Origin of the sequence: Nonomuraea sp. SYSU D8015 (genome assembly GCF_008065375.1) — a bacterium.
Lineage (GTDB): Bacteria > Actinomycetota > Actinomycetes > Streptosporangiales > Streptosporangiaceae > Nonomuraea.
The window spans coordinates 1-57,671 of record NZ_VJYI01000026.1 but is presented as its reverse complement, the minus strand read 5'-3'; the positions used below and the strand labels follow the sequence as shown (position 1 = coordinate 57,671).

Here is a 57,671-nt window from a genome sequence, read left to right as displayed (position 1 = left end):
AATCTCCACGCCAGACAGCGGGGTGTGCTGGCGATTCTCCTCGCGGAGGTCGGTCGGAGAGTGACGGTCGACGATCTGGTCGATCGGCTTTGGGACGGCGCGCCGCCACGGGCTTCCCGGGAGACCATCTACACCTATCTCTCCCGGCTGCGCCAGTTGCTGGGCGCCGTCCCCATCGTCCGCACAGGCGGGGGGTATGTGCTCGACGTCGAGCCAACAGCGGTGGACATGCACAGGTTTCAGCAGCTGGTGTCCAGGGCCAGAGCAGCGGACGACGTGGAGGCGTCCATCGCGCAGTGGAACGAGGCGTTGGCGCTGTGGCGTGGCGAGCCTTTCCAGGACCTGGATCTGGCCTGGCTCAACGGGGTCAGGGACACGCTCGTCAATCAGCACTTGTCCGCGTTCCTCGATCGCAATGACCTGTGGCTGCGCCACGACGGCCATGATCAGCTCCTGCCCGAGCTGGCGGCAGCGGCAGCGGCTCACCCGTTGGACGAGCGTCTGGCCGGGCAGTTGATGCTCGCCCTGTACCGGTCCGGTCGGCAGGCTGACGCATTGGTGCACTACACCCACGTGCGGCAACGGCTGGTCGAGCAGCTCGGGTGTGATCCCGGTCCTGCTCTGCAGCGGCTGCATGGCCAGCTGCTCGGTGATGACAGTAGCGTCACACCCCTTGTGGGAGCGCTCCCACCCGAGGTTCCGGCAAACCTGCCCCTTGACCCGGCCGGATTTGTGGGGCGTCGCGATGAAATGAACACGCTGGACCGGCTGCTCGCCGTACGAGCTCCTGTGGTGGCTGTGTCAGGTTCCGGTGGGGTGGGAAAGACGACGCTGGCCGTCCGCTGGGCGCATCAGAATCGTGACGCGTTTCCCGATGGGCAGCTCTACCTGGACCTGCGTGGCTTCGATCCGGCGAGTCCTGTGCTCGGCCCGTCGGAAGCCCTCCAAGCCCTGCTGGAGTTGCTGGGTGTTCCCACTGAGCAGATCCCGGAGAGTGTTGAAGCCCGGATGGGTCGCTACCGCAGCAAGCTGGCCGGCAGGCGAGTGCTTGTGCTGCTGGACAATGCCCGCGACGCTGCTCAGGTGCGGCCGTTGCTGCCGAGTCGGCCAGGCAGCATGGCAGTGGTGACCAGCCGCAGCACCCTGACCGGATTGATCGTCACCGAAGGCGCCCGGCCGGTGCCGCTGGATGTGCTCGACGAGGATGAGGCGCGGCAACTGCTGGCCGCTCGGCTCGGTGCGGGACGACTGTCCAACGAGCCGAGAGCCGTTTCGGAGATCCTGGCCGCCTGCGCTGGGTTGCCATTGGCGTTGGCCATCGCGGCCGCCCGAGCCACCACAACTCCGAAGTTCCCTCTGCTCGCGATCGCCCGCGACCTCACCGACGCCCCGCGTCAGCTCGACACGCTGGCGACCCAGGACCTCACGACGGACATCCGCGCGGTCTTCTCCGCGTCCTACCAGGCGTTGCGCCCGCAGACGGCGCGCCTGTTCCGGATCCTCGGCCAGCATCCAGGACCGGATATCGGGCTGGATGCCGCGGCCCACCTGGCAGACATGCCCAAGGAGCGGGTCGCCCGGCTGTGCGCCGAACTGGCCGACGCGCAACTGCTCGCCGAGTCCGTGCCCGGGCGGTACGTCTTGCATGACCTTGTCCGCTCCTATGCCGGTGAGCTGGCGCGGAACCTCGACTCGGCGAGAACGGTCACCTGCACCGGATCAGCAGTGCGCCCGACTCGCTGCGATCAGTGATGATGGAGACGTGTGACCCCAGCGCACGCAGGAAATACTCCAGGTCCCGATCGTCTGAGACCGGGTCGCCGTCGATCTCGATCCGCTGGGCCGTGCGGATGAGCAACAGTTCGTCGGCGATACGCAATGCCTCGTTCACATGGGTGCAGAGGTCCTGCCAGTGCAGCAGCCGCCAAAGATCCACGTTGATGACGACATCGAAGGCCCCTTCTGGGTAGCCCGTGAACAGACCAAGCAGATGCTCATTCGACTGTGATGGCGGTGCGCCGTGGTCCATTGTGATCGTCCCTGGGGGCAACGGAAGGTCGGCGGTCCCGAGACCCGCGTACAGGACATTCGGCCACGTGGACAGCAATTTTTCCACGCGACGCCACGTGGACTCGTCGGTGCGACCAGCCTCGGAAGCGGTGAACTGAGCCACTCGCTGCCGATAGAGCCGGATCTGGTAGGCGGATAGATCGGGCAGATCGACGCTCGGTTCGACCTCGAAGTGCGCATGCTTCCGCCGGAAGTATGGCTCATTCCCCCGGAACTGGCCGAGTTCGGATCCCCGGTTGCGGTAGTGCGGCAGATGGTACGAAATCATCGACTCGTCGTAGACGAACGCGTCCGGCAGCCGACCCATCTGGACGTAGATGCGGTAGAACAGGTCGATGTCCTCCAGACCCCATTGGAGGCCGAACTGTTCGTCGAAACATCCCACCGCGGTCACGAGCGCCCGCGGCACGGAGACGTTTGTGTAGGCATACAGCCAGGGGGTCTCCATGGCCAACCGTGCAGCCTCATCCGGCACCCCGGCAGGAAACCTTATATCATAGCACTCTCGGTCGCGCTCTTCCTTCGAGATCGCCTCGCCACGCACCAGCCGTCCAGCGAACCCCAGCGAGGTGATCTCGAGCCGAGTGCCCGCCGCCGCCCGTGGACCGGGCGCGTCCCTGTGGAAGCGCCAATGCTTTTCCAGCAGGTCAGGCGCCGCATAGCAGTCACCATCGAGGAAGAGTAGCACGTCGCCGCGAGCCAGGTTCACCGCATGGTTCCTGGTCGCGCTCCGGCCCGCGCGACCGGGAAGTGCCTCGAAGCGGAACCCAAGCTCCAACGCCCGCTTGGCGGACGCCTCGTAGGACACCTCGCTGGGATCCTCCACGACCACGACCTCGAACGCTTCCCTGGGCAAGCTCTGCCGAGCGAGCGACTCCAGGACCGGCTCCAGGCAATGGGCCTGACGGTGCGTGGGGATAACAACGCTCAGATCGTGTTTCCCGGTCCGTGTCATCGCATACCGCCTCCTCGCGCCCTTGGGATGCGAGATTGGCCAGCGCGGCTTGTAGAAGCCTTGGGCAAACCTAAATGCCCAGGTCAGAGAGGGGTGGCAGGCATGGCTCGGGGAGAGCGCCGCCACTATCCTCGGGCTGCATGTTCTCCATCCACCGCCACCACAGACTCGTGGAACACCTCACGCGATCGCACGAGCCCGTAGCCCAAGCGGGACCTTTCGCACTTCACTGGCTGAACCCGCCAGAGGGTGAAAACGAGGCCGAGTTGATGATGGTCCACGATCTTCGCCTGTCGGAGATCGACAACAATGTCGGCAAACACATCCGCCACTCGCTGATCCCGATGCTGGCGAGCACGCGACAGGCGTTAGGAAAAGACCTGCCTGTGTGGGGTGTCTGGGACCAGGAACCTCACGCACTCTTCAACCAGCTCATGGCGACCACGCTCTACTCCGTGCATGCCGACCCGTCCACCTGCTCGCGATGGTTCTACCGCAACACCCTGAAAGGCCTGCGCGAGTCGCCCAGCGAAATCGATCCCACGGACTTCATCCAACCGTTCAGCGAGATCTATCGACGCGTGCGCGAACTGCGACTTGGAAAGTCACTTCTGGATGCCGGGACGTGCCACGGATTCATGCCGCTGCTGCTCAGCACGGATGATCCGGACTCCCGGATCGTCGGCCTGGACATCGACGACTTCCTCATCCAGGCGGCGAGGCATTACGCCGAGGGCGAGGGTATTTCCGGAGTGGAGTTCCTGACGGCCGACCTGTTCGACCCGCGTACCGAATTCTTGCCTCGCTTCGACACCGTCACCGCCATTCACCTGCTTGAACACCTCGACCGCGACACGGCCGCACGCGCCGCCGAGGTGCTGTGGCAACGCACGGCCCAACGACTGATCATCAACGTCCCCATCGAGGAGACCCCTGACCCCTACTTCGGCCATCGCCACTGCCTCGATGTGGGCCAACTGACTGACCTGGGAGAACGACTTGGAGGCCACAGCACCACCTTCGAGGACCACGGCGCTTGGCTGGTCGTGGACCGGTGATGATGGGAAATCACTGCCGGTTCTGCAATCAGGTCACGACGGACATCTCGGCCGGGGTGTACGAGATCGTCGTGAAGATAACGGGGATCTCCACCGCGCACGCGGCCTTGATCAGGGAGCCGGTGGCTTCTACCGCCTCCGAGAGATCAGCGCCCGACGGGTAAGAAGGGTCGGTGAATTCGTAGGTGAGGTCCGCGACGACGATCGCGGGTCTGCGGCCTCGACGGACGCCCACGCCGAAACCAGCGTGGGCGTAGAGGGCGTCGATTCCGTCAGCCACGGCCCAGCTCCTTGATCAGCTTGCCTGGGTACGTACCTTGCCGAGCAACTATCCCTGGAAGAGCCCGACCGCGAACGCGGCGGCGATCGGCACGTATTTGCTCACGTTCGGCGGCAGAAGGGCGGCGGGCTCCACGGAACCACCAGTCGCAGCCTCTCCACGTGTGCCCGCGGAGGCAGGAGCCACCCCAGCGAGCACCGCGGGGCCGACAAACGCCCCGCTCCCGAACTGGGCGATCTTCCCCGGGATCAGAACGTCGGTCTTGAGCCGCAGGACCGCGTTCTCCCCCGCTTCCCCACCGGGATGACGACCTCCGCCTCGGTGTCCCCACTGCCGTGCGTGTCGGCGCCGCGCCCCTGAAGCCGCAGGCGCCTACGCTCTGTGAGACAGAATGAGGAGTGCTGTTCGCAAGCCCGGAGGCCAAGCAGGTCGGCCTCCGGGCTGTCGGCGTTGGAACATCTGGTTCCTCCGAGGGCGACAGGCGCGGCTCGAACTCACCTATCAGCGGCCAGCACAGGACCCGGGTTCGTCTGCGCGGTGGTTCGGGCACCACCTGCCCGAGCAACACGAGTGGTACCAGTAGCTCTGTGATTGTCAGCTGTCAGGGCTGGTGAATTCGCCGACCCAGCTTTCTGTAGTGGCCGAGCAGTCTCGCGGTTTCCGCAGCCGAGTGCCACTGGCGAGCTCCCAGTCGAGGTGGGGGTGTGGTGTGCCCCGGGTTGAGTGGAGGCGGATTTCTGGATTCTTGTGCCACTTGATGAGAGGAAAGTGGCATGGGACGACGGGGCTACCCGCCGGAGTTCCGGCGCAAGGTGCTGGACCTGCTCGAAGCAGGTCGCACGGCCACCGAGCTGGCCCGTGATCTGGACATCAGCACCCAGACGATCTACACCTGGCGGCGGCAAGACCGCATTGACCGCGGGCTGGAGCCGGGCCTGACCAGCGGTGAGAAGGCCGAGTTGGCGGCCGCTAAACGGCGCATCGCCGAGTTGGAGACCGAGCTGCAGGCCACTCGCCGGGCGATCGAACTCATCCGCGAGGCGGCACCCCCAAAAGACGGTTCGAAGCCATCGCCGTGATGGCCGGCGAAGGCATCCCGGTCGAGGTCGCCTGCCGGGTCTTGGCCGTGTCGGTGTCCGGCTACTACGCCTGGCGGGACCGGCCGCCCTCGCCGCGGAGCATCCGACACGCCTGGCTGACCGACCTGATCCGGCAGATCCATCAGCACTCCCGCGGCACCTACGGAGCCCGGCGGGTGCACGCTGAACTGCTCCTGGGCCACCAGGTGCCGGTCAGCCACGGCGCGGTGGAGCTGCTCATGCGCCGGGCCGGGCTGGAAGGACTCAGCGGCCGGCCCAAGTGGCGGCGCACCAAGCCGGACCAGATTGCCACCGACCTGGTCGAGCGGGCCTTCACCCGGACCGGGCCCGACCAGCTGTGGATCACCGACATCACCGAGCACCCGACGCGCGAGGGCAAGGTGTACTGCTGCGTGGTGCTGGACGCCTACTCCCGCCGGGTGGTCGGCTGGTCGATCGACTCGACCCAGACCGCCACCCTGGTGACCAGCGCCTTAGGGATGGCCATCGACAGCCGCACGCCGCCGGCCGGAACGATCATCCACTCCGACCCGGGGTCCAGTTCGGATCCTGGGTCTTCACCCAGCGGGCTAAGGATTCCGGCCTGCTGCCGTCGATGGGTAGCGTCGGGGACTGCTTCGATAACGCCATGATGGAGTCGTTCTGGTCCCGGATGCAGGTCGAACTCCTGGACCGCCAGCGCTGGAACACCCGCATCGAGCTGGCCAACGCGATCTTCGAGTACCTGGAGATCTGGCACAATCGGCAACGACGGCACAGCAGCCTGGGCATGCTCACCCCGATACAGTTCGAGAACGCACCCACCGTGGCATGACAATCCAGGAACGCGACTCCATCAAACCCGGGACACTCCTGTGCTTACGTTGAACCCGGGACAGTTTCTCCCCATAGTGTCCTCGTACCAGGGAGATCCGGTAGATGAGTTCAGGGTTCTCGCATCCCCATCGAGTGCCGCACGCCTCGTCGAATCTCCCGACCGCGTGTCCCCATATCTCGGGGGACCGAAAGTTGGCCGCCCAGGCGATTATCCATGGTATTTGGAGCGCCAGGGGAATCTGGTGATCTCCTCCGGAAGGCGTACGTCGCCGCAGAGGGCCTGGTCGGGGGACTCGCCGTGGATGATGCTGTCCAATTGAGGAGGGCCCATCTCCAGCCGTTGGCCGACCACGATCCTGGGCCGCCCTTCATAGTGGTGGCTGAGATGCTGCTCGAGCAGGCCCGGTGAAGCGTGAGAGTCAGCGTCCAGGAAGAGGATCATGGCTGCCGGGCGGCGTCCAAGAATGACCCGCCGCCCGGCAGTCGTTGCGCTCAACGTCACGAGTGATACCGGCAGATGCAACCGGGGCCCATGTAGTCGCCGCCACAGCCGCTTCGGCGGGCATCGGCATCTCAATGACCTCCAGCACGGTTGGCGCCTCGATCACCTGGATTTCGTCCAGATTGCGGTCCGACACGTCGACCACGGTGGTTGCCATGGTCATGTCCTGTCCTCCGCTCGTGGCGCGTCCGTGGCTGACACAGGCACAAATCATGTCATGACGGTGCGAAGGTCCACCCGCGTTGATCCACTGCGGTTATCGTCCGCTTGACCCTCGGCAGCGCGTGGCGCTCTGCCTCACGCACGGCACCGGGGAGGGCCGGAGTTGCCGCTGGTGCAACCACAGCCACCTCTTCCTGCAGTGACGATCTGCATGGCCTCCAGCACGGTTGGCGCCTCGATCACCTGGATCTCGTCCAGGTCAAGGTCCGACACGTCGAACACGATGGTTGCCATTGTCCTGTCCTCCTTTCGTGGCGTGTCCGTGGCCGAAACAGGCCACGAATCATGTAATGACGGTACAAATATCCGCCCCCGTTGATCCACTGCGGTTATCTTTCGCTTAACACTCAGGGAAACGGTGCGGATAGGGATTGATTTCGGTCTCGGGCGATGGCCGGCTCCGGTATCCGAGCCGTACGGGAGCGGTTCGCAACCGCGGCAGCCCGTGGATACGCCAGTTACAGCGACCGAAGGTCATCGGCAGGTCCCGGGGCAGGGCTCCGGTGAAGCTGGTGACTAGGCTCGTACCGGTGCACGGCTGTGCCGTCTGCGCACCCTCTGCGGGAGAGGAGCTGCGGCTGCGCAGCATCGCCGTCGTGTCGGCGGGCGAGGAGGACGGCGACCTGCTCGAGCGGCTCGATGTGGCCTGCTTCGAGCACGGCGTGAGGTGGACACAGGCCCGGTACGCTGCAGGGATCCTCCGATTGGCCCCCGCTTCGACCAGCATCTCACGGCCTGCCTGACTTGCTCCCGCAGCGTGGAGCGCATCCCGGAGGACGGCCCCGCCCAGGACGGACATGGAAGAGCTGGCCTGGGCGATCGTCGCGGGCGAGATCTTCCATCAGCGGGCCGGGATCGGCACGCCCTTGGAGATGGGTACGATCGTCACTTTTGATCTACGCGCTGGTCATCGCATCAGGAGGTCGTCCGGCGCCGGGCAGGGTGCAAGCGCTGCGGCCACCTGGCGTAGCACTGCCATACCTCAAACATACCGGCTCGTCCTACTTTCGACCTGAATCCGTCCCTCGATGTGGATGCGTTAGGCGAAAGGGCTTCGATGCCGGCCACCGAGATCCTCGACTTCGATGTTCGACCTCACCGTAAGCGGGTGGGAGGTGGAACCCTGACCCTGGACCGCCGCCTGGTCCCGGTCGCCTCCTTGTCCGAGAAGTGTTACCCCTGTTCGGGCACGACCGGTTGCAGCTCGTGCGTTGACACGCCGGGGCCGATCGCTCCCCGCTCGAAGACGAGGACGAAGAGTAGTCGTGGCAGCGGCCGCCGTCGAGAGCGCGGTGGCCCGCGTGCTGCATCCCGGGTGTTTGTCTAGCGAGGTAGAGGTGCACATCCCACCATTGATCCGGCTGGCCGGAATATCGTCGCAGGTCCTCCGCGAGTTGCGCTTCCACGAGGTCGGACAGGCAATGGAGAAACATCTGGAGTTGCGGCGCAGGCTGAAGGCCGAGGGCGAGCAACTAAGCGACGGTCTGTACGAAGTGATCGGTGGCTTGGCCGACGATCCGGCCAAGCCGTTCCTCGTCGGATTGCGTCGAGCCCTCTACCAGGGGCGAACACCCACCGCGCGCGAGTGGAGCCCGAGTACTCGAAAGGCGCTGGGGCTTGAGCTCGCCAACCGAGTGGAGCACTGGCTGGACCTGCACGCGCAGTGGCGCGCGGGTGAGCTCGACCTCGATGAGCTGATCAGATCCGAGACGGGCGCTCGCGCCGCCAGCCTGCGACACATCGCGTCGACGCCCGCTTTCCGGCGCGGCCTTGTGCAGTCCAGTGCCGCGCTGGCGGACGACCTGGATAAATGGCTGGCGGACCCTGACCGCGCCCCCCGGCATCGGCTGGCGGCGGCCTTGGCCAAGTACTTGACCCGCGCCGCCGCCAAGACTAGTCCTTTCAGCACGTTCATGGTGACCGGGCCAAGCACGTGGACCGAGGACGATGTCGCGGTTCGCCAGAGGGCGGATGGACTGCGAGGCGCGCGGGGACTACTTCAGCTCGGCCATGTCACCCGGGCAGACCTGCACGTGGCGCTGGTGACGAGCGAGCGCACCCGGCGCGGCATGATCATACGAGTCAATCCGAGCGTGGTCGTCGTCGGCGATCGGCTCCGCTTTCTCGGCCGTCCTCCCGAGGAACCGATGGTCACCATCGGCAGCACTCCGGCGATCCGTGCCTGCCTGGACCTGCTCAGCGAGGCAGCGGACGTCACCGTCGGCGAGCTCGTTGGGCGCCTGGCGGCCAAGGGAAACTCCGAGCCGTCACAGGTCAACGCCTTTCTCGATCGCCTCGTCGAGGTCGGCTTGCTACAGGTCACGCCGCATCCCGGCGGGCAGGTCACCACGCCGGGAGCGACGGCGCGATGGTTACAGTCGCTCGGCGAGGAGTTCGCCCATGAGGGAGCGCTCGTCCAGACTGTCAGCGATTACCTGAGCGACGATGTGCCGATCGACGACGTAGCCAGGCATCGGAGCCGGCTTAGCGGCGCGAGTCACGCGCTCGCCAGCCTTGCCCGACATCTGGGACAACCGATCGAGTCGAGCGAAAGCCTGGCCACCTTCGACGCCGCCGTGGCCGAGGGGCCGCTGGCCGAGTGCGGGCGAAGCGCCTGGCAGCCGGTCTTGGACGACCTGCAGATCATTCGTCGGTGGCTCGCGTTGTTCAGCTCTGGCCTCGATCTGAAGATCGCCCTGGACACGTGGTGGACTCGAAAGTCGTCCACCGACCATCGGGTCCCCTACCTGGACTTCTACCACGAGCTTATGAAGGAGGTCGCCAGCGGCTCTGCGGCGGGCGAGGTGATCGGCGGCCTGTGGCGTTCGACGGCGAAGTGGCGAGAGAGCGGGTCAGCCCGCGCGGACGAACTTCACGTCCTCCGTGACGACGCCGCCCGAATGCTTTGGGGCGAGCACGATGACGACGGGGTCGTCAGCATCGAGCCCGGGGAACTGGCCGTCGCGGTTGCCCGGTTTCCCCAGTGGGTGGACGAGCTGCACTCGCTGGGGATGTACGGCCAGCCACTGATGGAGACCGCGGGACCGGCGTTTGTGGTCAACAACGTTTTCATCGGATACGGCAAGGGCCACCGCCGGATGGACGGCTTGATGGATCGTCGGGCGGAGCCCTGGGTGATCCCCAACGACTATCCGTTGTTCGCCGGGCTCGGAGGATCCCTCGGAACCTCGTTGAACGTCCGGGAGCCATGCGTGCCATACGAGATCGTCTATCCGTGGCACGGGGACGCGCGTCCCGGAGTCCACGAGCTCAATCTGCGCGATCTGTGGGTAGAGCGCGATCACGCGCGTGGACTCCTGCGCTTGCGGGCGGCGGGCCTCGACCAGGAGATCAAGCCGCTGCATCTCGGCCTGAGCGCACCGTGGACCCTGCCACGTGCCGCCCAGTTGCTCGTGAAGGGATTCGGGGAGGACGCTCCCGTGCCGATCGCTGCCCTCGCGCCGCGCGGGCACTGGTCGGCGCTGCCCCACTCGAGCTTGGTTCCCCGAGCACGAGTGGGGCGCGTGGTGGTGCGCCGCGCGCACCGGAGAGTGGCGCCGCAGGACATCCCTGCGCCGCGGGCCGGGGAACGAGAGGCCGCTTACCTCGTACGGCTGGCCGAATGGCGACACGACTCCGGGATCCCTGAAACCTGTTTCGTGAAGAGCCTCTACAACAGTCGTTCCCCGGCCCGAGTGGGTGAGCACAAGCCGCTATTCATTGACTTCGCCAACCCTTTCCTGCTGCTGGTCTTCACCGACTTTCTGCGGCTCCCCCACGACGCGGTCCTCTTCGAGGAAGCACTGCCGGATCCAATGTTCGCGTCCGAGAACTACGGCGGAGGCCATGTGATGGAGATGCTCATGGACGTCTCGGCATGGGACCGCTGACATGGGAGAGGACCAGTGGGTTAGCGCGCACATCTTCTACCACGGTGATCAGGACCGTCTCATTCTCCGATTGGTTCGGCAGATCGTGGACGACCTGGCTGGTCCCGGCTTCTTTTTTCTCCGCTACTGGGAAGCCGGGCCGCACGTGCGGTTACGTGTGCGGGCCGAGCCACCCGACCACGACCGGGTCCGCCGCTTGATCGAGGAGAGGTGCCGCGACTTCTTTCACTCATGGCCGTCCGCGAATCGCATGAGCCAGGCGGAATACGAGCAGTCAGCCCCTGGGCTGGCCCGCGCGGAGCAGATGATGGAGTTCGCACACACCCTGGCGCCGAACAACTCCATCTCGTTCATCCCGTATCGCAGGGAGTATCGGCGATACGGGCACCCGGCCATGGCAGCGGTGGAGGAACACTTCGTGGACTCCAGCAGGATCGTCCTCGCGATGATCGAGCAGGGGATCACCGACACGCAGCGGGTCACCGTGGGCGTTGCGCTGTACCTCATCGTCGGGCTCCAGCTCCAGGGGCCGGTCGAGGCTCCGCAGGAGTACGCCGAGCACTTCGCGCGGCAGCGCGACATCCTAATCCCGCTGGGTCGGCGCCTGCGCGCGTTGCTAGATCACGCGGATCGGGTGATGCGTGACGACGGCTTGGCTGGCTGGTCACTGACGACAGTGAGGCTGCGCAAGGCGCTGCAAGCGGACCATGGCAGGACAGCCGCGGTGATGACCACGTGCGCGCATCTCGCCGCGAACCGCCTGGGAATCGATCTGCTCACCGAGCGGTACGTGTCCTCCCTGGCGATGTGGACAATCCAGGAACTGCGCGAGGAAGAGCGGTGGGCATGACGTCACCGATCGAGGAAGTGGTCCAACTACGGCCGGAGGTGTGTCCGTGGCCGTGCAAAAGTTTTGCGGCGTCGTCGAGAGCGAGTACCTGGCCGGGACCGAGCCAGTGACGGGTGCGCGGATGCCACCGGCGCAGCGTGGCTGCAGTTCTTCCTGTCCGAGCCGTGCTGGGATCCCGATCGGATCAAAACAGCCGGAGCGTGGGCCTTTCGTGCAGGCGGCAGAAAGGCCCTACGCCGGCTTACCTGCGAGCGTGGATCAGCAGAACTTCGCCTTTCGCACGTCTGACCACAGGTAGGTCTTCGTGTAAAAGTTCTTCATCTTGCCGTGGGCCACGTACTCACACAGTGGGTCCAGGGCGTTGGACACGTCGACCGTGACTTCTCTTCCGTAACTGCAGTTGAGAACCTTTGCCCAGATCAGGCCATAAGGTGTCTCGCCGTGATCGACGATATGAACACCGCTGCTGCCGTAGCACGGGGCGCAACAGGGATCTGCTGACGCCGCCGGCGCGGTGACCGCCGCTCCTCCCAAACGAGAGAGCCTCCCAGTAGTGCACTTGCTGCACGTCTTGCTAATGACATTGAACTCCTTTCGTCTGTACGCAGGTTTTCGTCTCGCGCTGAAATGACGCTGGATCGGCCATGAAACTGCAGGTCACGGAACAACGAAGGCTGTTCTTGTAGAGACCGATGCGCTGGCCGTGGACGCCCTACTGCAAGGCGCGCGTTAACCACCAGATCGTCTCCCACTAGGCGTTTTTGTTGTTTCCGCCAGCCTGCATACTCCCGACCTGCACCGTTACGCCTGATCATGCCCCAGGACCGCGATTGGATGTGAACGCGAGTTGTCGTGCCTACGTTTTCTGTCCGCCAGACAGTGTGCTCGGGAGATCGGCCATAGAGAACGGTTATGACGGCAGGTATTGGACCGCGGCACCGCCTGCGGACGACCATGATGATCGATTCCGACCCACCGAGCGGAGAGACATCATGACCGAACAGCCGCAGCCGTCGAGGCGGGCCATCCTCACGAGCGGCGCCACGGGTGCGGTGGCACTGGCCGCCGGGGCCGTGGCCGCCGCCGCGCCCGCCTCGGCCAACACGCAGAACCCACCCGCCCCTTCCACGGGCAGGGCCGACCGCCGCGGGCGCTTCGCCGGCAAGGTGGTGCTCATCACCGGGGCGACGTCGGGCATCGGGCAGGCCACCGCGTACGAGATGGCAAGGCAGGGCGCGCACGTCTTCTTCTGCGGGCGGCGGGAGGAGTTCGGCCGGCGGCATGAGCGGGAGATCAGGCGGTTCGGCGGGGAGGCCACGTACATGCGGGCCGACGTGTCGGAGGAGGACGACGTGCGGGCGTTCGTGGGCGAGTGCGTACGCCGGTACGGGCGGGTCGACATCGCCTTCAACAACGCCGGCATCGAGAGCCCCAACGCCGCGCCGCTGCACGAGCAGACGCTGAGCGACTTCGAGCAGGTCTGGCGCACGAACGCGGCCGGGGTGTTCCTGGCGATGAAGTACGAGATCCCGCACATGCTCCGGCAGCGGGCCGGGATCATCGTCAACACCGCCTCCATCTCGGCCGAGGTCGGCTTCGCGACGATCTCGCCCTACAACGCGAGCAAGCACGCGGTGGCGTCGCTGACCAAGGTGGCCGCGCTGGAGTACGCGGACAAGAACATCCGGATCAATGCGCTGGCTCCGGGTGCCGTGGACACGCCGATGCTGGAGCGGGCGGCGAAGGCGTTCGGGGTGACGTACGAGCAGATCGCACAGGACTACCCGATCAAGCGCATCGTGCGACCGCAGGAGATGGCCCGGGTGGTGATGTGGCTGGCGTCCGACGACGCGACCGCCGTCCTCGGCACGGACATCGACGCCTCCGGCGGCTACCTCACCGGCTGACACCGGTGACGCGCTGACCGGCGCACCGGTGAAGGTCACGCGCCGGCAGTGACGGCTCAGCCAGTCCAGGGCCGGCATGAACGCCCCATCGGGATGCCGTACGGGCGGGCGTCCAAAACCAGGGGACAACCCTTGTCGACGAGCCGTCGCGAGCAGCCGTCGATCGTGCCGGCCCAGAATCCCACCTGGTCGCAGCGGGCTTGCCCACGAAGGTCAAGCCGACCCGATGATCTTCCGGACTTCTGCGATCATGCGGGCGATCAGGGGGTTGAACGCGTCACGAGGCCAGACGATGGCGAGGTCGAAGGGGGCGGCGTCGGAGACGGGGATCCAGCGGAGGTCGCCGACGGCAGGGAGTGTAGCGCTGAGCGGCTGCGGGGCCAGCCAGATACCCCGGCCGCGGGCCGCCTGCAGCAGGCAGTCCTCGATGCTGTCGACGATCGGGCCCGGTGGTGGCGGGCTGCCGGGGCCCGGGCCGGCGCACCAGTACCGCTCGGCCTCGGCGGAGGTGAGGACCTGGGGACGGATGACCGGTTCGGTGGCCAGATCGGCGAGAGTGACGGCGGAGCGGTGGGCGAGCGGATGGCCGGCGGGCAGGAGGACCACCCGGGGATCGGTGCGGATGACCGCGTGATCCAGTCCTACGTCGCCCACCGGCAACCACATGAAGGCGGCGTGGGCCTGTCCGGCTTGGAGGAGGTCCAGTTCCCGGCGAGGGGTGGGGACGCTGGTGAGCTCGACGCGTAGCCCGGGGGTGGAGGCCTCCAAGGCGTCGGCCACCTCGACCGCGAAGAGGTTGGTGGCGTACGGACAACATGCCAGGCGGATGGTTCCGGCCTCTCGCCTGGCGGTGGCGCGTACACGCTCGGCGAGTCCGGCCACGTCACTGAGCACGTCCTTGCCTCCGGCCGCCAATTCCTGCCCGGCGGGGGTGAGCAGCACACCTCTCGAGGTACGGACCAGGAGCGCCACCCGCAGCGAGCGTTCCAGTTGCTGGATGTGGTTCGACACCGCCTGCTGGGTCAAATGGAGCCTGGCCGCGGCCCGGGTGATGTTGAGCTCCTCCGCCACCGCGAGGAAGGACTTCAGACACCGCAGATCGATCATGTCTCAACGCTAGGCACCACATTTCGCTGGGACTGTCCCAACGACTTGTTGTTTCCCTCACAGCGACCCGGCACAGCACTATCGCATCGGCACGAGCCGCTGACTGACGGAAAGGATGACGAGGAGCGCCATTCCCCGCCGGCGGCTCCTCAGGCTTCAGCCGGCTGCTCCGCGAGTGCGGCGACAGGGTGGCGGCCACCGTCCTGGTACAGGTCGTTGACGGGAGCCGGTTCGAATGCTTGGGGCCTGCCTGACATTTACAGCATCTTTCGGGTGCTCATGCTCTAATCCCGTCTCATGATCAACAGAAGGGACCTCCTGATGACCGATCGTCCTCCCGCACAACACCCCGATTCCCGACGGACGCTGTTCGGCGTCGCCGCCGGCGCTCTTGCGGGCGCGACCGTACTGACCGCTTCGAGGCACGCCTCGGCGGAGGTCTCCGCGGAGGGCGGCGGTGGCGTGCGGCGCGTGGCCGACCGGGCGATGGACCGCTTCGACCACGGCTGGCGCACCGGCGAATGGGACCCGTTCCTGGCCATGCTGACACCGCGCTTCTCCTTCTGGTTCCCCGAAGGCCAGTGGCGAGGGCGCCACGAGGGCGAGGCCGGGCGGCAGGCCATCGCGGCATGGGCCGAGTTCCACGCCGACAACGGCAACAGGGTGCAGGGCCGGCGAAGAAGCGTCACCACCATGGGCGATCGGGTCCTGTACGAGTACGACTCCCGCGGCGCTTCGCCCTCGACGGCCGGTTACCTGAACTGGGAGACGATCATCGTCAAAGTGACAGGCGAGCGTATCAGCGCGTTGCACGAATACTGGGGGAACATTCCGCCGACCGGTGAGTGAGATCCCATGGTCATATCCGGCATCGGGCTGGGGATGGAAGGCATCGACGTCGCCGAGTTCGACCGCAACCCGCACGGCACGGAGTCATGACGGGGTCGGGAAGCAGGCTCTCGGAGGCGCACCATCCGGAAGATGTGGAGTTCCGCCTGCTCGGCCCCGTCGGGATCTGGGCAGGTGACAGGCTCCTCGGCCCTTCCACTGCGCAGCAGCGTTCGGTGCTCGCGATGCTGGTGCTCAATGCGGGCCGGACGGTTCCGGTCGATCGGCTGATGACGGCTGTGTGGGAGCAGGAGCCTCCGGCCTCGGCGCGCAACGCGGTCCAGGGATACGTGTCCAGGCTGCGGCGGGTGCTCGCCCGGACGCCCGACGTCGAGCTGTCCACATCGCCGCCGGGATACCGGCTCGCCCTGGACCCGGAGCGGGTGGACCTGCTGCGCTTTCGCGAGCTCGTCGCGCAGGCGTCCGCGAGCGCTCCCGCCCGGGCGAGCGACCTGTTACGGCAGGCGCTGCGGTTGTGGCACGGGCCGCCGCTCGCGGACGTGGCGGGCGACTGGCTGCCTGACACGTACGGCGTCACGCTGGAGGAAGAGCGGCTGAGCGCCGTCGAGAAGCGCATCGCGATCGACCTACGGCTGGGCCGTCATCGAGAATCGCTCGTCGAACTGCCCCTGCTCATCAGCGAGCATCCGCTGCGGGAGCGGCTGGTCCACTTGCTGATGGTGGCGCTGCATCAGGACGGCAGGCGGGCGGCGGCGCTGGAGGCCTACCGTGACCTGCGGCAGCGACTGGTCGAGGAACTGGGCATCGATCCCGGGATCGAGCTGCAGCAGTTGCATCAACGCATCCTGGAGGAGGACTCTCCGGCCGGAGCGGACGGCGGTGCGGCGCCGGTCGACGGGCTCGTCACTGTTTCCGATCACTACGGAGACCCGCAGGACGAGGCCGAGTACGCGCCGCCGGCACCCGCGGAGTTGCCCGCCCGGGCGACCACGTTCACCGGCCGATCGGATGAGGTGGCCCGCACGTGCGGCGTCTTGCGCGGTGGCGGCTCCGGCGGGGTGCGGATCTGCCAGATCAGCGGGATCGGCGGGGTCGGGAAATCGTCGCTGGCCATCCAGATCGCCCATGCCGTCGCGGGCGACTATCCCGATGGTCAGCTGTACATCAACCTGCACGGTGACACGCCGCACGCCGACCCCGTCGAACCGATGGAGGCCGTGCGCCGGTTGCTTCGCTCCTTCGGCATGGCGGACTCGGCCATACCGCAGGATCTGGAAGAGGCCGCAGGTCGCTTCCGGTCGCTGACCCACGGCAAGCGGGTGCTCATCGTCCTGGACAACGCGCGCGACGCCGCGCAGGTGCGGCCGCTGCTCCCCGGTAGCGCCGGGTGCGCGGTGCTGATCACCAGCCGCCGCAGGCTCACCTCCTTCGAGGGCGCCATACAGATCGCGTTGGACGTGCTGTCGGACGAGGAGTCCCTCGACCTGCTGAGTGCCAAGGTGGGAGACAAGACAATCGCGGCGGAGCCCGATGCGGCGGTCGAGGTTGTACGGCTGTGCGGCGGCTTGCCTCTGGCCTTGTGCCTGGCGGCGGCGCGGTTGGACGGTCGACCGGCCTGGTCGCTCGCGGCACTGGCCAAGCGCCTGGCGAACGGTCGGCGGCTGGACGAACTACGCGCCGACGACCGGACGATCCGCGCGGCCTTCCAGGCCGGCTACCGGCATCTGGGCGCCGACGCACATGGCCGGGCCGCGGCGGGCATGTTCCGGCTGCTGGGCCTGCTCGACGGGCCCGACATCAGCCTTTCTGCCGCCGCCGCGCTGGCCGGCCTCCCCGACGAACAAGCGCAGGACCTGCTCGATCACCTGGTCGACGCCCAACTGGTGGACAACTACGCCCCGGACCGCTACCGGCTCCATGACCTGCTGCGGCTGTTCGCCCGCGAACGTGCTGAGGAAGAGGAGGACGAGCCGGCGCGGCGGCTGGCCGTACAACGGCTTCTGCATCATTACCTGGCCACCGCCCGCACGGTGATCCGGAGGCTCAACGGCAGCGCCGCGTGGCGACTGGAGATCGGGCCGCTCCAGGTGATGTGCCAGGGATCGACATTGGTGACGAAGGACGACCTGCAGACGTGGATCGCCACCGAGGCGGACAACATCCTGGCGGTCGTGGGGCAGACGACGCGCACCCCCGCCGCCGGCCTGGCCGTCGCCCTGGCCGCGAGCTTCTCCGTCTCGCTGCACGAGCGAGGCTTGTGGTCCAAGCAACTCCGCCTCGGCGAACTCGCGTTGTCGGCCGCCGAGCACACGAACGACACGCTGTACCTGGCCGTCGCACACGGCGATCTCGGCTGGGCCCATGTCTACGCGGGGAACCCGGACGACGCCATCCGCCACCTGCATCGCTCCCGGACCGCTTTCGCCCAGGCCGGAAACGCCAGCCGCGAGGCGGCGCTGCTCGATCACATCGGGGTCGCCTACAGAAGCGCGGGCCGCTACGACGAGGCCATCCCCTATCACCTGCGCGGCCTGGCCCGGATCAGCGAGTCGAACGACCGGCTGGCCGAAGGGGCGATGCTCACCCATCTGGGCCTGACCTATCAGCGGGCAGGGCGCTTCGACGATGCCATCGCCGCGCACACCCGCTCGATCGCCGCCTTCAGGGAGGCCGTCGTCCTGGACTATCTGGCCAGCGCCATCGCGTACCTCGGCGAGGCGCATCGGCTGGCGGGAAACCCAGGCCAGGCCGTGGCCTGCTACCAGGAGGCGCTGGACGTCCATCGTAAGGCCGGCTACATCGGTGAGTTCCGGGAGGCCGACATCCTGTGGGGGCTGGGCCGCGCTTTCCAGGACGCCGGCCGGACCACGAATGCGCGCCAGGCCTGGCGACGCTCGACCGCGATCATGCACGGCCTCGGCCTCATCACCGCGGAGGAGAGGCACGCCCTGGAAACCAGCGACGTGCCGGAGACCCCCCATGTGATCGAGCGACACCACTGAGTTTCAACGCCACTTCAGCGCCGTTTCAGCACCGCTTGCGAGCATGTCTCGCGCACAAGGCACCGAAGAAGGAAGAAAGAGCGATGACGAGGAATGTACGAATTCTGGTGGCGGCAGCGGTGACTGCGGGCGCGCTCACGACGCTCCCCGGCGGGACCGCCCAAGCGGTGGTACCCGTCGCGACATCGGCGCAGGTGACGCGGTCGACACAGCAGGCCGGCATCAAGCACAAGGCCAGCATCAAGTGCACAACCCCCAGAGGCGCCAGGACCAACTTCTCCTGGGGCGATGGGATCACGACGGTCACGGTGTACTTCAACAACCATTGCTCCCACCGGGTGTCGGCGAAGCTGCACATCAAGAACTCCGTCGGTGGCAACTACACGGAGTGCATGGTCACCAACGGCGGGACCAAGGGCCGGAAGAAGTTCCACATCGGGGCGGCCGGCACGTTGACCGAGATCACCAAGGGCTGCTGACCGCCGGCTCCGGCAGGCCGCGATGTGCAACGCCGTCAGTCGCCGGTGTAGCGCAGGACGTAGATCCCCTGGTTCTTGTCCGAGATGTAGATGTAGCCGCGCCGGTCCACGACCACGTCCTCCGTCTGAGCCACGAGCCTGCCCTCCGGCATCGGCCCGTATCTGCGAGTGGGGTCGGGCGGCACGAAGTAGCCGACCTCGCGTGGCAACCGGGTGTTGGACACGTCGTAGATGCGCAGCCCGGCGTTGAAGTGGGCGACGTAGAACAGGTTGCCCTGTCGCTGCACGTCGGGGTGGTGCTGATGGTGGTTGATGTTGTGCGGGCCGCTCCATCCGCCCCTGCCGGAGAAGTCCGGATACAGCGCCCCGGGCGGCGGTTCGGGCGTCGGCAGCAGCGACAACAACCACGGATTGGCCGGATCCGAGATGTCCACGATCGAGGCGTGCGGCGCGGCGCCCTTGCCGTAGGACACGTCCTCTGAGTTGGCAAAGGCGATCTTGCGGTCCGGGATCGGCAACACGCCGTGCACCCCGAAGCGGGAGTGGAAGGGCGGGCTGAAGCTCAGCCCGCCGACCGGCTTGGGCGCGCTCACGTCCGAGATGTCCAGCACGACCAGCCCGGCCGCGCCGTAGGGCAGGTAGGCGAGGTCGCCGACGGCATACGGAGGGCCGTGCAGGGACACATCCGCGCCGTTCGCACAGCAGAAGCCGTGCGTGTGCGGCCGCTCCCGCGGAGGCGTGCTCTCCTCGCCGTCGCGTTGGCCGGGCACCCACCAGCGGCCCACCTCCCTGGGCCGGGTGGGATTCTCGATGTCGACGATGGTGTAGATGTTGCCGCGGAAGCCCTTCACGCCCGCCGCCACGTGCACGTAGCGGCCACCCGGGTAGAGGTTGCGGTGGGTGCCGGTCCCGCCGGTCGAGTAGTGGCCGAGCCTGCGCGGGCGCACCGGGTCTTTGATGTCCCAGATGTAGATGCCCTCCTCGAAGGGGGCGTCCGGGTCGCCGCCGAAGTTCGGGAAGATCTGTTCCAGCGCGGTCACCATGATGTCGCCGTGCAGATCGACCTGCAGCGTCCAGGTGTCCTCGGGCCCCGGCACGAACGCCACCACCTCGGGCCGCCGCGGATCGGTGACGTCCACGACGCTCCAGCCGGAGTGCCAGAAGTGGCCGGTGTAGAGGTACCACCTGCCGTTCACCTGGCGGATGGCGAGCTTGAAGGCCGGCCGGTGGTCCATATCGGTGTAGCCGACGACCTCCACGTCGCGGGCGTACTGACCTCTCGGACCGGCGGTCACCGCATCCGCCTGGGCCGGTGTGACGCCTGCCTGGGTCGCCGCCAGGGCGGAGGCCGCCGTGAGCGACGCGCGCAAGGCCTGCCGCCGTGACACCCCGGTCTCTGGTCTCTGGGCTTCCACATCTCTCCTCACGTCAGTGATCAAAAACACGACCAGCCAAGCGGACCATCCGTAAAGACACACGAAAGATCGTCTTTATGCCGGCCGTACACGATCCGCCGACCGCGCGCCCGGCCCGAGCTCGATGAGCAGGTCGAACGCGGTGGGGGAGTCCGGCTACGCCCGGGCCTGTCGCGGCTGACGCGGTGCCGGGAAAAGGGCGCGGAAGTTGTGTACCAGCGGGTTGGGGTCGCCTGTACGCCAGGTCACGTCCAGCGTGACGACCCGGGTCGGCGGTGAAAGCGGGCGGAAGACCACGTCGCCGCGCCGCAGCCGGGCCACCGACTCGGGCACGATGGACACGCCTATCCCCGCCGCCACCAACCCCACGATGGTCTGCATCTGCACCGCCTCCTGCACGATCACCGGCTCGAACCCCGCCGCCAGGGCGACGGAGGTGATCCGGTCGTACAGAGCGGGTCCATACCGCCTCGGGAACATGACGAACGGCTCCCTGGCCAGGGCGGCGGCCGGGAGCGTCCCGCGCGTGGCAAGCGGGTGGTCGGCCGGCAGGGCGGCGAGGAGCAGTTCGCGGGCCACGGTGCGGGTGGTCAGAACCTCGGCGGCGGGACCGGCGAGCGGAGCGTGCAGGAGGCCCACGTCGAGCAGCCCCTGCCGCAGCTCCTCGGCCTGTTGCGCGGTTGGCAGCTCGCGCAGCTCGATCTGGACGCCCGGATAGCGGGCGCGGAAGCGACGCAGCACTCTTGGCAGCGTGATGTTCGTGGCCGACCCGACGAACCCGATCACCAGCCGCCCCGCCTCTCCTCTGCCCGCCCGGCGGGCCGATTCGGCGGCGAGGGCGGCGTGGGCCAGGCTCATGCGGGCCTCGGCCACGAAGGCCTCTCCCGCGGGGGTGAGGCGTACCTGCCTGGTCGTGCGCTCGAACAGGCGCACCCCCAGCTCCTCCTCCAGCTTGCCGATCTGCTGGCTGAACGGCGGCTGCCGCACGCCCTCGCGGAGCGCCGCCCGGCCGAAGTTGAGCTCCTCGGCGAGCGCGACCGCGTAGCGCAGCTGCTGCAGATTCATATGCCTTCGATATTAATGGACCCTCGTATCGCTCTGTATGCCCTGTAATCGGCTCGGGCGGCGAGGGTGGCCTCATGATGAAGTCGATGATTGTCGGGCTTGCTCTCCTAGGTGCGCTTCACCATGGTTGGGAGGACTTCAGGACGGAGCGGCCTCTGTACGTGTCGGGGACGGTGACGGAGGTCCGGTGGGGCAACCCGCACCCGGAGATCCGGCTGCGGGTGACGGCTCCGGTGCGACTGCCGTCCGGGTTGGCCGAACGCTCCATTCCGGCCGAGTTGGAGGAGCTCGGAGGACGGGACGTGCTGCGGCGCACCCAGGCGTACGACGGCCAGGACGACGAGGTGGTACTGATCCTCGCCCCGGTGGAACGGCTGACGGCCTGGGGCATGCCGGACCGGGTGAACCAGGGCGAGCGGCTCGAGGCAGTGGGGTACATCCATCGCGAGCATGCGGAGGAGTTCCGGCCGGAGCTCCTGATCAGGCAGGACGGGCGGGCGATCAGGCAGCGCTCGGTGCCTCTGCCGGAAGGCGCTCTCCCGACTTCTCCCGGCTCCGAGACCGGACCCACGGCCGGCGACCACGGCAGCGGCGCCGTGGCAACCGGCTCGGACATCGGCGGCGGTGCCGGGCCATTGCCCTGGCTCGTCGCGGGTGTCCTCGTGGCCGCCGGTACCGGGGTGGTGGTTGTGGGGATCAGGAGGAAGGGCGGCAACGGCGTATGAGACCGCTCGCCCTCGGCGAGATGGACGTGCTCATGTGGCTGGAGGGAACGTGCGTCGCGGAGTTCGTCCGGGTGACCCCGTGGGTGTACTCCTCCTTGGAGATCGTGCACCTGCTGGGGCTGGCGCTGTTGGTCGGCCCTGCCGCGCTGTTCGACCTGCGGCTGCTCGGCGCGGGACGGGACGCGATCTCGGTGCAGACGGCGGCGCGGTGGCTGCTGCCGGTGGCCCGCGCCGGGTTCGCCGCCGCGGCGGTGTCCGGGACGGCGATGTTCACGTCGGGTGCCAGGGAGATCGCGGACACCGGTGCCGCGCCGGTCAAATTGATCCTGCTCGTGGTGGCCGGGCTGAACGTCGCGGTGTTCCACCTCGGCGTTTATCGCCGCGTGGGCGCGTGGGACGGCCGCCGCCGCGCACCGGCGGCGGCCAGGGCTGCGGGTGCCGTCTCACTCGTCACGTGGGCAGGGGTGGTCGCCTGCGGGCGGCTGATCGCCTACACCTGACCGTCTTTACCGGGACTCCCTCGGCGTCACCGAGATCGGTGCGCCGGCCGGACCGGCGCCGGCGGGCGGTGCGGCCGTCCCGGCGTGACCGGTTCAGCCTGGCACGTTCATACGCTGGATGCCGATCACCGAAATCAGCCGCAGCGCCTCCTCGGCAGGAGAGCCGGGGTCGGCCGTGTAAATCACCACGTGCTGGTCCCGGTCGGAGATGTCCAACACGTTGCAGTTCAGAGTGATCGGGCCTACCAGCCGGTGGTGCAGGGTCTTGCGCAGGCTCGGCCCGGGGGACACGTCGTGGGAGGCCCACAGCCGGCCGAACTCCGCGCTACCGGCCAGGAGTTCGGCCACCAGTTCCTCCACTTCGGAGGCGCCGGGGTAGCGCGCAGCGGCGGCGCGCAGCCGCCGGGCCGCCTCATGGGCGAACACGGCCCGGTCCGCCTCCGCCAGGACGGGCAGCCGGGACCCATCCGGGTGCGGCCCGAGGAAGGCATACCGGATGAGGTTGCGGTCACGCCGGGGGAGCGCGGAGAAGTCCGCCATCAAAGCGGCCGCCAGGTCGTTCCAGGCGATCACCTCGTAGGTGGCGGACAGCACGGTCGCGGCAGCCTGCGGCAGCCGTTCCAGCAGGTCAAGAATGCTGCGGTGCACCTCGCGGCATGGGCCGGGCGGCGAGCTCGGCGGGGCGCCGGCCAAGTGGTGCAGGTGGTCTCGCTCGGCGTCCGACAGGCGCAGCGCCCGGGTCAGCCCGGCCAGCACCTCGCGGGACGGGCGCGGGGCGCGGGCCTGTTCGAGGCGGGTGTAGTACTCGGGCGAGATGTACGCGAGCTGGGCCACCTCCTCGCGGCGCAGCCCGGGAGTGCGGCGCCGCCGCCCGGCCGGGAGGCCCACGTCGGCGGCAGAAATCCGCTCCCGCCTGCTGCGCAGGAAGGCGGCCAGTTCCTGTTTGTCCACGCTTCCACTATGTGTGGTCGACGCCGTGCTCAGCCAGGTACAACCGGTGCCTGGCTGAGCTCCATGCCCGGGACCAGGCTCGATGCCATGACTGATGACACGAACACGGGCCTGCTGGCCGGCAAGGTCGCCTTCATCACCGGAGCCGGGCGCGGCATCGGCGCCGCCGCGGCGCGGCTGTTCGCCCGAGAGGGCGCCACGGTGCTGCTCGCCGCCCGAACCGAGGACCAGCTCAAGGCGGTGACCGAGGAGATCCGCGCGGCGGGCGGCACCGCCGATCACGTCGTGTGCGACCTGGCCGACCCGGGCAGCGTCCGCGCCGCAGTGGACCGGGCCGTAGAGCTGTACGGCAGACTCGACGTCGCCTTCAACAACGGCGCGACGGCGGTGCCGCCGGCACCGATGGACCGGATGCCGGAGGCCGACTTCGACCTGATGTACAGCGTGAACTTCAAGGGACAGTGGGTCGCCATGTCCGCCGAAGTGGCCGCGATCCGGGCCACCGCCGGGACCGGGGCGATCGTCAACACCTCCACCGTCGGCAGTTGGGGGCCGAACCCCTTGCTGCCCGCCTACGGCGCGATGAAGCGGGCGCTCAACAGTCTCACCGAGTCGGCCGCCGCCACCTACGGCCCGGAGGGCATTCGGGTCAACGGGGTCGCCCCCGGTACCACACTGACCGAGATGATCCACGGTTGGGAGGCCGCCTCGCCGGGGATCGTCGAGCAGCTCAACGCGCGGACCTCGCTGCGGCGCGCGGCCGAGCCCGAGGAGGTCGCCGAGGCCGCCGCCTGGCTGCTCAGCGACCGCTCCTCCTACGTGACCGGGGCAGTGCTGCGAGTGGACGGCGGCCTGAATTGAGCTGGAGAAGGGCCAGTGTGAGATCACTCGGAAGGCATCGCATGTTCTCGTGGCTGGGACATTTCACCTATGTGCGCAGGCGCGCGTTGCTGATCGCGGCCAGCCTGTTCGTGCTGCTCGCCGGCCTCTGGGGCAGCGGGGTCTTCGGCGCCTTGGACACCGGTGGGTTGGAGTCTCCCCATGCGGAGTCGTACCGGGCCAATGAGCTCCTGGAGGGCCATTTCGGGCACCGGCCGGCGCAGGCGGACGCGGTGGCGATCTACAGCGACCCCACCGGCAAGCTGTCGGTGGACGACCCGGCCTTCGAGAATGCGGTGACGGCGGCACTCAGCAGCCTGCCGCAGACCGAGGTCGCCTCCTGGACCAGCTACTGGAGCCCCGGGCTCACCGCGGAACAGCGCGCAGGGTACGTCTCGAAGGACGGCCACGCCACGTTGGCGACCATCATTCTGCGCGGCGCGGACAACCAAGAGCGCCTTGAGTCATACGGCGAGATCGAGCAACAGGTACGCGCTCAGGGCCTCGAGACCCACATCGCCGGCGGCTCCACCAGCGTGTTCCACCTCCAGCGGCTCGCCACCGAGAACCTGGCCACCGCCAACATGATCTCGCTGCCGATCCTGCTGATCCTGCTGCTGGTCATCTTCCGGGGCGTGGTGGCCGCCGCCATCCCCCTCGCCCTGGGGATCGTGGCCATCCTCGGCTCACTGGTGATGCTGCGCGCCCTGACCTACGTCACGGACATCTCGATCTTCGCCATGGAGATCTCCACGCTGCTCGGTCTCGGTCTTGCCATCGACTACGGGCTCTTCATGGTCAGCCGGTTCCGCGAGGAACTCGCGCGCAGAGCCGGCGACGTGAGGCAGTCGCTGGTGGCGACGATGAACACGGCCGGGCACACGGTCGCCTTTTCCGGTCTGACCGTCGTGGTCGGACTGTGCGGGCTGCTGTTCTTCCCGCAGCCGATCTCCCAGTCGTTCGGCTTCGGCGGCATCGCGGTCGTCCTCTTCGACCTCGTGGCCGCGCTCGTCGTGCTGCCCGCCGTGCTGGCCGTGCTCGGCCCCCGGATCAACGCGCTGAGACTCCCCTGGCCACGCCGCCGATCCAGGGCCGTCACCCGGGAGGACCGCGCGTGGAAGTGGCTGGCCACGTCCGTCACCCGTCGGCCGCTACCATGGTTGACCGGTGGGCTGCTGGCGCTGCTGGTCGCCGCCGCCCCGCTGCTTTCGCTGCAGCAGGGCATCACCAATCACCGCTACCTGCCGGCCGACAACGAGGGCCAGGTGGTCCCCACGAGGCTGGCGAAGGACTTTCCCAAGGACGGTCCTGCCGGCGCGCGGATGGACATCGCCATCGCCGGCCCCGTGGAGCGGTCCGCCCTCGACGACTACCTGCGGTCCGTTGCGGACCTCGACGGCGCGGGGACGGCCGGCGTCCACCTCGCCGACGCTGAGCTGACCTGGGCGACCGTCACTTTCCAGGGTGAGGCGGACGACTCGCAAAACCTGGAACTGGTGCGGGACATCAGGGCGCTCGAACCCCCGCCCGGCGCCACCGAGATCCTCGTCGGCGGTCCCGGTGGACCGGCGGTCAGCCTCGACAACAGCGACGCGACGACGAGGGCGCTGCCGTGGGCGCTGGCCTTCATCGGCCTGTCGACCCTGGTCCTGCTCTTCCTCGCGTTCCGGTCCGTGCTCGTACCGATCAAGGCCGTCGCCGTCGCTTTTCTCTCGCTGGCGGCCACCTGCGGCATCATCGTCTGGGGATTCCAGGAAGGCGGCCTGGCCGGCCTGATGGACTTCTATGTGGTGGGCACCACCGACGTATGGGCACTGGGGCTCGTCATCACGATCGCCTTCGGCCTGGTGACCGACTACGAGATGTTCCTGGTGAGCCGCGTCCACGAGGAGTACATCGCCACCGGCGACAACCGGCGTGCGATCATCACGGGCCTGCGCAGCACCGGTTCCCTCATCACCAGGGCCGGGCTGCTGATGGTCATCGTCCTCGCCACGATGGGCTTCACCGCGACCTCGCTGTTCCTGATAACCATCGGTGTCGGGCTCACGCTCGCCGTGGTGATCGACGCCACCCTGGTCCGCTCGATCGTCGTGCCCGCCGCGATGCAGTTGCTCGGCGGGGCGAACTGGTGGCCGTCCCGGTCGCGGCCGTCGAGCAACCGCGCGGATGCCTCCGACGAGCCGTGGCCCGTCCCGCGGACCGAGGCCACGAGCGGACCGTTCTGAGTGCGGGCCGTGGCGGCGCGCCACGGCTGCGAACGCACCGAGAAACGGCGGGGCGCGAAACGCCACGGCGGAGCGGCAGGAGCCAACCGTGGCCCAGGCAGAACAGCGGCCAGGCCACTCGTCCCGGAGGCGCGAATCTGGCGGTTGACCAGGCCGGACACGGCTGATCTGACCGAGAGGCGTTTCTCTAGGCGATGGCGTTCGTTGCCCGGGGATGAGGGCATACCGAAGTGCTCAGGGTGCATGGTTCGGCCGACCTCTCCGCCAAATATTGACGTTTTCTTGACGCCATGATCGCGCCAGCGTGGCCGTCGGCGTCACTAGGGTGCACTCGTCTTGATGTTTTCTTGACGGAGGTGCCAAGTGGCCGACGGCCACTCGCGTGCGGCTGCGGCGGGGACGCCCTTGCGACGGTGGCTGTTGAAGGGCTTGCAACGCCCTGAAGGCCTCGTGAGCCAACCCCATCAAGAAGAGACTCCCGGCCATCATCATTCGTGGTGGCAGGTGATGTGCCTGACGGGCGTGGACTACTTCTCCACCCTCGGCTACCAGCCCGGCATCGCCGCCCTGGCGGCCGGCGCGCTCAGCCCTGTGGCCACGCTGCTGCTGGTCGCGCTGACATTGTTCGGTGCGTTACCGACTTACCGGGCAGTGGCCGCGCAGAGCCCGAACGGACTGGGATCGCTGTCGATGCTGGAGCGGTTGTTGCCCGGCTGGCGCGGCAAGCTGCTGGTGCTGTTCCTGCTCGGATTCGTGGCCACCGCCTTCATCGTCACCATCACGCTGTCTGCCGCCGACGCCACCGCGCACATCCTGCACAATCCCTTCGTACCGCACGCGTTGGCGGGCTGGCAGGTGCCGGTCACCCTGGTGCTGATCGCCGCGCTGGGCGGGGTGTTTCTCGTCGGCTTCAGCGAAGCCATCTCCATCGCGGTCGTCCTGGTCGCGATCTACCTCTCGCTCAACGTGGTCGTGGTAGCCACCGCTGTGCACCGTGTGCTGGCCAACCCGGAGCGGGTGGAAGGCTGGCAGAACGCCCTCGCCGTCGACTACTCCAGCCCGATCGCGATGGTGGCCGTCTCCCTGTACGTGATGCCGAAACTGGCCCTGGGCCTGTCCGGCTTCGAAACCGGCGTGGCAGTCATGCCGCTGATCAAGGGACAGCTGACCGAGCGGATCAAAGGCGCGCGCAAGCTGCTGACCACGGCTGCGCTGATCATGAGTATTTTCTTGATCACCTCTAGCTTCGCCACCACCGTGCTCATCCCGCCGGAGGAGTTCGCCGAGGGCGGCTCGGCCAACGGCCGCGCCCTGGCCTACCTCGCCCATCTCTACCTGGGCGATTGGTTCGGCACAGCCTACGACTTGTCCACCATCGCCATCCTGTGGTTCGCCGGCGCCTCCGCCCTGGCCGGACTGCTCAACATCGTGCCGCGCTACCTGCCCCGCTACGGCATGGCCCCGGACTGGACCCGCGCCATCCGTCCCATGGTGCTGGTCTTCACCGGCATCGCCTTTCTCATCACCTTCATCTTCGACGCCGAAGTGGACGCCCAGGGCGGCGCCTACGCCACCGGTGTCTTGGCTCTGATCCTCTCGGCCGCCATCGCGGTCACCCTGTCGGCCTGGACCCGCCGCCAGATCAAAGCCGTCCTCGTCTTCGGGCTCATCACACTGGTCTTCTCCTACGCCACCGTCGCCAACATCATCGAACGCCCCGACGGTCTCGTGATCGCCTTGCTGTTCGTCGTGGCCATCGTGGTGGTCTCGCTCATCTCGCGCGCCACCCGCTCCACCGAACTACGCGTCACGCACATCTCGCTGGACAACCACGCCCGCCGCTTCATCAACGAAGCCGGCGAGATCTACCTCATCGCCAACGAACCCCACACCCGCGACGCCAAGGAGTACATCGACAAGGCCCGCGAAGCCTGGGCGCTGCACCGCCTGCGCACCAGCGAAGGCCTGCTCTTCTTGGAGGTCACCATCCCCGACGCCTCCGAATTCGCCGGCGAACTACGCGTCACCGGCGAAGAACGTCACGGCTTTCGCATCCTGCGCATGCAAAGCACCACTGTCGCCAACGCCATCGCAGCCCTGCTGCTGTATCTGCGCGACCAAACCGGCAAGACCCCGCACGTCTACTTCCACTGGGCCGCCGAAGGCAACCCCATCGGCGCCCTGCTGCGCTACCTGGTCTTCGGCGGTGGCGACATCCCTCCCCTGACCCGAGAAGTCCTCCGCCAAGCCGAACCCAACCCCGACGCCCGCCCCATCGTCCACGTCGGCTGACAGCAGGTGAGCACGGACCGCTCCGTGCCCTTCCCCGCAGCGTCAAGGAGATTCCTTCCGGGGGTTGACCTTGCCCCAAGGGCAGGGTTCGACGATGGTGCGCATGGAGAACAACGCACTGCACACCGTCGAAGCCCAGATCCGCGAGCAGGTCGCCGCCTACTGCGAATCCAGCAACGTCCCCGGGTTCGTCGCCGGCGTCTACCACGCCGGCGAGCAGACTGTCGTCGCCCACGGCACCGCGAACGTCACCACCGCCGCACCGATGCTCGAAGACACCGCATTCCTCTTCGGCTCCGTCACCAAGGTCCTGACCACCACACTGGTCCTGCAGCAGGTCGACCGTGGACGGCTGGATCTCGGCACGCCGGTGGTGAAGTACCTTCCCGAATTCGCCCTGACCGCGCCGGGCGCGGCGGACAAGATCCTGGTCCGGCACCTGATCTCGCACACCAACGGCATCGATGCGGACCTGTTCTTCCCCGATGCCAAGGGCCGCGACGCCCTGAAGACCTACGTCGACGGCCTCGCGAGCAGCTGCGGCACCATGTTCGAGCCCGGCGAGCAGCTCAGTTACTCCAACGGCGGCATGATCGTCGCCGGCCGTCTGCTGGAAGTGGTGACCGGCATGCCCTTCCCCGAGCTGCTCGCGCGCGACATCTACGCGCCCGTCGGCATGAAGGACTCCAGCACCTCGGCCGAGCAGACCATCCTGCGCAGCACGGCTGTCGGCCACTTCCTGGACCCCGAGACCATGGCGGCCAAGCCCACAGGCATGTTCATGCTGCCCGAGACCTGGGGGCCGGCCGGTGGCACGCCGATCGGCACCATCGCCGACCTGCTGGCCTTCGGACGCACCCACCTGGCCGGGGGTGTGTCCCCCTCTGGGGCACGCGTCCTGTCGGCCGAGTCGACCGCGCTGATGCAGCAGGTCTCGTACGACATGGCGACCCCGAACGTCCCGCCGATGGGCCTGGGCTGGGTGCTGTACCCGTTCGGCGACACGACCGTCCTGGCCATGTCGGGTGCGTCGCCCGGCGGCGTGTCCATCCTGTGCGTCGTGCCCGAACACGACCTGGTCTTCACCGCCTTCGGCAACACCCCGGGGGCGATCATGCTGCAGGACCAGATCCTGCAGTGGCTTCTGAGCGAGCATCTCGGGGTCCAGATCCCCACTCTGGTCACCGACGTGGAGCAGGATGTCGACCTCACCTCATACGTGGGCACCTATCGTTCCAATCAGCTCCGCATCGACGTCAGCATCGTCGATGGTCAGCTCGAGGAGCGGACGACCTACGAACCGGCGGACGAGTCGCAGGAGCGGATCTTCACCGAGTTCGCCGGCGGTGCCACCTCCGCCCCGCCGCAGCGCTACGTGCCGATCCGGTCCGGCCTGTTCGCGCCCGCCGGATACCCGCTGGAGGCGTTCGACGGATACCTGCGACTGCTGCTCGTCTCCTACCACGACGTCCGCGACGGCCAAGCGCGCTTCCGCAACGGCGGCGGCCGCCTGACCCGACGCGCCTGACCGTCCTGAACGGACTGACCGCCGAGTGGAAGGATGTCCAGCATGCTCACGATTGGCCGGCTCGCGGACTACGCCGGAGTGACCATCAAGGCCATCCGCCACTATCACGAGCGCGGCCTGCTCGCCGAGCCCGCCCGCGACTCGTCCGGCTACCGGCGCTACACCGCCAAGGACGCCGTCGACCTCGTCAAGATCAGGACCCTGGCCAATGCGGGCGTGCCACTGGCCCGCATCAAGGATCTTCTTGACGCCGACCCGGACACGCTCACGTCCGCCATCGCCGATATCGACCACAATCTCCAAGACCGCATCGCGCAGCTGCGGCGAGTCCGCGATCAACTTGCCCAGCTGTGCGGCGGCGACCGGCTTTTCGTTTCCCCCGAAGTCGCCGACTATCTCGACGATTTGCGCGAACTCGGCGTCAGCGAGCGAGCGATACACCTGGAACGCGACGGCTGGATCATCATGCAAACAGCCTCACCCGAGGACGCCTGCCTGTGGATCGCCGAAAAACGCGAGCTCATGACCGATCCCGAGTTCCGCGCGCTCTGCCTCGAATATGACGCCGCCTACGACTGGTCGCCGGACGATCCCCGCCTGCCCGTCCTCGCGGACCGTACCCGGAACTGGTTCGCCAATCATCAGGGCCGGTCCGAGACCCGCCCCGTCCACAACCCGGCCATCGCGCGCTTGGCGGAGCAATCCCTGCCCGGGGCCTCATCCCCAGCTTGGGACCGCCTCGCCCAACTCATGGAAGGTTAGCCTCGATGCCGTAGCCCGGCAGGTAAGGCGGCACGATGTTCATCCCAGGTGTTCGTGTGCCAAGTAGGCCAGGCCCGTCCGTTGGCCTGGCCTCCAGGCTGGAACCATCCTTGCGCTGGGCGGAGCCGGACGGCAGGCGTCATGGGGTGAAGCGGTAGCCCATGCCCGGCTCAGTGATCAGGTGGGCCGGGTGAGCGGGGTCACGTTCGAGTTTCTTGCGTAGCTGGGCCATGTACTGGCGCAGGTAGTGGGTTTCCTTCACGTGTTTGCTGCCCCACACCTCGCTCAGCAGGTGGCGTTGGGGGATGAGCTTGCCGGGGTTGCGGACGAGGATTTCCAGGATGTGCCATTCGGTGGGCGTGAGCCGCAAGCCTCCGGAGATGGTCTTGCTGGTCAGGTCCACCGTGTGGTCGCCGATCCGGATGTTCGCGAGCTCGGATTCCTGGATGGCGGCGCGCCGGGAGACGGCTCGGATGCGGGCCAGGAACTCCTCGATGCTGAACGGTTTCGTCACGTAGTCGTCGGCGCCTGCGTCCAGGGCGTCGATCTTGTCGGCGTTCCCGGCGCGGCCGGACAGCACGACGACGGGGATCTCGGTCCAGCCGCGCAGGCCGTGGATGACGTCCACGCCGTCGATGTCCGGTAGGCCGAGGTCGAGCACCATCAGGTCGGGGTGCCACTCGGCGGCCTGGCGCAGGGCCGAGGAGCCGTCGGCGGCGACGGCGACCTCGTAGTGACGGGCGACCAGGTTGATGCGCAGCGCGCGCAGCAGTTGCGGCTCGTCGTCCACGACGAGGATCTTGGTCATGGCGTCGCCGCCTTGGTGTCGACGGGCATCGTGACGATCATCGTGAGACCTCCCCCTGGTGTCTCCTCGGGTTCGAGGGTGCCGCCCATGGCCTCGGTGAGGCCGCGTGACAGGGCCAGGCCGAGGCCGACGCCGGTGCCGTTGGGGCGGTCGCCGAGCCGCTGGAACGGCTGGAAGACGCGCTCGTGGTGTTCGGGTGGGATGCCGGGGCCGCGGTCGATGATGCGGATCTCGACCAGGTTGCCGTGCCGGCTGGCGTTGATCAGCACCTTCTCGTGCGTGGGGCTGTGGCGGACGGCATTGGTCATCAGGTTGACCAGCACGCGCTCCAGCAGCGCCGGGTCGGCGGTGATCTCGGGCAGGTCGAGGGGGATGTCGCCGTCGATGCGGTCGCGCAGCGGGCCGAGGTCGTCGATGGCGCGGGGCACGATCTCGTCCATGGCGACGGGCTGGAGCGCGAGGCCGAGCACGCCGGCCTGCAGGCGGCTCATGTCGAGGAGGTTCTCCACGAGCCGGTCCAGGCGGTCCAGGGATTCGTCGGCGGTGGCCAGCAGTTCGTCGCGGTCCTCGGGGGTCCAGTCGATGTCGCGGCTGCGCAGGCTCTCGACGGCGGCTTTGGCGGCCGACAGCGGGGTGCGCAGGTCGTGGCTGACGGCGGCGAGCAGGGCGGTGCGCATCTTGTCGGCCTCGGCCAGGGGTTTGGCCTGTTCGGCCTCCGCCTGGAGGCGTTCTTGGCGCAGCGCGACGGCGGCCTCGGCGGCGAAGGCCTCCAGCACGCGCCGGTCGCTGGCGTCGAGCAGTCGCCCGCGGGCGGCCAGCAAGAGCTTGTCGCTGATCGTCACGTCGGTGTCGGCAGAAGCCGGGGCGGTGCAGGGGGCGGAGCCGGAGGTGGCGATGATGCGCCAGGCAGCGGGTTCGGAGGTGTCGTCGGGGGTGGGCTCGCCGAGGCGTTCGAGCAGGGTGACGGAGTCCAGGGAGAAGGTTTCGCGCAGACGGCCAAGCAGGGAGGGCAGGGCGGTGGCCTCGCCCCGCAGCACGTGCCCGGCCAGCGTGGACAGCACCTCGGCGTCCGCGCGGGCGCGGGCCGCTTCCCGGGTGCGCCGGGCGCCGAGGTCCACGATCGTGCTGACCGCGGTCGCCACCAGGACGAACACGATCAGGGCGAGGAAGTTCTCCGGATCGGAGATGGTCCAGGTGTAGAGGGGCGGGGTGAAGAACCAGTTGAGCAGCAGGAACCCGCCGACCGCCGCCGTGATCGCGGGCCAGGTGCCGCCGACCAGCGCGACGCCGATGACCAGGCACAGGAACAGCAGGATCTCGCTGGGCAGCGAGAGCACATCGCGGAACGGGACGAGCGCGGCGGTCAGCAGCGGCATGCCGGTCACGGCGACGGCCCATCCGGCGAGCCGCCGCTTTCTGGTCAACGCGGCCCGGGACCGGTCCGGATGCCTGCGGCCCTTCTTGGCCTCTTCGTGGGTGACCAGGTGCACGTCGATGGGGCCGGACAGGGCGGTGGTCTCCACACCTACGCCGCGGGAGAGGATCTGGGCGAAGCGGCCCCGCCTCGAGGCGCCGAGGACGAGCTGGGTGGCGTTGACGCCGCGGGCGAAGTCGAGCAGGGCGCGGGGGATGTCGTCGCCGACGACCTGGTGGTAGGTGCCGCCCATGCTCTCCACGAGTGCGCGCTGGCGGGCCAGGTTGGCCGGGTCGGCGCCGGCCAGCCCGTCGGAGTGGGTGACGTGCACGGCCAGCAGGTCGGCGCCTTTGGTGCGGGCGGCGATGCGGGCGGCCCGGCGTACCAGCGTGTCGCCCTCCGGGCCGCCGGTCAGCGCCACCACCACGCGTTCGCGGGCCTCCCAGGTGCCGGCGATGCCGTGTTCGGCGCGGTAGCGGTCGAGCTGTTCGTCGACCTTGCCCGCCACCCACAGCAGGGCCAGCTCGCGCAGTGCGGTGAGGTTGCCGACGCGGAAGTAGTTCGACAGCGCCGCGTCGATCTTCTCGGGGGCGTAGACGTTGCCGTGCGCCAGGCGGCGGCGCAACGCCTCGGGGGACATGTCGACCAGCTCGATCTGGTTCGCCCGCCGCACCACCTCGTCCGGTACGGTTTCGCGCTGCGGGATGCCGGTGATCTGGTGGACGACGTCGTTGACCGACTCCAGGTGCTGGATGTTCACCGTGGAGATCACGTCGATCCCGGCGTCCAGGATCTCGTCGATGTCCTGCCAGCGCTTGTCGTTCTTCGAGCCCGGCACGTTGGTGTGCGCGAGCTCGTCGATCAGCGCCACCTTGGGCTTGCGGGCGATGACCGCGTCCACGTTCAGTTCGGTGAACGTGGCTCCCCGGTAGACAAGGGTCTTGCGGGGAATGACCTCCATGCCCTCCAGCATGGCGGCGGTGCGCGGGCGGCCGTGGGTCTCGACGAACGCCACGACCACGTCCCGGCCGCGTTCCACGCCGCGGCGGCCCTCGCCCAGCATCGCGTACGTCTTGCCGACCCCCGGTGCCGCCCCGAGGTAGACCCGTAGCCGCCCGCGCATCTCAGACCCTGTCGAGCGCGAGGTTGAGTTCGAGCACGTTGACCGCAGGCTCGCCCATGAAGCCGAGCGCCCGGCCGGTGGTGTGCTCGGCGATCAACGCTCTCACCTGCTCGACCGCAAGGCCGCGCTCTCTGGCCACGCGGGGCGCCTGGAGCTCGGCGTAGGCGGCGGAGATGTCGGGGTCGAGGCCTGAGCCGCTGGCCGTGACCGCGTCGGCCGGTACGGAGGGGGTGCCCGCGTTGCCCCGGATCGGGACGGTTCTGCCGGCTGCGTAGTCCTCGCCGGGCTTGGCGCACTCCACCTTGAGTCCTTCATATGTCGGCATGAAGGGGGTGGCAGGGCATGCCTGGTTGACGCTGACAGCCCGGTCCGGGAACACCTTCAGCACTGCGCCGACCCCGTCTGGAGCGCAGTACGGGCGGGCGCCGCTGACCCCTTCGAGCTCCCCGACCGCCTTGGACCGGGCGCATACCCGGGTGAGCAGCGACTGCTTGCCTTCCTTGGCCGCCTCGTCGGCGCCGTTCGGGTCCGGCAGCGTGTCGATGACGTCCTCGGGACCGAGGTTGCCGGCCGCCGTGGACGTCGGGTCGTAGCCGTCGCCGGCCGCGGACGGGCGGGACTGGAAGTATCTCCTCATCGGGTTGCCGTTCGCGTCGGTGAAGGACTGGCCGATGAGCGCGCTGCCGACGACCTTGCCGTCCTTCTCGATCAGCGAGCCGTTGGCCTTGTCGTTGAGCAGTGCCTGGGCCACGCCGGTGGCGACCAGGGGATAGATGACGCCGGTGACCACCGTGAGCACGAGCAGCGCCCGAAGCGCGGCCACGTGCTGGCGGACCCAGCTGGGCATGCGGTCCATTTATGACATCCCCGGAAGGAACTGAATCAGCAGATCGATGAGCTTGATACCGGCGAAGGGGACGACGATCCCGCCCAGGCCGTAGACGTACAGGTTGCGCGAGAGCAACTTGGAGGCGCTGGAAGGCCGGTAGCGCACACCTCGGAGCGCGAGCGGGATCAGCGCGATGATGATCAGCGCGTTGAAGACGACCGCGGACAGGATGGCCGACTGCGGGCTGGCCAGGCGCATGAGGTTCAGCGCGTCCAGGCCCGGATAGACCGCCGCGAACATCGCCGGGATGATCGCGAAATACTTGGCGATGTCGTTCGCGATCGAGAACGTCGTCAGCGCGCCCCGCGTAATGAGCAGCTGCTTTCCGATCTCGACGATCTCGATGAGCTTGGTCGGGTTGGAGTCCAGGTCCACCATGTTCCCGGCCTCCTTGGCCGCCGACGTGCCGGTGTTCATCGCCACGCCGACATCCGATTGGGCCAACGCGGGAGCGTCGTTGGTGCCGTCGCCGGTCATCGCGACCAGCCGGCCGCCCTCCTGCTCCTTCTTGATCAGAGCTAGCTTGTCCTCCGGCGTGGCCTCGGCCAGGAAGTCGTCCACCCCGGCCTCGTCGGCGATCGCACGGGCGGTCAGCGGGTTGTCGCCAGTGATCATGACGGTGCGGATGCCCATGCGGCGCATCTCGTCGAAGCGCTCCCGCATGCCGGCCTTGACCACGTCCTTGAGGTGGATCACGCCGAGCACGCGACCCTTCTCGGCCACGACCAGCGGGGTGCCGCCGGAGCCCGAGATGCCGTCCACCATATGGCCGACCTCGTCGGTGGGGTGGCCGCCGTGGTCGCGCACCCACTTCATCACCGCGGTCGCCGCACCCTTCCGGACCTCGCGACCGTCCAGGTTCACCCCGGACATGCGGGTCTGAGCGGTGAAAGCCACCCACTCGGCATGGGCCAGCTCGCCCGGCTGACGCTCGCGCAACCCGTAGGCCTTCTTGGCATAGACGACGATCGAGCGGCCCTCGGGGGTCTCGTCGGCCAGGCTCGACAATTGGGCGGCCTCGGCCAGTTCCCGCTCGCTCACCCCGTCGACCGGGACGAACTCGGACGCCTGCCGGTTGCCGAGCGTGATGGTGCCGGTCTTGTCCAGCAGCAACGTGGACACATCGCCGGCCGCCTCGACCGCGCGGCCGCTCATCGCCAGGACGTTGCGCTGCACCAGGCGGTCCATGCCGGCGATGCCGATGGCCGACAGCAGCGCGCCGATCGTGGTCGGGATCAGGCAGACGATCAGCGACACCAGCACGATGCCGGACACGCCGTCGGCGGTCAATGCCAGCGAGTCGCCCACACCGGGGTTGATGGACTTGGAGTAAATGGCCAGCGGCTGCATCGTGGCCGTGGCGACCAGAAAGATGATCGTCAGCGCCGCGAGCAGGATGTTGAGCGCGATCTCGTTGGGGGTCTTCTGCCGATCGGCGCCCTCCACCAGGGCGATCATGCGGTCGATGAAGCTCTCGCCCGGCTTCTGCGTGATCTGGACGATGATCTTGTCGGACAGCACCTTGGTTCCGCCGGTCACCGCGGAGCGGTCGCCGCCGGACTCCCGGATCACCGGCGCCGACTCGCCGGTGATGGCCGACTCGTCCACGCTCGCGATGCCCTCGATCACCTCGCCGTCCCCGGGAATGATCTCCCCGGCCTCGACGATCACGACGTCGCCCTGCTGGAGCTCCGACGCGCCGATCACGTCCCACTGCGTGTGCTGGTCGCGGCTCTTGAGCCGGCGGGCGGTGGTGTCGCGCTTGGCCGCACGCAACGTGGCCGCCTGCGCCTTTCCCCGCCCCTCGGCCACCGCCTCGGCCAGGTTCGCGAACACGACCGTCAGCCACAGCCACACCACGATCGCCCAGGCGAAGAACGACGGGTCGGCGACGGCCAGCACCGTGGTGAAAGCGGCGCCGACCTCGACGATGAACATCACCGGGTTGCGCCACAGCGTCGCGGGGTTGAGCTTGCGCAGCGCGTCCGGCAGCGACCGGATCATCTGCTTGGGGTCGAGCAGGCCGCCGCCCACCCGGCCGTTCTCGTCCTTGGGCGCCGGCGTCTGGCTCGGCGACTCCAGTACTTGGATCGACATGGGTCAGAGAAGTCCTTCTGCGAGCGGTCCGAGCGCCAGCGCCGGCAGGAACGTGAGCGCGACCAGGATGATCGTCACGCCGACCACCATGCCGACGAACTGCGGCCGATACGTGGGCAGCGTGCCGACGGAGGCGGGCACCGGTGCCTGCTGGGCCAGCGATCCGGCCAGGGCCAGGGCCAGAACGATCGGCAGGAAACGGCCGAAGGCCATGCACAACCCGAGTGTCGTGTTGTGGAAGGGGGTGTTCACACTGACGCCGGCGAAGGCGGAGCCGTTGTTGTTGGACGCGCTGGTGTAGGCGTACAGGATCTCCGACAGGCCGTGCGGACCGCTGTTCGACATCGCCGCGCGGCCGGTCTCGGTCGCCATCGCCACGGCTGTGCCGACCAGCACCAGCACCGGGGTGACCAGGAAGTACAGCGAGGCCAGCTTGATCTCGCGGGCGCCGACCTTCTTGCCCAGGTATTCGGGCGTGCGGCCGACCATCAGGCCCGCCACGAACACCGTGATCATCGCGAGGATCAGCATGCCGTACAGGCCCGAGCCGACGCCGCCTGGGGCCACCTCGCCGAGCAGCATGTTGAAGATCAACATACCCCCGCCGAGCGCGGTGTAGGAGTCGTGGAAGGAGTTCACCGACCCGGTGCTCGTGAGCGTGGTGGCGGAGGCGAACATGCCTGAGTTCGACACCCCGAAGCGCGTCTCGCGGCCCTCCATCGCCTGCCCGATGGCCTGCGGCACGGTGCCGCCCGCGGACAGTTCCGCCCATTGGGTGACGCCGAGGCTGATCAGGGCGATGATCGCCATCACGCTCACGATCGCGTAGCCCTGCCGGTTGTCACCGACCATCCGGCCGAACGTGCGCGGCAGGCTGAAGGCGATCACCAGCAGGAGGAAGATCTCGAGCCAGTTCGTCCATGAGGTGGGGTTCTCGAACGGGTGGGCCGAGTTGACGTTGAAGATGCCGCCGCCGTTCGTGCCCAGGTCCTTGATGGCCTCCTGCGAGGCCGCGGCGGCCGGGGTGAACGTCTGCTCGCCCCCCGCGAGCGTCGTCCACGTGAAGTGGTCGCCGAAGGTCTGGATGGCGCCGCCGGCCACCAGCAGCAGCGCCGCGACGAGCGAGATCGGCAGCAGGATGCGGATGGTGCCGCGGACCAGGTCCACCCAGAAGTTGCCGAGGGTGTCGGTCTTGGTGCGGGCGAAGCCGCGCACCAGGGCGATCGCCACGGCCATGCCGACGGCGGCCGAGACGAAGTTCTGCACCGCCAGGCCCGCGGTCTGCACCAGATGGCCCATCGTGGACTCGCCGGAGTAGGCCTGCCAGTTGGTGTTGGTAACGAAGCTGACCGCGGTGTTCCAGGCCAGTGCCGGTTCCACCGGCTTCATCCCCAGAGACAGGAACAGGTGGTTCTGCAGCCGCTGCAGGCCGTACAGGAACAGGACCGAGACCAGCGAGAACGCCAGCACGCCACGTGCGTAGACGCCCCAGCGCTGCTCGCCGTCCGGATCGACACCGAGCAGCCGGTAGATCACCCGCTCCACCCGCGAATGCGTGGTGCCGGTGTAGACCCGGAACATGTAGTCGCCCAGCGGCTTGTAACTGATGGCCAGGGCCAGCAGCAGGGACGCGACGAACAGGGCCCCGGCCATCAGAACCGCTCCGGGAACAGCAGCGCCGCCACCATGAAGACCACCAGGCCGGCGACCACGACGAGACCGACGGCATTGACGGCGCTCAAAGCCGCTCCACCGCCTTGACGACCCACCCCAGAACCACGAAGACCGCGATCGTCAGGGCGACGAAGACGACGTCAGTCATCCTCACTCCTTGATCTGGACATGCCTGTTTCGGCCGCACCTATCCGGCGGCTCAAAACCAGCAAATCTCAGCCTTTTGGGAGCCTTGGTCGTTCTTGACGGCATTCATACGGCCGAAGCCTGAATATTGATGCGATTTCTACGCACCCTCGGGGGCGGCCACGCTGGTCGCGCAGGCCAGCCACCACCCGCCGCTGGACCTGGCGGCGCGCGGTGGTGAAGGCCGGGATCAACGCGATGTGCGGGCAGGGCGGGTTGAGCTGGACGGCCTGGCTGGTGACGGCCACGCTCACGCTCGAGGGGCAAAGATCTCAGCAAGCACGACATCGAGTGGGTCTTCATCAAATTGCCTGACATGCCGCAGGTGGTTGGGCGCGGCCTGCTGGAAGCGGTTCACCGAGGGCCGCCCTGCCCCTGGATCAGGAGTTCTGGGCGTCTGACCGGCGCGTGAGCCCGGTCAGCGGCGGCGCGCACAGGCGGCCGCCGCCCGGACCAGATGCCGGTCGGACCTGATCAGTGCCCTGTGTGGGTGGGGATGCTGAGGTTCACCTGACTCTCGGTACCGGGTTTGACGATCACGAATTGCCCCATCATGCCCGAGTCCTCGTGGCGGAGGATGTGGCAGTGGTACATGTACGGCGAGGCAGGGTCGGTGAAGTCGCCGAACTGGACCGCGAGCCGCACGACGCTCTTGGCGGGCACGTAGACGGTGTCCTTGTAGCCGGTGGCGTAGGCGGGCGGCGGGGAGCCGTCCGTCTCCAGCACCTGGAAGGCGACCTCGTGAATGTGGAAGTTGTGGGAGTAGACGTTGTTCTCGATCTCCCAGATCTCGATGGCGCCGGCGGGCACGACCTCGTCGATGCGCGCCATGTCCATCTCCTTGCCGTTGATGGCGTCGTGGCCGCTGAGCCTGAAGCGCCGTACCTTGGCGCCGGCGGGCGCGGTGATGGGAGTCAGAGGGGCCAGGCGGGCAGGGACGTCAGGAGTCGGCTTGAGGTCCTTGGCGGCGATGAGCTTCAGCAGGTCGAAGTCGCCCTCGCCGATGTCGACGCCGTTGTCGACGCTGCGCAGGACCACCTGCTCGCCGGGTGCGAAGGCCACGATGATCTCCGCGCGCTCGCCGGGGGTGAGTGAGAACTCCTCGACCTCGACCGGGGCGCCGAGCAGGCCGCCGTCGTTGGCGATGACGTGGAAGCGGCGCTTGTCGGCGAAGGTCAGGTTGTACATCCGCGCGTTCGAGCCGTTGAGCACCCGGAACCGCACCCGCTCGGTCGTCACGGTCAGGTGGGGGTTGTAGGTGCCGTTGACGAGGATGTGGTCGCCGAGGATGCCGAAGGTGCCCTTCAGCGGGTCGCCGTCGAAGGAGCCGTCGGGGGCGAACTTCTTGTCCTGCAGGATCAGCGGGAAGTCGTCGACGCCGTACTCGGCGGGGAGATCGAGATCGAGGTCGTCGTCGAGGATGAACATCCCGGCCAGGCCGCGGTAGACGTGTCGAGCCGTCGTGCCATGGGGATGCGGGTGATACCACGAGGTGGCCGCGGGCTGGTCGATGGTCCAGCGCGGCGTCCAGGCGGTGCCTGGCTGGATGGGCTGGTGCGGGCCGCCGTCCATCCGGGCCGGCAGGCGCATGCCGTGCCAGTGCACGGTGCTGACCTCCGGTAACCCGTTGCGTACGGCCATGTGGACCTTGTCGCCGCGGCCGGCGCGCAGGGTCGGGCCGAGGAAGGCTCCGTTGAAACCCCAGGTGGGCGTCTGCTTGCCGGCGAGGATTTGCGTCCGGCCCGCCTGCATGGACAGGTCGAAGCGTCGTACGCCGTCCTTGCTCAGCTCGGGGTGAAGAAGCGGGGGCACCCGCAGCGGATTGGCGAAGTCGAGTGCGGCCGCCGGAGACGAAGACCTCGCCTCGGAACCGGATCCACAGGCCGCTGCCAAGCCGGACAGGGCGGCGACCGTGAGGAACTTACGTCGATGCACGATGGAGTCCTGACGATACGTCCATGACGCCATTTCCGCCTTGGTGATGCGGGCATGCGGCGTCATGGAGATGCTGAAACTGATGTGATATTAGTGGATAATCTGGAACGGAACTTATTGCCAGGCTTGAGGCATGACCGTCATGGCACCCGTTCGCGCAGAACCGGACCTGTCGTTCCTGCTGGACCACGCCAGCCGCGTCCTGAGGCCCCAGATGGCCGCCGCGCTCGCCGAGATCGGTGACATGGACAAGACCACGATGGTGGTGACCGTCGACGCACTGGAGAGGGCGGGCCTGACCGAGCGCCGCCCCTTCAGCACGGACCGAAGGGCACGGATCGTCGCGGTCACCGAGAGGGGCGCGCAAGAGCCGGGGGATCGTCGACGGCGTGCACAGGGCCGTGCTGGAGGCGCTGCCGGAGGATGAGCGCCGAGGTTCCTGCGGGCCATGCGGCGCCTGGTGACCGGGCATCTGGCCACCTCCGCGGAAGCGCCGAAGGGCGTCCGGAGGTCTCGGCAGAGCACATGAGCGGCCAGGCGGAGGCCGGACGGCGGGAGGAGGGCCGAGCGCGGCGGTCCGGCGTCACCCGAGATCGAAGACCGCCTTCCCCCTCACGCGCCGGCCGCGCAGCGCGGCGGCTGCCTCGGCGAAGCGTTCCCAGGAGCCGCGCCAGCCGATCTCGGGCGCCAGAGTGCCGTCGGCCGTGAGCCGCACCAACTCGGCCAGGTCGTCGGCGGCCCTGAACTCGTTGACGTACGAGGTGAGCGTCTTGGGCGGCCCGACGGTCGCATACGGCGGGAAAACGGCCGGCTCGCCCGAGGTCCATCCGACGGACTGAAGGCTCCCGCCGGGGGCGAGCAACTCCCAGGCCCTGACCAGGTGAGGCCCGCCGACTGTCTCCACGACGATGTCGACGGGCTCCTTGACATCGTCCAGCCCCACGACCACCTCATCGGCGCCAAGACCGGCCAGGCCGTCACCCCGCCCGGGGGAGCCGGCCGAGGCGATGACGTACGCCCCCGCGTGGGCGGCGAGCCGCACCGCACACCGTCCCACGCCGCCCGAGGCGCCGGTCACCAGCACACGCTTGCCGGGCGCGATGCCGGCGGCGCGCAGCGAGCGAAGCGCGGCCAGGCCCGCCGTCGGCAGTGCGGCCGCCTCGGCCAGCCCGACACCCTCCGGGACCTCGGCCACCGCCGACACATCGACCGCCACTCGCTCCGCGAACGCGCCGTCCGCGAAGAGCACGACATGAGTGCCGGCGACGGGGCCGGAACCGTCCGCCGTCCCCCGCAGGACGATCCCGGCCGCGTCGAGCCCCAGGGGCGCCCCGGCCGGGATGCGTCCGGAGATCGCGTTGTTGAGGTCGGCGTAGTTGAGCGAGGCGTGCATCACGTCAACGAGCACCTGCCCAGGCCCGGCGACCGGGTCGGCGATCTCGCCGAAGGCGATGCTCGCGGGGGCGGACCGGTCGGCTATGAGGGCGCGCGTGGACATCGACATCTCCTGTGCGTGGAAGGCCGGACAACAAGTAAGACCTTAGCAGATAGTTCCGTAAAGGATTATCTGCTGCGCAATATTTTTGTCTGCTGGCCGCCCTCCTCTCGCACCCTGACGGCCTGCGCATGCACGAACTCGCCGATGCCCTGCTCGTCACCCGCAGCGGCGTGACGCGCCTCATCGACCGCCTGGCCGACACGCCCCAGAGGTTGACAACGGTTGTGGCCTTCGTCTGCCGCGGAGCCGAAACCGGGAGGCCTGTCCTTGCCGTCGCCCTTTGGGCCGGCGGGCCGCCGCTTGGACTTGCGTGCTGAAACCGATCGGTTTACCGTGGTGGAAACTGGTCGGTTTCTCGCCGTGGAGGCGAATCCGAAAACGAGACCCACTAGGGGGACCGGATGACTACCCTGCGCGACGCCGAGCGGCAACCGCCCGATCCGAAGCTGCCGGCGAAGCTGGCTGCGCACCCGTCGGTGCAGGCCGTACTCGCCCGGCGCAAGGCCGGTGACGTCGCAAGCCCGCCGGCGGTGATCGACGCGGCCTGGCTGCGCGAGCTATGCCTGGCGGCCGGTGCGGACGACGCGGCCGCGGTCAGCCTGGACCACCCCGACCTGGCGGGCGAGCGCGAGCACGCGTTGGCGGCCTTGCCCGGCACCCGCACGCTGATCGCGATGGCGTTCCGGATGAACCGCGACAACTGCCGCTCTCCGGCCCGCAGCGTGGCCAATCAGGAGTTCCATCAGACCGACGAGCAGGCCAATCACGCCGCCCGCAGCGTCACCCAAGCGCTGCAGGACGCCGGCTACCGCGCGCTCAATCCGTCGGTCGGTTTCCCTCAGGAGATGGACCGCTACCCCGGCCGGATCTGGGTGGTGGCGCACAAGACCGTCGCGGTGGCCGCGGGGCTCGGCGTGATGGGCCTGCACCGCAACGTCATCCACCCCAAATTCGGCAACTTCGTGCTACTGGCCACCGTCCTGGTGGACGCACAGGTGAGCGAGTACGGGCAGGCGTTGGACTACACCCCCTGCATCGACTGCAAGCTCTGCGTCGCCGCCTGCCCGGTCGGCGCCATCAGCAAGGACGGAGACTTCGACTTCTTCGCCTGCACCACGCATAACTACCGTGAGTTCATGAGCGGGTTCACCGACTGGGCGCAGACCGTGGCCGACAGCCAGGACGCCGCCGACTACCGCTCCCGGGTCACCGATTCCGAGAGCGCCTCGATGTGGCAGAGCCTGTCCTCTCCCCCCGGCTACAAGTCCGGCTATTGCCTGGCCGTCTGCCCCGGCGGCGAGGACGTCCTGGGCCCGTACCTGGAGGACCGCAAGACCTTCATGGACACCGTGCTGCGACCGCTCCAGGACAAGGAGGAAACCCTCTACGTCCTGCCGGGCTCACACGCGCAGGAATACGCCCAGCGCCGTTTCCCTCACAAGCCCGTCAAAGAAGTCACCGGCGGCTGGCAGCCCCCGGCCAAACGCCCCGCATCCTCCTGACCCGGTGCACTCCCGGCCGCGCCCGTACTCGGTCGCGGACGCCCGCGCTGTTGTCGGCGAACACGGGAGCCTGCTCGTACTGCAGGAGGTGGTCTTCGGTGTACGACGCCTCGGGGTTCTGTGCTCGCGCTCGCCAAGCACGCCTCGCCTCATCCGGCCCGGTGCCCGACTCATCCGATGGTGTTACGAGCGCTGGAGTGCCGGGTGTGCCGAACACGGCAAGGAGGGCGAGCGCACCGATCCCGCGTGGTACGGCCGCAAGGGGCTGCACCGCATCCCCGCCGAGACGAAGCCTGAGAAGACCGCCGTCCCGGCCTAGCAGAACGCAACTCACCCCGGACGAGGCCATGGTGCGGAGTGGTCCGGGTGTCCGCTCGGCTGTGCGCGGCGTCGGATACCACCGCGGCACACCCTGGAAACCGATCGGTTTTCATTTCGCCGGAATGGAGTTAACCTCGCAGTATGACCACCGAAGTGAGGCTAAGTCCCCGAGAGCGGCTGCTGGAGGCGGCGGCCACGCTCACCTACCGAAACGGTGTCGGCATCGGCATCGAGGCGCTGTGCAAGGCGGCGGGGGTGTCGAAGCGCTCCATGTACCAGCTGTTCGAGAGCAAGGACGAATTGCTGGCAGCGAGCCTGGAGGAGCGCTCGGCTGCCTTCGTGGCGAAGCTCTTGCCTGCGGCGGACGATGGCCGTTCACCCCGTGAGCGCATCCTGCACGTCTTCGAGCAGGTGGAGTTGCAGGCGGGTGCGCCCGAGTTCCGAGGCTGCCAGTACCTCGCTGTGCAGATCGAGCTCAAGGACCAGAGCCACCCTGCGAGCCAGGTGGCACGCCGGGTCAAGGGGAACCTGCTGGCCTTTTTCCGTGCCGAGGCCGAGCAAGGTGGGGCGAGCGACCCGGACCTGCTGGCCCGGCAGCTCAGCGTGGTCTTCGACGGCGCCAGCGCCCGTGCGGGGATCGGAGCCGACAACCTGACAGGGCTCATCGCGCCCACCGTGGTCACCCTGCTCGATGCGGCAGGCATGCGCTGACGCATCACCTTTTCCAGCAGGCTCGGTGACTGATGTGCTCTCCGATGGCCGGCACCGTTTGCCGGCCGTCTTACCCAAAAAGGTTCCTCCCGGTCGACCGGGAGGAAGTAGGCAGGGATCCGGCCGCCGGGTCCCACTGTTGCGTAGAGGTCGGGCGGTAGGCCAGTGACCGTGGCGCGCGCGCCGCCCTGTTCGTTGCCTACGCCGCGGCGATGGTCGCCGTCACGCCGCTGACCGACCTGTAGGGCGCGCGCACCCCTGGGAGAGCAGGACCAGCTGCAGATCGCGCCCGGCTTCCAATCAATGAGTACTCGCGGGCATGACAGCGCTCCGCCCGGCCTTCGCCGAGATCCCATGGGCGGCCGCGAAGCTCCCGCGCGGTACGGCGCAAAGCTCGTGGGTGGATGCGTCTGGCCCCGGCGACGGTCGAACGCTGGCCTTTTGCTGGTGGGTCAACGTGAACGACGGGTGACGCGGCTGGATCTGTTTCCTGCTTGAGCTTGCACCCGGGAAACCGGTCGGTTTACAGTGAGGGAAACCGATCGGTTTTTTCACTCAGCTAAGGAGTCCAGGATGGCGGCAAATCGGCCGGTGGCACTCGTGACGGGTGCGTCATCCGGCATCGGAAAAGCGGCCGCGCTCGCGCTGGCGGAAGCGGGCTTCGACGTGGTCGGCACAAGCCGTGACACCTCACGCATCACCCCGCTCGACGGTGTGACCTTCCTCGACCTCGACGTGGCCAGTGACAAGTCCGTCACCGCCGCGGTCCAGCGGGTGATCGAGCGGTTCGGGCGGATCGACGTGCTGGTCAACAACGCCGGCATGGGCGCGATCGGTGCCGTTGAGGAAAGCTCCGTCGCGCAGGCCCAGGACCTCTTCAACGTCAACGTCTTCGGTGTGATGCGCATGACGAAGGCCGTCCTGCCCCATATGCGCGCTCAAGGACGCGGGCGCATCATCAACCTCTCCTCCGTGGTCGGCTTCCTCCCCTCGCCTTACATGGCCGCCTACGCCGCCTCCAAGCATGCGATCGAGGGGTACTCCGAGTCCCTGGACCACGAGGTCCGCGAGCACGGCGTCCGGGCGCTTCTCGTCGAACCCGCCTACACCAGCACCGGATTCGAGGCCAACAGCCCGCGGCCCGACACGCCCCTGCAGGTCTACGCGGACCAGCGGCGCGCCTTCGACCGCATGATGGAGACAGCGATCAAGGACGGCGACGACCCCGCCATCGTCGCCAAGGTGATCGTCGAGGCGGCGACCGACCCGAAGCCGAAGCTGCGTTACACCGCAGGGTCCCTGGCCGGACGCGCAAGCACACTGCGCCGCATCGCGCCTGCCCGGGTCTTCGACAAGCAGATCCGCAAGCTCAACCAGCTCGCCGGCTGACGCCTGCCCGCCACAAGGAGTCAGTGATATGCCCAGCCAAGAGGCGCGTCCCACGGTTCACATTCCGGGGACCACCAGCCACACCATCGCCCCGCGCGGAAGGCTCCACAGCCATGAGGGAACGCTGCGTTACCTCAAAGCGGGCACGGGTGCTCTCCTGGTCCTGCTGCACACCGTGCGAACGCAGGCCGAGCACTTCCGCGTCCTCATCCCATTGATCTCGCGCCAGTACACCGTGTACGCCCTGGATCTCCCGGGGATGGGCTACTCCGAGATCGTGCCTGGTGCGTCGTACCAGGAACCGGCGATGCGCGCGGGCGTCGAACGGCTCCTCACCGAACTCGACCTCCATGACGTGACGTTGGTCGGGGAGTCCATGGGGGCGGTGCTCGCCCTGACCACCGCAGCCGATCTGCCGGAGCGGGTACGGCGCGTCGTTGCGGTGAACACGTACGATTTTCGCGGCGGAATCGCCCGGTCCGGTCTCCTCGCCCGTGTGGTGGTCGGCGGTGTTCTCACTCCGGGGGTGGGCCCGGTGGTCGCCGGGGTGGAGCCCAAGGCCATCCTCCGCAGGATCCTGCAGGGCGGCCTGGTCGACAAGACCGCTTTGCGGGCGGACTACGTGGACGAGCTCCTCCAGGTGGGGAGCCGGCCCGGCTACCCGGCCGTCGCACGGGCCGTGTACCAGAGCCTGCCCAGTCTCATCGCGGCCCGCGCGCGCTACTCCGCGGTCAAGGCCCCCGTTCACCTCGTCTACGGGGAGAAGGACTGGTCCCGGTGGTCGGACCGGGAGGCCAACAAGGAGCTGCTGCCTGCCGCCGATTTCACGCAGGTGCCGGGAGCGGGCCACTTCATCGCGCTCGAGAGGCCGGAGGTCGTGGCCGACCTGCTGGCCTCGGTGGCTTGAGTTATCGGCCAGAGCAGCGCTCTTGGCATCAGGAGTGCGCCATGCCCCCATTCGGGTGTGGTGCGTGAGGGAGACCGGCCCCCACATCGCGTGAAGGCGTCGCGGCAGGCAAATGAGAAGCACCTGACGGAGGTGCGGATCGAATTCGATGTTCCGGCGGAGATTCGTGACGGCACCGTGCTGCGCGCGGATGTCTACCGGCCCGGCGGGACGGGACCGTGACCGGCATGTGCGGCGGCAGCTATTTCGGCAACACCCAGTGGATGGCCGCGATGTCGAAGCCGCCGGAGCAGAAGTGCTCTGCCCTTGATTGGATTCGGCCGCTCCGACAAGCCGGTCGACCGGGCCGCGTACACCTACCAGTCTCACGTCGCCTGGACCGGCGCCTGGCTGGACCAGCTCGACTCACGGACATCACTCAGTTCGGTCAGGACTGGGGCGGGTTCATCTTCCTCGTGCACGTCGGCCGCACGCCCGACCGGTTTGCGGCCATGGTCGCCGCCAACACCGGCCTGGCCGCCCCGGATGTCGCGCCGGTCACGGCCCGGCCCTGCTGGAACGCGTTGCATGAGGAAACCGATCGGTTTATAGTGAGTGGAAACCGATCGGTTTCTCATGTGGAGGCGTGTCGTGACAGCAATCAAGGGCGCCAACGTCTTCGTCGCCGGAGGCGGCCGGGGTATCGGCAAGGCGCTGGCCGACGACACCACACACGCTGGGTCAAGTCACAGCGGTCCGCTGAGCTGGAAGCCATGTACGCCCAGCTGAAGAAGTATGTGAGGCGGCGGCCGGAGTCCGAGCTTATGAGGGGAAGAACTCCTACAACTGGTGCGCATGGGGGGTCATCAAGTCGCGGACCACGGTCGAAGTCAATGTCGATGGGGTAAAGACAAAGGTGTGGGTGAAGTACCTGGCCAAATTCCACCTCATCATCCACACCTACACAGGCAATATGGACAACGACTCGGCCAGGGATTACGCGGGGCTGAAGAGCCGTCAGTTCAAAGCCTGGTTCTATTTGAGTGGCATCGATCGGGACGGAAGTGCGGGTCCCGGAGAAGCGGTGGCCAAGACGTTCCCGTTCAGTCTCGGGCTGGCCTTCAAGCCGTCCGGGTGCTCGGTCTCCCCGACCGGCCTCAACGGGTTTATCTATAAGGGGCTTGAGCAGTGGGAGCGGGACAGCGGGGGCGCGGGCTACACCTTTACCTCCGACCCGGCCCAGTTCAGCGGTGCTGACAAGGTCGGTTACTGCAAGCTGCAGCCCCAGTTCCATGTTACCGAGGCGGTCGCCGACCCCTACTCCTGCCTGGCGAACGAGAACCCCGTTTTCCGGTGTGACAGTTCGCCGAAAATCAAGACCGCCAAGGGCGGATGCGTCGTGTGGAAGGACGCGCGGCCGGCGTTCCAGCTCAGCAAGAGCGCGCAGGTGAAGTTGCCCAACGGCACGGTCATCACCAATCCCGTCCGGGAGTCCGCCCAGCACATCTGGGACGCATGGAACAACCCGGCGGCGACGGAACCTCTGAATCCCGGTAAGAAGATCCCGGGATTCGACATGAAGCATCCGCTGGAGCGGAACACCGACACCAGCAAGAAGGGGCTTGGCGGGGAACAGGAAGGTGGCCATCAAGCAGTGCGACCTTTCCTTCGGCGATCCTCGCCCCAGGCCGCCCGGAAAGCGGTACACGAAGAAGTTGAAGGATGCGGCCGGGAACGTAATCACGCGCTCCTGCGATGAATTCCCCTTCGCGGCCAGCCACCAGGGTGCGTCCAAGGCGGGCACCAACTATTCCGCACGCCCGATCCTGGCCACCGACAACTGCACGTCCGGGTCGTGGCTGGGCTGGTGGTTCGAGCGGAATCGGGTTCTGGAGAAGCAGAAGTTCACAGTCACGGTCCTGGACACGCAGGACCCAGGATTGAGCGGCAGCTATCCGCCGCCTGTCGAGACATGCGCCCCCGACGAGAGTTTCGTGCCTGACTCAGAAGCACCATGATCACGAAGTAGTCTGCGGAAAATCGGTGGCGGGCGGCCGGGCGAGCCGTCCGCCACCGGCGTCCGTGTACCCACCGACCACACCAATGTGGAGCTGTCACAATGACCGATGACCATCAGCCTCCCGGTTCGTTCATGACCCACCCCTTGTGCCTGACCTGGTGCGATGGCATCGACGTCGAGGAAGCGCTGCTCCGGATCGGCGGTCTTCCCCAGACGATCACCCGTCGCGATTTCCCCGAGACGGTCGCGACGGCCTATGACGTGCTTCCGCACCATTCTGGTTCTGCTCTTTCAGGAAAACTGGGCCAGTGGACCCTCATCGTCGAACCCAACGGGTTCCAAGGCTCACGCCTGCCGGTGCTGGCCGATCTGTCGAGCGAGGGCCAGGCCATGAGCGTTTTCTGGAACGTAAACGGCGACGCTCAGATCGCCTACGCCGAACGCAGGCGCATCATCGCCGTCATCGACCCGTTCGACCCGGAGGAAGGGCACGGGGACGAGGGATTCCTCCAGCATTGGGAAAGCGTCGCCGAGCTGGACGAGGACTGGCGGGTTGGCGCGCTGAGGCTGGCGGAGACCATCGTGGGGCAACGCCTCGGCGCGGACTGGTTCAGCGAGCCTCGGCTCAGCGCGATCGTCCAGGCGCCTCCGGATCCCGGCGACACCGGAGCCGATGACGAGCGGGACGCGTACATGCGGGAGCAGCGCGCCCTTCTGGCCGAGGACCCGCGATTGGCGTCGCTGGCCGAGAACGCTACACGGGAGAGACTCAGGGACATGGCCGCATACGCCGCGGAGCTGGTGGGCGACCGCGCGGGGTTGCCGAGCCCGTTGGTCGAAGAGACTCTCGCAGCGTTGAGAGCGCAGGGGGAGGCGGCTCAACGGGTGAGGGCGCGATTGGAAGATATCGAACGCGATCTCCTCGCCCAGGCTGCGGCCGTGCGCAATTCCGAACCCGCGCAGCCGGGTTCGCCCGCTCATCGGCTGGTCGTCGAGAGCCGCGCGGTCAGGGTCATGGCCGCGGCCCTGAACGAGAACCCAGCGACAGCGCTTTGGGAAGCCTTGTGGTACGCCGAGATGCTCCAGTTGGACGGCCCGGACCGCATCCGCCTCCATGTCCTGCGAGCCGGTTACGACGAGATCGAACGGCAAGAGTGAGGCGAGGCCTGAGCGCCGCATCCGCAGGGGGAGTCGGCTCTGTCAGCCGAAAGAATGCCGCATCTCATATCGACGACTTCGGTGATGTCGAGCTGCCGGAGGTCGCCGACGCCGTCCCGGTCCTACGGTCCTGACCGTCGTGCTGGTTCCTGGAGATCCTGGATGGCCCCGAATGGCGGGTGACCTGTAGTGAACGGCGCCAAGATCATCCCGCATATCTCCGTGATCATGGTCCTACCGCTGCATACGGGTGCCCTCGGCGGCCTACCAAGAGCCTGACAAGCAAAAGACCTGCGGTTCAGAAATCGCAGGTCAGAGGCCAAAATGCCTGGTGGAGAAGAGTGCCCCCGGCAGTGTGCTGGTTCAGGACATAGGAAACCCATGTCGCAAGACATGGGAAACTTCAGCGGGGTGTGTCTCGGGACGTAGGCAACTGCCGCGATCATGAGCCTGGGCGGTGTGTCCAGGGCCAGAGTTGTCATCACCGCAGTTGTCGTCGAGGGCCGGTCCCAGGCAGAGGTCGCCCGCTCCTATGGAGTGTCCAAGGGCTGGGTGTCCAAGCTGGTGGCCCGCTATCGGGCCGAGGGCGAGGCGGCGTTCGAGCCCCGGTCCCGGCGGCCGCACACCTCACCGGCCGAGATCGACGCCGACACCGTCGAGTTGATCGTCCGGCTCCGCAAGGAACTCGCCGATCAGGGCCTGGACGCTGGTCCCGATACCATCGCCTGGCACCTGCGACAGCACCATCGGCGGACGGTGCCGTGAGCCACGATCAGCCGCTACCTGACCCGGCATGGCCTGGTGGCGCCCGAGCCGAAGAAACGGCCACGCTCGTCCTCCATCCGCTTTGAGGCGGCGCTGCCGAACGAGACCCGGCAGGCCGACTTCACCCACTACCGGCTGGCCGACGGCAGCGAGGCGGAGATCCTGTCCTGGCTGGACGACCACTCCCGCTACGCGCTGCTCGTCACCTGCCGGCGTCGCATCACCGGCCCGATCGTGCGCGAGGCCTTCCGCCAGGCCGTCACCCTGCATGGCGTGCCCGCCTCCACGCTGACCGACAACGGCATGGTCTTCACCACCCGCCTGGCCGGCGGCCGCGGCGGCCGCAACGCCTTCGAACACGAACTACGCCGCCTGCACGTGCGGCAGAAGAACTCCACCCCCAACCACCCCACCACCTGCGGGAAGGTCGAGCGCTTCCAGCAGACGATGAAGAACTGGCTGCGCGCCCAGCCCGACCAGCCGGTCACCCTCGCCGGCTTGCAGGCGCTCATCGATCGCTTCCGCGACGCTTACAACCACCGTCGCCCGCACCGATCCCTGCCGCACCGCGCCACCCCGGCAGCCGTCTACCAGGCCCTGCCCAAGGCCCTGCCCGCCGGCAGCCGCGACGCCGACACTCACACCCGTGTGCGCCACGACCGCATCGACCCCTCCGGCGTCGTCACCCTGCGCCTGGGCGGCCGGCTGCACCACATCGGCGTGGGACGAACCCACGCCCGAACCCACGTCATTCTGCTGGTGGACGACCTGCACGTCCGCGTCGTCAACGCCGTCACCGGAGAGCTTCTGCGCGAGCTGATCATCGACCCCACCCGCGACTACCAGCCTCAGGCAAAGCCCACAACGCCGAAACCCCCGAACCCGTAGGTTCGAGGGTTTCCGATGTCCTGAGACATCACAGAGTGCCCCCGGCAGGATTCGAACCTGCGGCACCGCTTTAGGAGAGCGCGGATCAAACTGTATGTTCACCTAGTTTGAACTGGAGTAATGCCTTGGAAGGCTCTCGCGGCTCGCTTGATCATCCCGCGTATGCCCCGCGCGTGTTGAGCCATCACCACATCATGTCCTGCGCGGCTGCTCGTCGAGGGTGGGAATTTGTTGGCTGAGCAAGGCTTGCTGCAGGTAACGGGCTCGTTGCGTTGAATCTGTAAGACTATCGGCGATACGTCGTACACGGCCCTGGACGTCGGCGCGCAGCCACATGACAGTCTCCCGGTTGTCACCAACGGCTTCCAGCACCTCTGCAGCATGGTGGAGGACCTCTTCCGTACGTAGCGCGGGTAGGTCTCCCATCCGCCGAAGAACGTCGACGGCATCTCTGGCCAAGGCTGCGGCGGCCTCAGTCTCGCCACGCAGATGACGGATCCTGCTGACTAGGGACAGTGCCGCGATCTCACTCCGGATCATGCCTGTTCGCCGGGTCTCTTTGATGGTGGCTTCGGCCAGTTCCAGCGCCTGGTCCAGGAGGACTGGATCGGTGTCGCCAAGCAGAAGTAGCACCTCGGCGTAGAGGTTACGGACGATGGGGACGAGGTTGAGCAGCCAGGTTTGCTCGGTTTCCCGCCATGCCTCCGCAAGCATCGGCTGACAGGCGTGCCTGCGGGCTGCGTCGAGTGCCATCAGCCTAGCGAGGAGGGCGCTGTTGTAGGCGTGCCAGCCGCTGAGCCCGCCGCGAGTCTCCTCGAAGGAAAGAGCTTCCCGCAGGGTGTTCTCCGCCGCGTCTGCATCCCCCATGGCTGAGTACAACTGAGCAAGGTAGTTGAGCGCGATAGGGAGCTCCGCATTGAGCGGATCCACGCGGAGGTGTTCCACACATGAGGTGAGGTGTACCAGTGCCGTCCCAAAATCCCCCGCATCGAAGAGATTCACCCCTAACTGCATGTCGGTAAGATTGCGGGCGTGGCGAAGGACGGGATCGGACAAGTTGCGTAGCCGGGGGTCGGTCTCGTAGAGCCGTTGGGCTTCCCGGAGCACCGTAAGGCCACCGATCAAATCGCGCTTTGGCAGCTGACGTCCGTACTCGGCGAGGGCGACGAAGAGTGCTAGAGCATCATCAGCGTCTCGGGCAAGTTCCACCGCTAGCTTTAGCCTGTCCAGTGAAGGCACTAGTCCCTGGGTGTGTAGGAGGACTTTGCCATGAAGCATGACCGTGCGGGCCGTCAGAGCAGGGTCGCCGCAGCGGCGAGCCGCCTCCTCTGCCTGTGCAGCTAGACCTTCCAGGTCGTCGCCCTTGGGACGCCGCCGTGCCTGCCAGTGGATCTCGGTGAGGTTGAGGAGGAGCTCTACAGCCTGCGCCATCAGAGAGTCCCGGTGAGAGGCTCGCTCTGGCAGACGCTCGATCTCGTGGACCGCGAAGCGACAGAGTGTCTCCGCCTCCGCAAAGGACAGACCATTGACTGCCACATCCTTGGCCAGTCTAAGGTGCTCAGCTCCAGAGGCTGGATGCGGGGCGCCCGAACGGAAGTGGCGGACGCAATCGAGCCGGGCTTCCAAAGGAAGCTCATTGCCGAGTGCCATTAGCCCTTCGGCGATCCGTGTATGACGTTGCCGACGCCGGCCGGGGCTCTGCTCTGCATACAGCTCCTTCTGAAGAAGAAGATTGTTGAACTGATAGCAGTCGGCAGAAGGCGCCCAGTCGGGATTCGGCGCCGCTGTGATAAACCCACTCTCCCGCGAGAGCCAATGAAGCCTGTCCTGGACCTCCTGTTCCTCTAGATTGGCCGCTCGGGCAACAAGCGGAGCTAGGAACGTAGATCCCTGGGTAGCCGCCACGACCAGCAATTCCCGGTCAGAGGTCTCCAGGCTTGCCAACGGCTGCCGAACCGCTCGCCGCAAGGCGTCTGGCAGTGGGCCGTCGAGCCCGCCATCGGTACCGATCAATGGCAGGAACTGAGCGACATAGGCAGGTCGCCCACCGGTGAGCTGGCTTAGCCAGGCCGAAATCGACGGGGCGATATCCTGGCCATGGTAGAGGCGCACGAGTTCCGCCACGGCGTCGTCCGGCAGACCGCCGAGGGTGACCTGCTCCAGGCGCCCCCGCAGTTGCCACCGGTCGAGGAACTCCCTGACAGTTGCTCCTTCGGCTGGTGGACCGTTGTCCTGATCCGTTTCATGAACCAGCACAACGCCCACCGGATGGCCCCAGAACTGCTCGATGAAATGGTCAAAGACAAGTAGGCTACTGGGGTCGATCCACTGCACATCATCGACTATCACCAATGTCGGCCCAGATTTCACCAGAGCATCCACCAATGCCGACGCAAGACCATGGGCGAGGCTTTGCCGGTACGGCAGCAAACTGTCCCCCTGCACAGAACCGGAGTTAATGGCCGCCTGGGTGATCTGCGCCGCGGCTGCAAGGGCTGGACCCACTATAGGCAGAGACCCTACGAGCTCCGGTAGATGCTGCACAGTCGCATACTTGATGCGCCGGGCGGCCCTCGGCGGATGAAGAGCATTGAAGATATCCATCACTGGCCCGTAGGCATTGGCCTCACCGACAAATGCCTGACACCTAGCACGAATCACCCGGAGAGCCGGTTCCGCGGTGCGTAACTGTGTAAGATGTGCGACTTCATCCAGGAGGGCGGACTTACCAATCCCGAGTGGACCTTCAACTACAAGAGCACGGCTTTGCCCTCGGCAGACGTCTTCCGTCAGCTCCATCAGTGTGTCCACGTGTTCCACCCGGTCGACAAAGGCGATGCTTCTCATATGTCCTCCATACGTCGACCAGAGTCCACTGTGCAAGGTCTGCTGTTGAGTGCCCGTGACGGCGCCGTTAAGCGGAGTGGAGGGCACCCTCGGTTTCGTCTGGTGCCGGTGCAGCCAGCAGCCGACACGCAGCCAGCAGGAGGCACCTACGTAAGGTAACCCCCAACGTCACACCCTCTAGTGGACGTTCCGCTCTGATGTGCTTCGAAGATCTTGTCTCGGTATACCGAATCTGGCCGGAAGTCGCCGAATCCTGCCGTTTCATCTACAATCCGTGCCCAACATCTTGATCAGCTGGAGACTGCGAGGAGGCGATGTCGCAGATCAGCAGGCCAGACTGGCGCGACAGCAGATTGGGTGCCCGAATCCGCGTTGTCTTGTGGCTTCATGACGAGGTCGGCGAGGGGCGCCCGTTCAGAAGGCAGCAACTCCGCAATGAGGTCTGGGGTGTGGCGCAGGTAGACCGAGGGATGCGGGATCTGCGGTCGGCTGGATGTATCACGACCTACCGCGACATGGTCAGCCCGGGTCCCGATGAATTATTTCTGGAGAAGGTTGGGGTCCATGTCTGGAAGCCGGGACGACGGTCCGCTGTGATGCGGGCGATCTGGAAAGGTGCGTCACGAGGTCATGGGTCGCGATCATCACTGCTACCGACGCTGCGGTATAGAGGCGGGGAAGAGTATCCCGACGACCCTGGCAGCAGTGCTCCGCTGACCATCGGACACGCCAGCCCTTGCAAGCACAGATACATGACCCGGCTCGGAGATCTTGTTACCGAGCGTGCGTGCTGTAGCGAAACTGCCAAGTATCTTACTGGTTTGCGGTTTTCTGCCGATCCGGCATGGAGCCGGATTCACTGGGCGTCTATAAAAGGAATTAGGCCCCTTTGTGGATCATGGAAGATCGGCGCTCTATGTCATCTGATTGGCGAATGTGGATGCATTTCTGACCAATGCTCGCGACGGCACTTCCGTAAGTCGACATGGATGACTCATCATAGGATTTCCGGAAATTTGAGGAGTTCGTCATGACCTACCTGCAGCTCCCTCTCGAAGGCTCCGCTGCTGATCAGGAACTTGATGTGATTGCCGCTGAGATACAAACGTTAGATCCGCAAGGGGAGCGCATGGCGGGTGCAATTCGCCGCACTATCGATATGCTGCTTGACGGTCAGCACACAGGGCGTTACCGGTGGAGGGATCTACATAAGACTGAAAAGACTCACTGCGGCACCCTTGTGGAGATAAATCTTCAGCGAGAGTTCAATTTTAATGATGGTGTCAGGCTCGATTACTTAATCAACGGCATTGAGGTGGACTGCAAATACTCTCAGAGGCTCGGTGGCTGGATGATCCCCCCCGAGGCAGTCGGACATTTGCTTCTCGTTGTATGGGCGAGCGATGATGATGGACAGTGGAGCGCGGGATTGGTCCGGGCGCGGGAGGAGAATTTGCGTAGCACGAGTAACAGAGACCTGAAGCGCTACTTGAACGACGAAGGGAAAGCCGCGATTCGGTGGCTCTTCGATCACAAGCCGCTCCCTGAGAACGTCCTCTTGCATATGCCTCAGGAAGATGTCGAGGCGATTTTTAGATGCGGTACGCCCGGCCACAGGTGCATTCGACACGGGTCCAAGAGAGTCGATGAGCTCTTCCGCCGTGCTCAGGGGCGTTTGGTCAGCCGGAACGTCGTAGCCACCGTTGCGCAGCAAGAGGACTATATGAAGCGGATCCGTGGTAATGGAGGAGCCCGTTCGAAGTTACGGCCTGAGGGGATTGTGATCTTTGGACAGTACGAATCTCATGGTCGTCTAGCCCGGCAACTCGGTCTCCCCGTTCCCGGTCCAGGTGAGTCGTTAAGCATAAGGCTGGCGCGCCGTCGTGCTCATCACACCGGAGCGCCAGCCATCACGCTTGAGGGGCAGGAGTGGGTTGTCGCCCTGCCCACTGACCAACCTGAGAAAGCCCCCTTGCTTCCAGAGACGAAGAAGACAGACCTTGAGGAGCCCCGCGTTCTCCGGACAGCTTCCTGATGATCACTTCATGCTGCGAGCTGCTGGCTCAGGTACTCGTTGTGGACCTCAAGCGGAGTCCGGTACCCGTTTGCGGAATGAAGCCTGCGCCGA

The 57,671-nt window shown here is 67.1% G+C and carries 44 protein-coding genes, 1 tRNA gene and 2 pseudogenes (1 of these 47 running past the window's edge); 29 read left to right on the top strand and 18 right to left on the bottom strand.

The annotated features are described in order from the left end of the window. Nucleotides 1-1,752, top strand: the 3' portion of a protein-coding gene (locus ID574_RS49680) for an AfsR/SARP family transcriptional regulator (RefSeq protein WP_188196079.1). It extends 54 nt beyond the left edge of the window; only the last 1,752 of its 1,806 coding nucleotides appear in the window; its start codon lies off the left edge, out of view; the stop codon is at nt 1,750-1,752. Here ID574_RS49680 and ID574_RS49675 read toward each other — a convergent pair. Further along, complete coding sequence (locus ID574_RS49675) at nt 1,706-3,025, bottom strand: glycosyltransferase family 2 protein (RefSeq protein WP_188196078.1); 1,320 nt, start codon at nt 3,023-3,025, stop codon at nt 1,706-1,708. The two genes, ID574_RS49680 and ID574_RS49675, sit on opposite strands and share 47 nt — an antisense overlap. 140 nt (nt 3,026-3,165) lie before the next feature. Here ID574_RS49675 and ID574_RS49670 point away from each other — a divergent pair, with 140 nt between their 5' ends. Next, nucleotides 3,166-4,083, top strand: a complete 918-nt coding sequence (locus ID574_RS49670) for a class I SAM-dependent methyltransferase (RefSeq protein WP_188196077.1) — start codon at nt 3,166-3,168, stop codon at nt 4,081-4,083. A gap of 28 nt (nt 4,084-4,111) precedes the next feature. Here the strand turns inward: ID574_RS49670 and ID574_RS49665 are convergent, their stop codons facing one another. After that, nucleotides 4,112-4,363: a cysteine hydrolase family protein gene (locus ID574_RS49665; RefSeq protein ID WP_188196076.1), complete on the bottom strand. Its 252-nt coding sequence runs from the start codon at nt 4,361-4,363 to the stop codon at nt 4,112-4,114. 773 nt (nt 4,364-5,136) lie between these two features. Between ID574_RS49665 and ID574_RS63175 the strand changes: the two are divergent. After that, nucleotides 5,137-6,277, top strand: a pseudogene (locus ID574_RS63175) (IS3 family transposase). Nucleotides 6,278-6,698: 421 nt separating this feature from the next. Here ID574_RS63175 and ID574_RS49645 read toward each other — a convergent pair. Both ID574_RS49645 and ID574_RS49640 read right to left on the bottom strand, forming a co-directional pair. Beyond that, a complete protein-coding gene (locus ID574_RS49645) occupies nt 6,699-6,944 on the bottom strand; it encodes a hypothetical protein (protein WP_188196072.1) in 246 nt (81 codons plus the stop codon). A 134-nt stretch (nt 6,945-7,078) separates the two neighbouring features. Further along, complete coding sequence (locus ID574_RS49640) at nt 7,079-7,237, bottom strand: hypothetical protein (protein WP_188196071.1); 159 nt, start codon at nt 7,235-7,237, stop codon at nt 7,079-7,081. Between the two features lie 278 nt (nt 7,238-7,515). Here ID574_RS49640 and ID574_RS49635 point away from each other — a divergent pair, with 278 nt between their 5' ends. From ID574_RS49635 to ID574_RS49620, 4 genes are all read left to right on the top strand, one after another. Then, nucleotides 7,516-7,746, top strand: coding sequence for a hypothetical protein (locus tag ID574_RS49635; protein WP_188196070.1), 231 nt, complete (start codon nt 7,516-7,518; stop codon nt 7,744-7,746). Nucleotides 7,747-8,268: 522 nt separating this feature from the next. Then, a complete protein-coding gene (locus tag ID574_RS49630) occupies nt 8,269-10,893 on the top strand; it encodes a lantibiotic dehydratase (protein WP_188196069.1) in 2,625 nt (874 codons plus the stop codon). 1 nt (nt 10,894) lies between these two features. Further along, the gene (locus ID574_RS49625; RefSeq protein ID WP_188196068.1) at nt 10,895-11,743 is read left to right on the top strand and encodes a thiopeptide-type bacteriocin biosynthesis protein; all 849 of its coding nucleotides are present in this window, start codon (nt 10,895-10,897) and stop codon (nt 11,741-11,743) included. Between the two features lie 992 nt (nt 11,744-12,735). Next, nucleotides 12,736-13,650, top strand: a complete 915-nt coding sequence (locus tag ID574_RS49620; protein ID WP_188196067.1) for an SDR family NAD(P)-dependent oxidoreductase — start codon at nt 12,736-12,738, stop codon at nt 13,648-13,650. A 213-nt stretch (nt 13,651-13,863) separates the two neighbouring features. On the opposite strand, the gene ID574_RS49615 is transcribed toward ID574_RS49620, so the two are convergent. Then, nucleotides 13,864-14,757 (bottom strand): LysR family transcriptional regulator, encoded by an 894-nt coding sequence (locus tag ID574_RS49615; RefSeq protein WP_188196066.1) that lies wholly within the window; start codon nt 14,755-14,757, stop codon nt 13,864-13,866. Nucleotides 14,758-15,078: 321 nt separating this feature from the next. On the opposite strand from ID574_RS49615, the gene ID574_RS49610 reads away from it, so the two are divergent. The 3 genes from ID574_RS49610 to ID574_RS49600 all read left to right on the top strand — a co-directional run bounded on the left by ID574_RS49610 (nt 15,079) and on the right by ID574_RS49600 (nt 19,087). Next, nucleotides 15,079-15,606 (top strand): nuclear transport factor 2 family protein, encoded by a 528-nt coding sequence (locus ID574_RS49610; RefSeq protein WP_188196065.1) that lies wholly within the window; start codon nt 15,079-15,081, stop codon nt 15,604-15,606. Between the two features lie 86 nt (nt 15,607-15,692). Next, nucleotides 15,693-18,608 (top strand): AfsR/SARP family transcriptional regulator, encoded by a 2,916-nt coding sequence (locus tag ID574_RS49605; RefSeq protein WP_188196064.1) that lies wholly within the window; start codon nt 15,693-15,695, stop codon nt 18,606-18,608. An 83-nt stretch (nt 18,609-18,691) separates the two neighbouring features. Further along, nucleotides 18,692-19,087 carry a hypothetical protein gene (locus tag ID574_RS49600; RefSeq protein WP_188196063.1) on the top strand — a complete coding sequence of 132 codons (396 nt, stop codon included), beginning with the start codon at nt 18,692-18,694 and terminating at the stop codon, nt 19,085-19,087. A 35-nt stretch (nt 19,088-19,122) separates the two neighbouring features. Here the strand turns inward: ID574_RS49600 and ID574_RS49595 are convergent, their stop codons facing one another. Together ID574_RS49595 and ID574_RS49590 are read right to left on the bottom strand one after the other, a co-directional pair. After that, nucleotides 19,123-20,502: an LVIVD repeat-containing protein gene (locus tag ID574_RS49595; RefSeq protein ID WP_188196062.1), complete on the bottom strand. Its 1,380-nt coding sequence runs from the start codon at nt 20,500-20,502 to the stop codon at nt 19,123-19,125. 156 nt (nt 20,503-20,658) lie between these two features. Beyond that, on the bottom strand, nt 20,659-21,567 hold the full coding sequence (locus ID574_RS49590) for a LysR family transcriptional regulator (RefSeq protein WP_188196061.1): 909 nt from the start codon (nt 21,565-21,567) through the stop codon (nt 20,659-20,661). Nucleotides 21,568-21,653: 86 nt separating this feature from the next. On the opposite strand from ID574_RS49590, the gene ID574_RS49585 reads away from it, so the two are divergent. Both ID574_RS49585 and ID574_RS49580 read left to right on the top strand, forming a co-directional pair. Then, nucleotides 21,654-22,292, top strand: a complete 639-nt coding sequence (locus ID574_RS49585; RefSeq protein WP_188196060.1) for a DUF6152 family protein — start codon at nt 21,654-21,656, stop codon at nt 22,290-22,292. Continuing rightward, nucleotides 22,289-22,792, top strand: a complete 504-nt coding sequence (locus tag ID574_RS49580; RefSeq protein ID WP_188196059.1) for a hypothetical protein — start codon at nt 22,289-22,291, stop codon at nt 22,790-22,792. The genes ID574_RS49585 and ID574_RS49580 overlap by 4 nt, the downstream gene beginning before the upstream one ends. Nucleotides 22,793-22,885: 93 nt before the next feature. Here the strand turns inward: ID574_RS49580 and ID574_RS49575 are convergent, their stop codons facing one another. After that, a complete protein-coding gene (locus ID574_RS49575; RefSeq protein ID WP_188196058.1) occupies nt 22,886-23,743 on the bottom strand; it encodes a helix-turn-helix transcriptional regulator in 858 nt (285 codons plus the stop codon). Nucleotides 23,744-23,830: 87 nt separating this feature from the next. On the opposite strand from ID574_RS49575, the gene ID574_RS49570 reads away from it, so the two are divergent. From ID574_RS49570 to ID574_RS49550, 5 genes are all read left to right on the top strand, one after another. Beyond that, nucleotides 23,831-24,604: an SDR family NAD(P)-dependent oxidoreductase gene (locus ID574_RS49570; RefSeq protein WP_188196057.1), complete on the top strand. Its 774-nt coding sequence runs from the start codon at nt 23,831-23,833 to the stop codon at nt 24,602-24,604. Nucleotides 24,605-24,621: 17 nt separating this feature from the next. Further along, a complete protein-coding gene (locus ID574_RS49565) occupies nt 24,622-26,850 on the top strand; it encodes an MMPL family transporter (protein WP_223167885.1) in 2,229 nt (742 codons plus the stop codon). A gap of 363 nt (nt 26,851-27,213) precedes the next feature. Next, nucleotides 27,214-29,142 carry an APC family permease gene (locus ID574_RS49560; protein WP_188196056.1) on the top strand — a complete coding sequence of 643 codons (1,929 nt, stop codon included), beginning with the start codon at nt 27,214-27,216 and terminating at the stop codon, nt 29,140-29,142. A gap of 103 nt (nt 29,143-29,245) precedes the next feature. Next, a complete protein-coding gene (locus ID574_RS49555; protein WP_223167884.1) occupies nt 29,246-30,670 on the top strand; it encodes a serine hydrolase domain-containing protein in 1,425 nt (474 codons plus the stop codon). A gap of 42 nt (nt 30,671-30,712) precedes the next feature. Further along, a complete protein-coding gene (locus ID574_RS49550) occupies nt 30,713-31,432 on the top strand; it encodes a MerR family transcriptional regulator (RefSeq protein WP_188196054.1) in 720 nt (239 codons plus the stop codon). A gap of 139 nt (nt 31,433-31,571) precedes the next feature. Here ID574_RS49550 and ID574_RS49545 read toward each other — a convergent pair whose 3' ends face one another. The 7 genes from ID574_RS49545 to ID574_RS49510 form a co-directional block, all read right to left on the bottom strand. Further along, complete coding sequence (locus tag ID574_RS49545; RefSeq protein ID WP_188196053.1) at nt 31,572-32,240, bottom strand: response regulator; 669 nt, start codon at nt 32,238-32,240, stop codon at nt 31,572-31,574. Beyond that, on the bottom strand, nt 32,237-34,777 hold the full coding sequence (locus ID574_RS49540; protein WP_188196052.1) for a sensor histidine kinase: 2,541 nt from the start codon (nt 34,775-34,777) through the stop codon (nt 32,237-32,239). Before ID574_RS49540 ends, ID574_RS49545 begins: the two co-directional genes overlap by 4 nt. A 1-nt stretch (nt 34,778) precedes the next feature. Continuing rightward, entirely contained in the window at nt 34,779-35,633 is an 855-nt protein-coding gene (locus tag ID574_RS49535; protein ID WP_188196051.1) for a potassium-transporting ATPase subunit C, read from the bottom strand. Then, nucleotides 35,634-37,763 carry a potassium-transporting ATPase subunit KdpB gene (gene kdpB / locus ID574_RS49530; RefSeq protein WP_188196050.1) on the bottom strand — a complete coding sequence of 710 codons (2,130 nt, stop codon included), beginning with the start codon at nt 37,761-37,763 and terminating at the stop codon, nt 35,634-35,636. It lies immediately after the preceding gene. Nucleotides 37,764-37,766: 3 nt separating this feature from the next. Beyond that, a complete protein-coding gene (kdpA, locus tag ID574_RS49525) occupies nt 37,767-39,416 on the bottom strand; it encodes a potassium-transporting ATPase subunit KdpA (RefSeq protein ID WP_188196049.1) in 1,650 nt (549 codons plus the stop codon). Then, nucleotides 39,416-39,505, bottom strand: a complete 90-nt coding sequence (gene kdpF, locus ID574_RS49520) for a K(+)-transporting ATPase subunit F (RefSeq protein WP_188196048.1) — start codon at nt 39,503-39,505, stop codon at nt 39,416-39,418. The genes kdpA and kdpF overlap by 1 nt, the downstream gene beginning before the upstream one ends. Before the next feature lie 592 nt (nt 39,506-40,097). Continuing rightward, entirely contained in the window at nt 40,098-41,558 is a 1,461-nt protein-coding gene (locus ID574_RS49510) for a multicopper oxidase family protein (RefSeq protein WP_223167883.1), read from the bottom strand. Nucleotides 41,559-41,691: 133 nt separating this feature from the next. Here ID574_RS49510 and ID574_RS49505 point away from each other — a divergent pair, with 133 nt between their 5' ends. After that, nucleotides 41,692-41,985 (top strand): winged helix DNA-binding protein, encoded by a 294-nt coding sequence (locus ID574_RS49505; RefSeq protein ID WP_223167882.1) that lies wholly within the window; start codon nt 41,692-41,694, stop codon nt 41,983-41,985. A 156-nt stretch (nt 41,986-42,141) separates the two neighbouring features. Here the strand turns inward: ID574_RS49505 and ID574_RS49500 are convergent, their stop codons facing one another. Further along, on the bottom strand, nt 42,142-43,056 hold the full coding sequence (locus ID574_RS49500) for a zinc-binding dehydrogenase (protein WP_188196046.1): 915 nt from the start codon (nt 43,054-43,056) through the stop codon (nt 42,142-42,144). 74 nt (nt 43,057-43,130) lie between these two features. Here ID574_RS49500 and ID574_RS49495 point away from each other — a divergent pair. The 10 genes and pseudogenes from ID574_RS49495 to ID574_RS49455 form a co-directional block, all read left to right on the top strand. Further along, nucleotides 43,131-43,373: pseudogene (locus ID574_RS49495) on the top strand (MarR family transcriptional regulator); the annotation flags it as partial. A gap of 84 nt (nt 43,374-43,457) precedes the next feature. After that, nucleotides 43,458-44,558 (top strand): 4Fe-4S binding protein, encoded by a 1,101-nt coding sequence (locus tag ID574_RS49490; RefSeq protein ID WP_188196045.1) that lies wholly within the window; start codon nt 43,458-43,460, stop codon nt 44,556-44,558. Nucleotides 44,559-45,020: 462 nt separating this feature from the next. Further along, nucleotides 45,021-45,590, top strand: coding sequence for a TetR/AcrR family transcriptional regulator (locus tag ID574_RS49485; RefSeq protein WP_188196044.1), 570 nt, complete (start codon nt 45,021-45,023; stop codon nt 45,588-45,590). A gap of 573 nt (nt 45,591-46,163) precedes the next feature. Continuing rightward, complete coding sequence (locus tag ID574_RS49480; protein ID WP_188196043.1) at nt 46,164-46,979, top strand: oxidoreductase; 816 nt, start codon at nt 46,164-46,166, stop codon at nt 46,977-46,979. Nucleotides 46,980-47,007: 28 nt separating this feature from the next. Beyond that, on the top strand, nt 47,008-47,886 hold the full coding sequence (locus tag ID574_RS49475) for an alpha/beta fold hydrolase (protein WP_188196042.1): 879 nt from the start codon (nt 47,008-47,010) through the stop codon (nt 47,884-47,886). Nucleotides 47,887-48,787: 901 nt separating this feature from the next. Beyond that, complete coding sequence (locus ID574_RS49470) at nt 48,788-49,624, top strand: hypothetical protein (protein WP_188196041.1); 837 nt, start codon at nt 48,788-48,790, stop codon at nt 49,622-49,624. Further along, nucleotides 49,506-49,883: a NucA/NucB deoxyribonuclease domain-containing protein gene (locus ID574_RS63170; protein ID WP_223167881.1), complete on the top strand. Its 378-nt coding sequence runs from the start codon at nt 49,506-49,508 to the stop codon at nt 49,881-49,883. The genes ID574_RS49470 and ID574_RS63170 overlap by 119 nt, the downstream gene beginning before the upstream one ends. Before the next feature lie 101 nt (nt 49,884-49,984). Beyond that, nucleotides 49,985-51,043 (top strand): DUF6461 domain-containing protein, encoded by a 1,059-nt coding sequence (locus ID574_RS49460; protein ID WP_188196039.1) that lies wholly within the window; start codon nt 49,985-49,987, stop codon nt 51,041-51,043. A gap of 459 nt (nt 51,044-51,502) precedes the next feature. Beyond that, a complete protein-coding gene (locus ID574_RS60945; protein WP_223167880.1) occupies nt 51,503-51,808 on the top strand; it encodes a helix-turn-helix domain-containing protein in 306 nt (101 codons plus the stop codon). Between the two features lie 36 nt (nt 51,809-51,844). After that, nucleotides 51,845-52,696: an integrase core domain-containing protein gene (locus ID574_RS49455; RefSeq protein ID WP_223167879.1), complete on the top strand. Its 852-nt coding sequence runs from the start codon at nt 51,845-51,847 to the stop codon at nt 52,694-52,696. A 39-nt stretch (nt 52,697-52,735) separates the two neighbouring features. On the opposite strand, the gene ID574_RS49450 is transcribed toward ID574_RS49455, so the two are convergent. Both ID574_RS49450 and ID574_RS49445 read right to left on the bottom strand, forming a co-directional pair. After that, nucleotides 52,736-52,810, bottom strand: a tRNA-Arg gene (locus ID574_RS49450). A gap of 78 nt (nt 52,811-52,888) precedes the next feature. Further along, on the bottom strand, nt 52,889-55,543 hold the full coding sequence (locus ID574_RS49445) for an ATP-binding protein (protein ID WP_188196038.1): 2,655 nt from the start codon (nt 55,541-55,543) through the stop codon (nt 52,889-52,891). Between the two features lie 1,030 nt (nt 55,544-56,573). Between ID574_RS49445 and ID574_RS49440 the strand changes: the two genes are divergently transcribed. Continuing rightward, nucleotides 56,574-57,578 (top strand): NaeI family type II restriction endonuclease, encoded by a 1,005-nt coding sequence (locus ID574_RS49440; protein WP_188196037.1) that lies wholly within the window; start codon nt 56,574-56,576, stop codon nt 57,576-57,578. Nucleotides 57,579-57,671: the final 93 nt, after the last annotated feature.

Excerpts from the sequence above, each read along its gene's own strand:
- kdpB (WP_188196050.1), bottom strand. The coding sequence starts at position 37,763 with ATGTCGATCCAAGTACTGGAGTCGCCGAGCCAGACGCCGGCGCCCAAG.
- ID574_RS49600 (WP_188196063.1), top strand. The coding sequence starts at position 18,692 with ATGACGAGGAATGTACGAATTCTGGTGGCGGCAGCGGTGACTGCGGGC.
- ID574_RS49605 (WP_188196064.1), top strand. The coding sequence starts at position 15,693 with ATGACGGGGTCGGGAAGCAGGCTCTCGGAGGCGCACCATCCGGAAGAT.
- ID574_RS49555 (WP_223167884.1), top strand. The coding sequence starts at position 29,246 with ATGGAGAACAACGCACTGCACACCGTCGAAGCCCAGATCCGCGAGCAG.
- ID574_RS49625 (WP_188196068.1), top strand. The coding sequence starts at position 10,895 with ATGGGAGAGGACCAGTGGGTTAGCGCGCACATCTTCTACCACGGTGAT.
- ID574_RS49620 (WP_188196067.1), top strand. The coding sequence starts at position 12,736 with ATGACCGAACAGCCGCAGCCGTCGAGGCGGGCCATCCTCACGAGCGGC.
- ID574_RS49675 (WP_188196078.1), bottom strand. The coding sequence starts at position 3,025 with ATGACACGGACCGGGAAACACGATCTGAGCGTTGTTATCCCCACGCAC.
- ID574_RS49545 (WP_188196053.1), bottom strand. The coding sequence starts at position 32,240 with ATGACCAAGATCCTCGTCGTGGACGACGAGCCGCAACTGCTGCGCGCG.
- ID574_RS49460 (WP_188196039.1), top strand. The coding sequence starts at position 49,985 with ATGACCGATGACCATCAGCCTCCCGGTTCGTTCATGACCCACCCCTTG.
- ID574_RS49580 (WP_188196059.1), top strand. The coding sequence starts at position 22,289 with ATGAGACCGCTCGCCCTCGGCGAGATGGACGTGCTCATGTGGCTGGAG.
- ID574_RS49535 (WP_188196051.1), bottom strand. The coding sequence starts at position 35,633 with ATGGACCGCATGCCCAGCTGGGTCCGCCAGCACGTGGCCGCGCTTCGG.
- ID574_RS49570 (WP_188196057.1), top strand. The coding sequence starts at position 23,831 with ATGACTGATGACACGAACACGGGCCTGCTGGCCGGCAAGGTCGCCTTC.
- ID574_RS49440 (WP_188196037.1), top strand. The coding sequence starts at position 56,574 with ATGACCTACCTGCAGCTCCCTCTCGAAGGCTCCGCTGCTGATCAGGAA.
- kdpA (WP_188196049.1), bottom strand. The coding sequence starts at position 39,416 with ATGGCCGGGGCCCTGTTCGTCGCGTCCCTGCTGCTGGCCCTGGCCATC.
- ID574_RS49640 (WP_188196071.1), bottom strand. The coding sequence starts at position 7,237 with ATGGCAACCATCGTGTTCGACGTGTCGGACCTTGACCTGGACGAGATC.
- ID574_RS49590 (WP_188196061.1), bottom strand. The coding sequence starts at position 21,567 with ATGAATCTGCAGCAGCTGCGCTACGCGGTCGCGCTCGCCGAGGAGCTC.
- ID574_RS49445 (WP_188196038.1), bottom strand. The coding sequence starts at position 55,543 with ATGAGAAGCATCGCCTTTGTCGACCGGGTGGAACACGTGGACACACTG.
- ID574_RS49645 (WP_188196072.1), bottom strand. The coding sequence starts at position 6,944 with ATGACCATGGCAACCACCGTGGTCGACGTGTCGGACCGCAATCTGGAC.
- ID574_RS49490 (WP_188196045.1), top strand. The coding sequence starts at position 43,458 with ATGACTACCCTGCGCGACGCCGAGCGGCAACCGCCCGATCCGAAGCTG.
- ID574_RS49610 (WP_188196065.1), top strand. The coding sequence starts at position 15,079 with ATGACCGATCGTCCTCCCGCACAACACCCCGATTCCCGACGGACGCTG.
- ID574_RS49670 (WP_188196077.1), top strand. The coding sequence starts at position 3,166 with ATGTTCTCCATCCACCGCCACCACAGACTCGTGGAACACCTCACGCGA.
- ID574_RS49505 (WP_223167882.1), top strand. The coding sequence starts at position 41,692 with ATGACCGTCATGGCACCCGTTCGCGCAGAACCGGACCTGTCGTTCCTG.
- ID574_RS49585 (WP_188196060.1), top strand. The coding sequence starts at position 21,654 with ATGATTGTCGGGCTTGCTCTCCTAGGTGCGCTTCACCATGGTTGGGAG.
- ID574_RS49475 (WP_188196042.1), top strand. The coding sequence starts at position 47,008 with ATGCCCAGCCAAGAGGCGCGTCCCACGGTTCACATTCCGGGGACCACC.
- ID574_RS49550 (WP_188196054.1), top strand. The coding sequence starts at position 30,713 with ATGCTCACGATTGGCCGGCTCGCGGACTACGCCGGAGTGACCATCAAG.
- ID574_RS49480 (WP_188196043.1), top strand. The coding sequence starts at position 46,164 with ATGGCGGCAAATCGGCCGGTGGCACTCGTGACGGGTGCGTCATCCGGC.
- ID574_RS49615 (WP_188196066.1), bottom strand. The coding sequence starts at position 14,757 with ATGATCGATCTGCGGTGTCTGAAGTCCTTCCTCGCGGTGGCGGAGGAG.
- ID574_RS49500 (WP_188196046.1), bottom strand. The coding sequence starts at position 43,056 with ATGTCCACGCGCGCCCTCATAGCCGACCGGTCCGCCCCCGCGAGCATC.
- ID574_RS49485 (WP_188196044.1), top strand. The coding sequence starts at position 45,021 with ATGACCACCGAAGTGAGGCTAAGTCCCCGAGAGCGGCTGCTGGAGGCG.
- ID574_RS49540 (WP_188196052.1), bottom strand. The coding sequence starts at position 34,777 with ATGCGCGGGCGGCTACGGGTCTACCTCGGGGCGGCACCGGGGGTCGGC.